This window comes from Bradyrhizobium sp. LjRoot220 (assembly GCF_964252915.1).
GTDB lineage: Bacteria > Pseudomonadota > Alphaproteobacteria > Rhizobiales > Xanthobacteraceae > Bradyrhizobium.
Genome location: NZ_CAXUPS020000002.1, coordinates 1060656 through 1116798, shown reverse-complemented (window position 1 = coordinate 1116798; position 56143 = coordinate 1060656). Strand labels below are relative to the sequence as shown.

Sequence of the window (56143 nt, the reverse complement as noted above, 5' to 3'; positions counted from 1 at the left end):
TACCGTTTAAGTGGACGCCGTCCGGCGGAGCGCGCAATCCATTCGAAGCATATCTTTATGTCCGACGTGTTGAGGGTCTTGCGAGTGGGCTATATCATTACTCGGGCGCAGGCCATTCATTGCGGCTGATTCCCACTGATAGAATCCCCGCATTGGGCGACCTACTCGCGAATCAGAACAACTTGGATAGCGCAGCAGCGGCCATCATTCTCGTCGCTCACTTCAAACGTACAATGTGGAAGTACCCACACCCAAACGGTTACCGAAGTGTACTGTTGGAAGCGGGACATGTGGCGCAGAACATGCTTTTGGCAGCGACGAATAGTGGCATTTCTTCGCTCCCGACATGTGCCATTCAAGACTCAGTAATGCGCGATTTTCTAGGTTTGAATCTGATCGAGGAATCTCCCGTCCATGCGATAGTTTTGGGCGTAGGTGATTATCGCGCAGGGATGCTCGAATGATTGTGGACCAGGATGATCGCCGCGCTGCCGTCCATATCCGCTTTGGTCAAAAGCGGAAGAACTCGACGTGAGCATAAAGAGTCCGCTTTCGGGGGTATAGCGAGCAAAAGGGCTCTACGAGCTCCGCGATCACTGCACGGGACAGGCCGCGCCTGACTTCACCCAGGCGTCAACCAGCGCGCCGGCCTGCTTTTGCGTACCGGGCGCGGGGCTGCGGCCAACGCCTGGAACGGCCACACCGGCAATTACCTGCCTTGCACACCTGCCCAGCAGACATTCGCAGCGGGGTGTCCGATTTCTCGTGTACTAGCTCGGCTTGCGCAAGCCGGTGGAAACGGTCTCGTGTGCACGCACCGGGGTACAGGTCGTGACGACGAGCGCAAACCGGTTGCACTGCCAGTCAGCGCCAAGCTCGGCGCTGGTGGGTGATGTCAGGTTGACCGACAGTAATGCCACTACGCAGGAAAACATCACGTACGCCGCGATCAGCACCGCTCGCTTGTGGGTCCTTGGCTTTGAAATCATGGCCTTGGCTCCTGTACGATGGCCGGAAGAATAAAAGGCAGGCTCCACAGTCCTTGTGATCTAATTCACATCTTGATCCACATCTTTCGCCGGTGATCGGAAGGCGTGCGCGATTGCTGGCACTGGACTAGCGCCGCAGTCGGACTCGCGCATCGGAGCAAACAGCATCTTTATTCGATCGCCCCGTCGGCCCGGGCGAGCGGTGGGCGGAACGTCACCGCCGAGCGCCTTGGCTGTCTTGAGATTGATGACCAGCTCAAACTTGGTTGGCTGCTCGACGGGCAGCTCGACGGGCTTTGCGTGCGGCTGCTGCCTGGGTTTGATCTTGATCGAGTTTAGCAGCTTCGCGGCCACGATCATCACCAGGACGCCACCAACACTGAGCGCGATCTGCATCGTCAACCCCTCCGAGATGTGGAGCAGCGCCAGGTGGCTGGCGAACGTCAGCAGAACGCCGAGGCAGTAGATTGGCAGCGAGTTCTGGCCGCAGAGAGTGGCGCCGCGCATCACCGCCGTCGTCAGTCCTCGCCAATTGCGAGGCACGGACCATACCACCAAGACCGCAAGGGCAAGAAAATGCAGCAGCCGCAATGGATCGAGATTCGATTTGTCCATCGGATAAAGCAGCGTCATCAGCGCCTGCGGGATCGGCGCTCCCAGCGGTTTGATGCTCCAGCTCAATGCGATGATGAGGCTGAACACCAGATAGAGAACGGCTGCCACAAGCGCGGTGCGTGAGGTCACCCACGGCCGGAATCTCTTGCCCTCGATGATCCACCAGGCGCCAAGCACAAACGGCAGCTGCCAGGCCAGCGGATTGAAGTACCAGTGGTTGCTCGGCCATGCCGGGATGGACCAGCCGAAGACGTGCACCAGTGTGTAAAGCAACAGCGAAGCGCCGAGCGTTGCGTTCGGCACCCGCAGCAGCAGCCACAGCAGTGGCGCGAACAAAAGGTGATAAAGCACGAAGAGCGGCAAGACGTCGGTGTTGACGGGGCGGTATTGCAGGATCGCCGCGTGCGCGAGCGTCACGCCCGGCTGTTCCAACAGAATGCGCGTATTGCTCTCGTCGGCAAGACGGTCACTGCCTGCAAGGTGAACCATGATGGCGCAGGCGAGCGTGAGCAGCAGAAATGCGACATAAATATCCCAGCTTCGCCACAGCGTCCGGCGGATCAAGCCGGTCCAGCCCCCGCACCACCGTGCCTTGCCGTAGGCCAGCGCGCAGGTCACACCCGAGACGAACATGAACACTTCCGCGGCATCGCTGAAGCCGTAGTTGCGCAGCGTCAACCAGCTCCCGATGTTGTTGGGGACATGGTCGAGAAATATCCACCAGAGCGCGATGCCGCGGCAGGCATCAATGCGCAGATCGCGGCCGTAGTCTTCCAGTTCCGGCAGCGCGCCTGCCAACGGCTTCAGGGTGGCAGTTCGATCATGCATCTGGTTGCCCCGTCCGGCGTGCGAGCATGGTTCAAGAGGGACCGGGTTTGATAAAAAACATCGCCGCCGCACCGCCGGATCGTGACAACGCCGCAGTCTAGCGCCGCTTCACGCCGAACCCGGCCACGGAAGCTATCGCGATAACGATCATATGCGGCGCTTGGTAGAACCTTCGAGCGCCGCCTGGTGACGATCATCATTCAATGGCACAGCGCGTCAATCAGCCAGAGGTCCACACAGAGAGGTTCCTAGGTCCTAGGATCAAGGTACCGCACAGATCTGGGCATCGATTTGACATCCGTCAGACACATCTGGACATTTCACCATTGCGCATAGCCGAAGGAGACTCTGGCCCCGCGACCCTCGTGGTTCGCACCGGTGCGAGGTGATTTCAATTTCAGCATACAACGGCATGCGGCTTCTACCTTGAGTGCCTGACTGCCCAGGACGGAGGATGGACGGTTTCGGAGCCAGTCTTCTTCCTCGCCAGAGACCCGAAGGTGGGTGTAAGATTTTTTCAATGGATCTCCGTGCAATGGGAAACGGAGAGATTTTCATGAAAGTTCTTATTGTCGACGATCATGCATTAATCCGCGAGGCGTTGCACGCTGTCCTGAAACAGCTGAAGGGAGAAGCCGTCATATTTGAAGCTTCAAACGGCCGTCAGGCAGTGCACATAGTCGAGGACCATCCCGACATCAGCCTCATTTTGCTTGATATTAATTTACCTGATCGAGATGGCTTCTCTGTCCTTCGCGAACTCCGTGACCGCTATGCGACCATTGCTATCATCATGCTCTCGTCCTCGAACGATCAAGATACAGTCAAGCGCGCTTTCAAACTTGGCGCTCTGGGTTTCATCACGAAAAGTACCGAACGTGAGGTCATGCTCAACGCTATCGAGTTAGTGTTCTCCGGCGGTATTTACATTCCCTCGGAGATTCTTGAGGAAGCCACGTCTCCGCAGCTTACAAACCAACTAGCCACGAACGACTCTCCCAAGGATCTCGGGTTGACCGATCGGCAGATTGAGGTGCTTGCGCTCCTGATGAAGGGAAAAAGCAACAAGATCATTGCCAAGACCCTCAACATGGCAGTGCCGACAGTGAAGAACCACATTACGGTCGTTCTCAAGGCACTCGGCGTAACGAGCCGCACCGAGGCAGTGATAAAAGTTGGAAAAATGGGCTGGGAATTGTCGCCAAAATCTGAGTCATAACGGCCCGCCGGTGTCTCTCCTATCGCCATGATCCCTAAAGAGCTCGTGGATGACAGCGCGGAGCCGCATTGGCTCGACAGGCTTGTGCAGCAAAATGTATCCTCTATCCTTGGCGTCACGTAACGGTTCAGGTGCCGTATCGCCGCTGATGAGGATGGCCGGAATTGATGAACCAAACACCGCATTAACTTGTTCAATGGCTTGGCTCCCGGTCTTTCCGTTCGCAAGATGATAATCCGAGATTATAAGATCGGGGCATTGTTGGCGCTCAGCAAGTCGGGTAAGTGCAACCTCGTCGGATCCAGCGGTAAGGACGGAGTATCCCCATTTGCCAAGCAATCCGCTCGTTCCCTCCAGCACAATTGGAGCATCGGCAATAACAAGAATTACCTTGCCTTCGACCGCAAAGGCCGCAGGGGAGTCGACGGGCTCGGTGGACGTGACGCCTTCATCGGCCACCGGAACCAGGATCGCGAATCGCGAACCTCGGCCTACAGTCGAAGCTAAGTCGATTTCATGGTTGAGAAGCAGGCGTAGCTTGTCGACAATAGCCAAGCCGAGGCCCAAGCTGCCATATCGATCCGGTTCTGGGGCAGGAAGTTGAAAAAACCCGCTAAAGATATTCTGCTTCTGATCCTCAGGAATGCCGGGACCGCTATCCCTTACTTCGATACGCAACATTTCACCGCGCCGACGACATCCGACGATGATCCCGCCCCGCAATGTATAGCGCACGGCATTGGATACCAGATTGAGCAGAATGCGTTCGAGCAGCATGGCGTCGCTTCGCACCCAGGCGTCACTTTGCCTAACGCGTAACCGCAAACCTTTTTCTCGCGTTGCCTGATCAAATGTATTCTCAATTTTTTGCAGCAAGCGCGCGATCGGGAATTCGGTAAATGTAGGTGTAAGGATCCCGGCATCGAGCCTGGAAATATCCAGAAGTGAATTGAACATTTCATTCATTTCTTTGCGCGCTGCATCGACCCGCTCGATCGTCTTTGTCCTTTCCCCCGATTTGAGCGGCGTGCGCAGCTGCGCAACGAACAGGCCTAGTGCATGTAATGGCTGCCGCAAATCATGGCTTGCCATGGCAAAAAAGCGCGATTTTGCTGCATTGGCGAGCTCCAGCTCGTGCGTACGCTCTGCGACCTTCCGTTCGAGTTCGATCTGCGCGCGGCGCAGATTCTCCTCCCCTTTCTTGCGCACCTCGACGTCGGCACTCAGTAACAGGCTTGGAACGGTAATACTGATCAGGAACATCAACACCAGCAGGAATGAAACGTTGAGATCCGTGGTCGCGAAGGGGCCGCCGCCTGTGAGCGTCCCCCAAATCGTGATGCCCGCAAGCACCAGCGCAACCGTTGCGGTGTCACGTGGACCGCGGCGCAGCGCCGCCCACAACATTGGCAGGATCGCAAGAAAACCCAGTGGATCTCGGCCCGGCGTTTGCTCGATCAGAGGGCTGAACGCAATGAGTCCAACAGCCGCGGCTGCTGCGAGCACGCCGACCGTCTCCAAAAATTCGTTGCGGTTGAAGGCAGGGTAGTGGCTTGATGCCCAAAGCACGATAACGGGCGCAATGACCAGCGCGCCGGTCACATCTCCCAACCACCATGTGACCCAGGCGTTCGCGAAATTCGTCCGTTCGATGTACCCGGCGGTTGCCAGGCTGGTCAGTCCAATGGTGGCGCTGATCGGTGTCGCAATCACGACGCAAATCAGAGCAAACTTCGCAACAGAATCTGGCCTCGAAAACGTACTACATCCGCTCGACCATCGATTGATCAGGTAAGCGCCAATGACCGCTTCAAGAGAGTTACCGGTCGCAATCGCGATTGCTGTAGTAACCGAGCCGGCGGTCGTCGCATTGGCGATCACCGCCGCCGCGAAAATCGCGGGCCAAGTCCGATATCCCCACAACAGCACCGCCGCCAGCGCGACACCCGTTGGTGGCCAAATTGGCGTTGCACTGGGATGAATGGAGGCGAGAGCAAGGCCGCCTTTTGCTAGCGCGAAATAGATCCCTCCGATTGCAACCAGACCGCCGGCATACCTAATGCCTCGGCGGAAATTTGTCTCCGGCGTTGATGATCGTGGATCGGACATCGTCGGCGCCTGGACTAGAGCGTTTTCCAGCGAAGTGGACACCGGTTCGTGTCAAGTAAACGCGCCAAATCAAGAATCTAGAGCCCGGTTCCGATTCCATCGGAGCGGAAAAGGCTCCAGGCAGTTGGATCGTCCATCGTGACTGAACCTTTTGATCTCCTTGATACAGATCAAAGATCGCTAGTTTCCGGTTACCAAGCTGTTGATCGATACCCCTGCGTCCGACCGATGCGACAATGCAAAAGACAATGCAAAAGTCGGCAAGATGCGCTCAGATCTGATCACCGCAGCCTGCTGACGGGCGAAGAGATGGCGCGTAATTGGTTCACGAGGGCAAACTCTCTGCCGATGCCGATCGACATCGGCTTGGAGGCTGGAATGGGCGTGGCGGCGGATGTAACGGAGACAAGGCCCTCCGGAGCATGCTTGGGCCTGGACATTGCCAACCGTGAGAACGGCAGGAAATGAGGACATTGACAGAACTGAATAAACATTTGCCATTGCTCCCTGCTTGAACTGCGAGTTGCGATTACAGCTCAAGGAGCTAAAGCCGCACCGACCTTTCGGAGCTAAGCGGCCTCTCGCTGACTCTGATAGGAAGCACGTCGCCGCCACGACCCCGGCGGCCACCGCAATTGCCGTGCATAATCGCAATTCGGGTTCGTTGAGGAAACTACCTATTTCGGGTTAGCGGAATGCGCAGCTGGTAGTAAGCCTTTTGCGCAATGCTCAGTTAAGCCTTCCGTTCACTCAGCAGATTCTCGCGGACGCTGCGCCCTGTCTGTGCACCTCGACCGCGCACCGTACAGGAGGTTAGGCGCGGCGGCCTGTCGGATGGCAAGGCGCATCGTGACGCTGTTCCGGCGTAAGGAACTTGCGCGCGTGGCGGAGTCCACGCCGAAGTATCTCCAGCTGTCGGACGGCAAGCGCAGCTGAGAGCCACACACTGGGCATCGGCGCCATTTTCAACGGCGACTTCCGCAGCGGGTCATTTGCGTCGCTTTTGTCGTTGGCCGACGACTTCGGGTCTCCCCCTGAGAGCGGACATGTCACGGTCGGTCGGCATGTCTCAAAGGTGCCAACAGGCGACGTGGGGCCGGAATGAAAAAGAGCCAACTGAGGCGACCTTACTCGTCTCGCGGGATCAATCCAACTCGCCTGTTCTCGAGCCAGATTTCAATGGCGGCCTTGGCTGCACTTACTGCCCCTGCGTCAATTGCTGCATAATTTGTTGAAACATTTGGGCCGGGTCGTTCATACCACCACCCGTTCCTTCGCCGCCTTTGCTGGCGGACGCCACTTTGTAGGCAAGTAAAGGAAGATGGATGAAGCCGCCAGACACCGCATCAAGCTCGCGCACATTCAGAACTTCGCTCGCGTCATTGGTCATCATAATCTCCGTTTGATTTTTACCAGCGCGATCATCCGGGCTGGTGTTGCCCACGTTTAGCGACACATCTCACGTCGGTATGTGACGGCCATCACAAAACTATTCCGATTTAACCGGGGCGCTCGCCTTTAAGCTTGTGCGTAGCAGCGAAATCTCCCGCTTATGTCAGCTTCGGGTCCAGAAGCGGAAGAACTCGAAGTGAGCATAACGAGTCCGCTTTCAGGGGTATAGCGACCAAAAGGGCGCCAGCGCGGGAGCTTGCGTCAATCCGGCTATGGTTGCGCGTTAGCGAGTCCACGCCCTAGCGGCCGCGATTACTGCGCAGGACAGGCCGCGCCTGACTTCACCCAGGCTTCAACCAGCGCGCCGGCCTGCTTTTGCGTACCGGGTGCGGGGCTGCGGCCAACGCCGGGAGCCCAGGCCCAGCCGACCAGGGTGTCTTCGCTGATGTGATGGATCAGGTCCTCGGGCTTGCGACCGCCGTTGCGGGCGGGATCCTTGAGCTGCCTGCAAATCTCGGCAACCGTCTTGCCCTCCCACGCCATTTCGCGCGGTGCGAGATGCCATTCCGGATGGCCCGGCATGCGGCCGGGTTCGAAGTTCGCATTCTGATGACAGATCGAACAGCGCATCGCCGGAAGGCCATGGCCGTCGATGCCGCGCGCGACTGGCGGCTGGTGCAGCCGGCTGTCATCGCCTTGCCGCGGACGGTCGGTGGCCGGATGGCAGTTGGTGCAGCGCGGATGGGTGAGCACCTTGCCAAGTTCAGTGAACATCGCCGCCGATCGCGCGTCCGTATCGGCAATCGATGCAAAGCTTTCGGGACTTGCAAGGCTCTGCGGCATGGTCTCGGAAACCGCGTAGCCAGCAAACACGCTCGTTGCCACCGTGACGATGGAGACGAGAAGCTGAAACCGCAGTTCCGATTTCATGCGGCCTTCCCCTCACGCCCGTTCATTGGTTCGCCACGAGATAGCGCTTGGAGTCCGCCAGGATCACGTCGCGCACCGCTTCGTGATATTTGACATAGCCGGTGCAGCGGCAGAGATGTCCGTCGAGCGCTTCCGCGATGGTTTTTTCGAGTTCCGCGCGCGCGACCGGCGCCTTCGCCAGACGCTCCAGCAGCACCTGACCCTCGTTCAGGAAGCCGGGCGTGCAATAGCCGCACTGGAACGAGAAATGTTCGATGAATGCCCTCTGCAGCGCCGTGAGTTCGCCATTCTTCGCATGCCCCTCGACGGTACGGATGGCCTTGCCATCGAAACTTGCCGCTGACACGACGCAGGTCGGGCTGGTGGAACTTGTTCCGTCTGGGTTATCGACGATAACAGCGCAGCTCAGGCACTGCGCGGCACCGCAGCCGAACTTGGTGCCGGTCATGCCGAGATACTCACGCAAAAAATCGTTCATCGAGAGATCGTCGCGCACGTCCATCGGTCCGTGCGCTCGGCCATTAATCGTGATGCTCAATTTAGTCACGCGAGGACTCCCTTGAGCAGGCTGGTGGTCACGGGCAGGGACTGGAAGCGGCGGCCGGTAGCGTCGAAGATGGCGTTCAGGATCGCCGGCACCACCGGGATCATCACGACTTCCGCGATGCCCTTTGGCGGCTCGTCCGGCGTCAGCGGCGGCAACCTCTCGATCTCGAGGTCGTGCAATGGCAGGTCCGATCCGCGTGCGACGAGATACTGTCCGAGATTCCACTGGCCGTTGCCGGGACCACCCTCGTAAGGTGGCAGGTTCTCCAGCAGCGCATAGCCGACAGCCATGGCAAAGCCGCCTTGCGCCTGGCCCAGCACCACTTCCGGCACCAATGCGCGGCCGCATTCAAATACGCTGTAGGCCTTGGCAATCCGCAGCACGCCGGTGGCGCGCTCAATTTCGACGCGGACCAGCGATCCGCACATCGACGTGTAAGTGTTACCGGACTGGTTGTTGACGGTTGGCGGGAATCTGACGCTGACGCGGTCGATGCGGGAAAATTTGCCATTACCGTTGCGGACAGCCAAAGCATCGATCTCGGCGCGGTATTGCTCGCCGGCGATTGGAAAGCGCGCGCGCGACCATTCCCAACGGGAAAAGCCGTGTGCCACTGCGCCGGTCACCAGATTGCGTGCATGCGCTTTCGCGGCCAGCATCGGCAACGGCAGCGGCGCAAGACCAGGCATCGAAAGCTGCCCGTCTTTCCACTGCGCCTTTGCCCAGTCCCTGGCGCGTGGATCGTTCGGGGCAATGCTCCACAGCTCAAGCGCCGCCGGCCACAGGCCGAAGCGGAAGATCACGCGTGCCGCCTCTCCGGCCGAATGGGTGCCGACATGCGCCCCGATCGAGGCGCTGGTCGCCGAACTGATCGCGGGCACCCACCGCGGGTCCTTCTCCGCCCGATCCTGCGTCTTCTGATCCATCGTGTAGGAATCGCCCGACGTGATCAATCCGAGAACGTCGTAGCTATCGACGCGCGCGACCGACACTTCGTCAGCGACCGCGCCGAGATAGATCGCGACCCGATTAGCCAGTGCGGTGCCGATACCGTTGCCCATCTCGACATGGTCGCAATAGATCGTGACTTTACCCTCCGCCGAGAGCTCGACTCGCCCCAGCGAACAATCGGCGCCGGTGCCGTAGTCCTTGGTCACGCAGGCGACGCCGGTGCCAACGAGAATGCCCGGCTGCGCGGCCGATTTTTGCTGCGCGCGCTGTTGCCAGATCGGATGCCTCTCGAGTTTGTCGAGAATTTCCGGCGTACGAACCGAGACGCTGTAGCGATTGCCGCACATGGTCCGGCCGTTTTGCTTCAGCGCGTTGCGGCGCCGAAACTCGATCGGATCGAGCGGCAGAGCCGTTGCCACCTCGTCAACGAGGACCTCCAGCGCTGTCATCGCCTGCAGCGTCCCGTAGCACCGCATCGATCCGGCCGTGACGCCGCGCGAATGCAGAGCGACCGTGGTCACGTCGACCTTCGGAATGTCGTAGATGCCAATGGCCGCGGTCGCAGCAACGGTTGCGACCTGGCCCGAAAGATTGGCGAGGCCACCGCCGTCAAGGACATGGTCCGCGGCAAATGCCTGAATCTTGCCTGTCGCCCGGTCGACGCCGATCCGGGATCGCATCTTGAAGGCATGGCGCTTGATGCCGGCTTGGAACTGCTGATAGCGATCGTGTGCCAGCCTGACCGGACGGCCGGGAAAGAACATCGCTGCCAGCGCCACGTAGAATATGAAGGGGGTGTGGTCGCGGCCTCCGAAGCCACCGCCGACATACGTGAACTGGGCATTGATGCGCGCCGGCTTGAACGGCGCCTGGGCCTTGCCCAGCAGATACTCAATCGATTCCGCAGCCTCGTAGGGGGACTGGACCCCGAGAACGAGTTCAAGGCTTTCGCTCTTGTTGTTGTACCACGCGAGACCGGCTTCCGGTTCGAGAAACATCGGATCGACGGATTGGGTGTCGAACTCGCGGTCCAGCACCAGCAGGTTCGGATTGTTTGCCGCGAGTTCGCTGCGGATCTGTTCGCCATGGACCGCGGCCCTGGAGTACGGCGCCGGCGTGTCCTTTGCGAGCGGCGACCACACCGGGAGCGGCGAATTCTGGGAGCGTCCCGGGCTGACCCAGCCGGCCAGGATCGGCGAATAGACATCGGGCGCATCGGGTGTTGCACCGGCCACGCGCGTGAAGCGATAGGCGCCGTAACCCGGCATCGCGACCGGGCCGGTTTCCTCGCCGAACTTGACGAACGTCCCGTCACGCAACGCCAGCCGGGCCTGGTCGAAGGCGTCAAAGGTCTCGAAGATCAACAGCGCGACCGGCTGCCCCAGATAGATCGGCGTCTTGCCGACCGGACAGAACAGGTCGCCGGTATAGAATGCAGGAACCCGGGTGCCGATCTTGGCGAGTTCGGCTGCAGTCACCACCACCGACGGCTTGAGCGCGCCGCTCAGCCGCGCCAGGTCCATTCCAGTATAGACACGCGCGGCGTCGGGCGCGCGAACAAGGATCGCGTGCGAGGTGTTTTGCGGCCAGCCCGGCAGATCGGATGCGCGGAAATCAGACGCATAGAGTTTTGCGCCGGTGACTTTTGCGACGCCGTCAACACGGCCAAGGCCATTGGCCGCCGGGTTCCAGCCTTGGCGTCCCGGAAGCACTGCGCGTGGCGGCAATCCCGCTGCCTCCGCCGCACTCAGCCGCGACAGGCTAAGGGCGATGCCGCTCGCCGACACCCACTTCACAAACTCGCGCCGCGAGGGCCGCATGCTTCCACCTGTTGGTCTAGAGCCTTTTCCGTTCCGATAGAATCGAAACAGGCTCCAGATTCTTGATTTGACGCGTTTTCTTCACGCGAACCGGTATCCACTTCGCTGGAAAACGCTCCAGGCTGTCATCCGCATATCGAAGCAGCAATAGTCGACGCACACGAAGGGTTCTGACGACGGATGCAAATTGATTCGCCGTAAAACAATAGAGGATGGCAGCTGGTTCTCAAACCGGCTGCGCATGTCCTGCGAAACTACTTCAGATCGGCGATCGACGCCGGGCCCGGCCCAGACGTCACCAACGCCGGCCATTGCTTTGAGCCGAACGGAACCGCCGGCGGCAGGAACGTCGTCATGCCGCGTTTGGTGGTCTCGGCCGTGATCGCGACACGCGCATCGCCCCCCATCAATTCAAAGTCCATCAGATGGTAATTGCCGAAGAATAGCGAACCGACTGAACGGTCGGCGATGATGCGGGTCAACGATTCCAGCATTTCCGCCGGCGACGTCGTGAAGGAAATCGTCTCGATCAACAGCAGGCGGTTATTGATGGCATCGGGGCCAAAGAATTGCGCGAGCACGCTAAACAAGACGTTGTTCTGGCGCGCTACATAGATCGTGTTGCTCGCCGCATAGGTCTTGTCCCAGTCGGCGCCAAGTTGCTTCTTCCAGTCAGCCAACACCGTCATCCAGTGTCCGACCTGGGTCTGAGCAGCCCATGTCACGTTCTTCGCCAGATACGGCGCCTGCTTCTTGCCGAAGGCTTCGAGCGTGGCAAAGGGAACAACGCCCTTGGCAAGGCACTCATCCATGAACGCAAGGTTGTTCTGCAGGATGGTCCGGTTGTTGTCGCGCCAGCCGGGTTCCATCGGCGTGGCGTCGAGGCCGTCGAGCGCCGATTGCATGCGGCTGCGATAGGCGAGCATCGAGCCGCGCCAGGATTTGTCATCGGGATTATCGATATAGGGGCCAACAACCTGGGCCAGCGCCATCGTACTGTGCCCGACCGACTTGAGCAGTTGATAGACGATCGGCACCTGCGGCGCGTCCATTGGCGCCATTCCCGGCCGGTAAAGGATCATCCGTCCGCCGGCGCCGGAGAACAGGCCAAGGATCACCGGATGCTTGCCCAGGATGTTCTTCTGGAAGACCTTTGCTGCATCGCCATAAAGTTCGAACATGCCGGTGTTGAGCGCCAGCATATCCTTGGTCGCGATATCCGAGGCGGCTGCAGCTGACTTACCCGAGATCGGCGCCATATAGGCCGGAAGGGTCTGGGCATTTGTGACGGTGCTACTGTTGGCGAGCAAAAGTGCCGCAACAGCGATGCAGGGGTACTTCATGTCAAACTCCTCGCGGCAGCGTCCAGGATCAGTAACCTGTTCTCCCACTCTCAATGATTCTATTTGCGTTGGCCATCGCAGGCGTCGCGTCGACCATGCAGATGGTTGCGGCTTGATTGATGCAATCCGTCAAATAGAACAAGGGCACTTCAAATAGGACAATGGCACTTCCGGAATGGGGCTGGGGTCAAGCAAGCCAGTACGGACGTCGCATCTGAAGGGACTGGCGATCACCGCGCGGATCGCTAGACTTGCCCTGAAGCCAGATTGGGCCGGCAACAGGCCAAGCAGAACAAGGCTGGATTCGGGAGGTTGAAATGGTGCGCTTGAGATGGGCGCTTGCGCTGGCGGCAACGCTTTTCGCCGCGCAGGCTCTTGCGACAACGGGCCTGGCGCAGGACTTTCCCTCCCGACCGGTCCGGGTGATCGTCCCGTTCGGTGCCGGTGGCCCTGCCGATGTCACCGCCCGCCAGATCGGCAGCATCCTGCAGGAAAGCTTCGGCCAACCCTTCGTGATCGAAAACCGCACCGGCGCCGGTGGCGTCATCGGTACGCAGGAAGCGGTCAAATCACCACCCGACGGCTACACGCTGCTGATGATGTCAAATACCCAGACCGCGAATGAATCGCTGGTGCCGCAGCGCAAATATGAACTGATGCGCGATCTCGCGCCAATCGCGCCGGTCAACTCCTCCGACCTCGTGATCGTGATCCACCCAAGCGTCCCGGCGAAGACGCTGCAGGAATTCATTGCTTTGGCCAAATCCCAGCCCGGCAAGCTGAATTATGCATCGTCCGGCCAGGGCACGCCCTATCACATGGCCGGCGAGTTGTTCAAAGCCATGGCCGGCATCGATCTCGTGCATGTCCCTTACCGCAACAGTGGCGAAGCGCGTAGCGGCGTCATTGGTGGCCAGGTGCAGATGATGATCGACGCGGTTCCGGCGATGGCGCCCAATGTCACGGGAAATCAGGTCCGCGCGCTGGCCACCACCGGCAAGACACGCTCGACCGTATTGCCCAATGCGCCGACGGTGATCGAGGCCGGCATTGCCGGCTATGAGGCGACGATCTGGCTGGGATTGATGGCGCCGGCGGCAACGCCGAAGGCAATCATCGACAAAATCAATGCGGCCGTGAACGCGGCGGTGAAACGCCCCGATGTCGTCAAGCTGTGGACCCAGCAGGGTGCGGTTCCGATGTCGATGACCCCGGAAGAGTTCGACAAATTCCTGCGCGGCGATATTGTGAAATGGGCTGAGGTCGTCAAGAAATTCGACAAGCCGCAATAAGAACCGCCAGCCAGGATCCGGACACGATGCCAAGCGTTCGATTTCGCCTCAATGGCGTCGAGACGGATGTCGACGCCGATCCAGACCGCTCTTTACTGGATATCTTGCGTGGGGAACTCGGAATAATCGGGCCGCATTTCGGCTGCGGTGCCGGCGAATGCGGCGCCTGCAACGTCATGATCGGCGATCGCACCGCGGCCGCCTGCGATACGCCGCTATGGTCGGTGGCGGACAAGGACATCACGACTCTCGAGGGACTAGGGAGCCCTGAGCGACCGCATCCATTGCAACGCGCGTTCATCGCCGAGCAGGCGCTGCAATGCGGTTATTGCGTCTCTGGCATCATCATGAGCGCAGCCGCGCTGCTGAAACGAAATCCCGCACCCACCAGCCGGGAGGTGAAGGAGGCGCTCGACGGCAACCTCTGCCGTTGCGGCTCGCATAACCGCATGGTGCGGGCGGTATTGCGCGCAGCGAACGAGATGGAGGCCGGATGAAGCAGCCAGCGTCCGCGCCACCTTCACCCAAATTGCCGGTCAGTCTTGCGGCAAACCCGAAGCTGTCATCCTGGCTGAAATTCTCCGTACAAGGACAGGTGACGGTTTCGCCAGGCAAGGTGGAAATCGGGCAAGGCATCGTAACAGCATTGGCGCAGATCGCCGCTGACGAACTCGATGTCGATATTTCCCGCGTGCAAATGGCGCGCGCATCGACCGCTTGCAGTCCCAACGAGGGCGTCACCTCCGGCAGCCTCTCCGTGCAACAATCCGGACGCGCGGTGCGGCATGCCTGCGCCGAGGCACGCCAGATCTTTCTTCAGCTGGCATCGGAACGGCTGGGTGTCGATGTCGCTGCGCTCGGTATCGAGGACGGCACCATTTCGGGACCGGGCAATGTCACGACCAGCTATTGGGAGCTTGCCGAAGAAGTCTCGCTCGATCGCGACGCGACGCCCGACGTGAAGCCGAAACCGGCGACGCGCCGCGCACTGGCCGGGAACTCGGTGCAGCGGATCGACATCCCCGACAAGGTATTCGCGAAGGCGCGCTTCATTCACGATTGGGCATTGCCGAAAATGCTGCACGGCCGCGTGTTACGGCCGGAGAATGCGCGCGCGAAACTCACCGGGCTGAAAGATGACAGTGTCCGCACGATGACCGGCTTCGTCGCGGTGGTGCGCGATGGCAGTTTCTCGGGCGTCATCTGTGAAACCGAGCATGGCGCGGAAACAGCGCTGCAAGCCTTGCGCAAGGGCGCGAGCTGGTCCGATGGCGACACCCTGCCCGACGAGAGCGACCTGGCCACGTTTCTGAAAGCTCAGCCATCGGAAACGACGGTCATCGACAAGCGAACTGCACCGACGCCCGGTGCCAGCAAACGTACCATCCGGCGGCAATATACCCGCCCCTACATTGCGCATGCCTCGATCGCGCCTTCCTGCGCCATGGCGCAGTGGAATGGCGACCGCGTCCACGTCTGGACCCACAGCCAGGGCGTCTATCTCCTGCGCACCGATCTGGCGCTGGTTCTCAGACTGCCCGCCGAGAACATCACGGTCGAGCATCTGGAAGGCGCCGGCTGCTATGGGCATAACGCGGCCGACGACGTCGCGCTCGACGCCGTTCTGCTCGCCAAGGCCGCCGACGGCCGGCCGGTGCGGGTGCAATGGTCGCGGCAAGGCGAGATGTCGGATGCCCCGTTTGGGGCTGCTATGGCGATGGAGATTGAGGCCGATCTCGACGCAGGGGACGAAATTATCGACTGGCGCCATTCCATCTGGAGCAACGGCCATGCGGCACGGCCCGGGCGCGCGGTGCAGCCGGCACTGCTGGCGGGATTCGAACTGGAGAATCCATTTCCCCGGATGATCTCGACCAATCCGCCGCAGACCAATGGCGGCGGGGGCGACCGCAACGCCGTACCACTGTATGACTTCCCGTCCTGGCAGATCGAAAGCCATCGCCTGACGACCATGCCGATCCGCACCTCCGCGCTGCGGACGCTCGGCGCGCAGGGCAATGTATTCGCGATCGAATCCTTCCTCGACGAAATCGCCGCCGAGCGCGGCGAAGATCCGGTCGCATTCCGGCTGCGCCATTTGCGAGATGAGCGGGCCAAGGACGTAATCCGCGCTGCTGCAAAGCGCGCCGGCTGGAAGCCGGAGAAGCAACCCGGCATCGGCTACGGCATCGCTTTTGCGCGCTACAAGAACACCGGCGCCTATTGTGCCGTGGTCGCGGAAATAGAGGGCGACGAAGACATACGCGTCCGGAAATTGACGCTGGCGGTCGATGTTGGCGAAGCCATCAATCCTGATGGTGTCATCAACCAGATCGAAGGCGGCGCGATCCAGGCCACGAGCTGGGTGTCGAAAGAACGCGTCCGCTTCGACCGGCAACGCGTCATCAGCGTCAATTGGACGGAATATCCGATCCTTCGGTTCAGCGAGGTGCCGGAGGTTGAAGTCGAATTGATCCAGCGGCCGGAGATCGATCCGGTCGGCGCCGGCGAAGCTGCCCATGGCCCGGTCACGGCGGCCATTGCCAACGCCGTGTTCGACGCGCTCGGCGTGCGTGTGCGCCATCTTCCGATCACGCGCGACAGCATCATCGCCGCCATGGAGCAGGCCTCGTGAGCAGCCTGAACATCCTGAGCGGCGGCGCGGCACAGGGGCTGGTCGGAAGCCTCTCGCCCGCGTTCAAGGCGCAGACTGGATTTGATATCACTGGGGAGTTTGGCGCGGTTGGCGCCATGGCCGACAAATTGCGCAAGGGCGTACCGGCCGACATCGTCATTTTGACGGCGGCGATCGTGGCCAAGCTTGCCGGGGAGAAGCTGGTTGTTGCCTCCTCGATCTCCGATGTTGGCCTGGTACAGACCGCCCTCGCCGTTCGCGCCGGCGATCACCAGGTTATGGTCGAGGATGCTGCCGGCCTACGCGATTGTTTGCTGGCGGCGGACGCCATCTTCGTGCCGGACATGGTGGCCTCGACCGCCGGGACTCACGTCGCAAAGGTCCTTGCGCAACTCGGCATCGCCGATGAGGTCGCCGCCCGGCTCAGGATTTTCCCGAACGGTGCGACCGCCATGCGCGAAATGGCGACATCGGATGCTCGACGCCCAATCGGCTGCACGCAATCGACCGAGATCCTCGGCACCAGGGGGGTCATACTGTCCGGAGCGTTGCCACCCGGCTGCGAACTCGCCACCATGTACACGGCTGGCATCGCCACGAAAGCCAGCCACGCTCCCCAGGCGCAGGCGCTGATCGGCTTGTTGATCGGCGCCGGGCAACAAGAACAACGCGAGCGCGCCGGCTTCATCGGTGGCGCGCCTTAGCAGCTCTTAAAGGATTCTGCCGTGAAGATCATCGACCTCAGCCGAGAGCTCTATCATCGCACCCCGAGTTATCCGGGCCATCCACCCGTGATGCATGGTGTCTGGAAGACCCACGAAGAATCCCTTGCCGAGTCCGGTAATGTTCACGGACTCGCATCGATGTTCATTTCGATGGTCGATCATGCCGGCACCCACATCGACGCGCCACGGCATTTCGGCAACAGCGGCATATCGATCGACCAGTATCCGCTGGAGAAATGTATCGTGCCCGGTATCTGCCTCGATCTGCGCCACATTCCGCCGCGCGCCGAGATTACGCCCTCCGATCTCGAAATGGCGGCGAGGAAGGCCGGCCTGCCGGTCCCGAAAGGCGGCACCGTTCTGCTCTGCACCGGTCACCACGAACGAACGTTCCCGCGCAGGGAATATGCAAGCGATAATTCCGGCGTGAACGTCGCCGCGACCGAATGCCTGGCACGGCAGGGCGTCGTGCATTTTGGCATCGACTCGATGCGGCCGGGTCCCGAAGGCGACGTGAATGCGCTCGTTCACAAGGCCTGCCTCGACCTCGACATCACCCACATCGAGAGCCTGTGCAATCTGGAAGCGCTGCTCGGTAAAGGCCAGTTCACCTTCATCGGCCTGCCGATGAAGTGGCGCGGTGGGACCGCTTCCCCGATCCGCGCCGTGGCAGTGTTCGATCTGTGAGAATATCACGAAACGCGCCGGCGAGTTAGCCGGCCGCGCGCGCTATTCGCCTTCGTCTCCCGCCCCGGCGTCAGCCAGCGTCTGCAGCGGCTCGGCCTTCAACACAACGATCGCGCCGTGCTCGAGCCGCACCCAGTCGCGCGCCGCCCAGGCCCGCAACTGCTTGTTGATGCTTTCCCGCGTCATGCCGACCATCTCGCTGATTTCCTGCTGGGTAATCACAATGGTTCGACCCTGCGGCTCAAGCTTTTGCTTCTCGGTCAACCGGAGCAAGGCGCTGGCCAGTCTGCCCGGCAGATTCTGCAGGATGACCTGTTCGACCTGATCGCTGGTCCTGCGAATCCGCGTACACAACAGTTCGATGAACTTCATCGCGAGCCCGGGTTGGCTGCGCACGAAGGGGATGAATTCGCGCCGGTCGATCGTGAAGAGTTCGCAAGCGCTGTTCGCAGTTGCATCGGCCGAGCGTGCCGAACCGTCCAGCAGCGCGATTTCGCCGAAAATCTCCCCGGCCCCGATCAGGTTCAGGATCGCGTTGCGGCCATCAGGCGACGAAATACTGATCTTCACCGTGCCCGAGATCACCGCAAACAGGCTGTTGCCGGGATCTCCCTTGGCAAAGATCGTCGCTCCCCGCTTCAGCGTGACGTGTTTGGCGTAACGGCAGAGCTGGTCGAAAGCCTCCGGCTCAAGATCGGCAAAATAGGGATGCTTGCGCAAAACCGACAGTTTGCTGCTTGAAAATCCCTGAGCTTCACCCGTCCTTTGTTGAGGCACGCCAGTCAACTCCAGAAACTGTCCGGGATGTAGCTCTTCCGTAATCAACGGCGGTTGGCTTTTCAACCAGAAAGCATCCTACTGCGTCGATTTAGGGGCCGAAACGCAAAGGCAACACAGGCATTTTAACGCCCCGATAACCCTGAAACCCGCATCGGATAGTACGGCCATCGAGCTATCCCGTCAGGCGGAAATAGCCAGATGCCGTTGAGACACCTATTTTGGCGCGTAACTGACCTTCGAGAACACAACTCCTGGTCAACCTTTGAGCAAAGACCTCCGGCCGCATGCGTCCGTCATTCGTAATGGCGACACAGAATGGACCGCCAGACGGAAGCTCCCGCCACGCTTCTCTCCGGCGGCTTATTCGTTCGCGATACCCATTTCCTTGATCACGCGCGCATATTTGGCGAGTTGCTCGCGCGTCATGACACGCAGCTCCTCCGACGAACTGCCGCGCACCGCAAATCCCAATTCCTCCAGCTTGCGGCGTACTTCGGGATCACCGACCGCCTTCAAGGCCTCGGCGTTCAACCGCGCGATGATCTCTTGCGGCGTGCCGGCAGGAGCAAGGATCGCAAACCATGAGTTGAAGAAGAAGCCCGGCAAGCCGGATTCGGAGACGGTCGGCACGTCAGGGAATTGCGCCAGTCTTTTCTCGGTAGTCACGCCGATCAGTTTGAGCCGGCCGCCGCGCACCAGGGCCGCAACCGTCCCGAGCCCCTGGAAGCCGACTGGAATCTGGCCCGCGGCGACATCGGTTGCCGCTTGCGTCGCGCCCTTATAGGGCACGTGGGTCAGCGATATGCCGGCCGCGGAAGCAAACATTGCCATGGCCAAATGCTGCGGGCTGCCCGGGCCGCCCGAGCTATAATCGATCTTGCCAGGTGCTGCTTTTGCGGCTGCGATCAAATCTGCCGCGTTATTGAAGCTGGCCCGATTGCTGGCGACCAGCCCCCACTCCACGGTAGCAACCAGCGATACCGGTTCGAAATCCTTCAATATGTCCCAACGCATCCTGGACTGCAGATTGGGCACCATGGTCATAACGCTGTCGTTGAAGCCGCCGATCGTGTAGCCGTCCGGTTCAGCCCGCGCGACCTGTTCGGCGCCGATCATCCCCGAGGCCCCGGGCAGGTTCAGAATCACGAATTGCTGGCCGATATTGTCGGCCATTTTCTGCGTCACGATCCGCGCCGCAACATCGACCGCACTCGCTGCAGCCAGCGGCACAATCATCTTGATGGGCCGGTCCGGATAGGACGTTTGTGCGGTTGCATCGCAGCTCAGGAACAGCACGAGCACCGGAAACAGTGAATGGAGCAGGCGCATTTCAGGATTCTCCGCATGCGGTCAGCATTTGGGATATGGGCCACCTCTTCCGGAGAATGATTGCTCCTCTACATCCAACTTGGCAATGCGGTCTGCAATGAAATGAAGCATGAGCCGAAGCGTCAAGCGACTTGCCGGGGACGACGGCTGTTCGAGCAGTGAGGAGGCTATCGACGGCGGAGCGACAATTTGCCGAAAACGGCGCCGGACGGTGGCTAACTTAGAGCAACCTAAAGCAATTTCCCGTCGGGCCCGAAAAATGGGTGCGGGCCATCAAATGTGCCGATCGGCACCTGATGGGTGACCATGCTGCCGAAGTCCTCGCCAGGAAACCAGGTATGAAGGTGGAAGGCCGGCGGCTCCACCTTGAACGACGGCTGGCGGAGTTCAGCAAGATCGAGATCGACCGCGTGGTTGGGTGCCGGGCAGATCGTGGTCGGCACACCCGCGAACATCGTCAAAGCGGCACGGTGAACATGCCCGGTGGCGATGAGCTGCACACGCGGATGACGACGCACGATAAGTTCGAACTGGCTTGCGTTGAGAAGGTTCTGGCGATCCATGTGCCAGATGCCGGCCTTGAACGGCGGATGATGAAGGAACAGGAGTGCCGGCCGGCCGGGAGAATCCGAGAGCGTTGTGTCAAGCCAATGCAGCGTGGGCTCTTCAAGCGAGCCATGCGGCTTTCCCGGTACGCTTGAATCCAGCAGCAGCAGATCAAGGCCGCCAATTTCAATCCTCTGATTGAGCGGTCCTGACGCCAATGCATACGGAGCGGAAGAAAACGCTGTGCGCATCAATTCGCGCGAATCGTGATTGCCGGGAATGCCGGCAAACGGCAGCTTCAGTGGCGTCAGCAGCCGCGCGAGATACTGATATTCTTCAACGGTCGGCGTATCCGCGAGATCTCCCGAAATGACCACAAAATCAGGCGCCGGCAGAAATTCGTTCAACGCCGCGACGCAACGTTCGAGGGCCTTGGCAGTGTCGACCCGGCCATAGGCGAGCGAGCCCGGCGGCTTGATATGCAGATCGGAGATTTGGGCAATACGAACCGGCTTTGGCGACATCGGCGTCCTCAGTTTTCAGATGGCAGCAAACGGACGGCTTCCGGCGAAATCAGTAGTCCGACCCGCTCGCCGGCTTTGGCTTGTACCGTGTTGGGAGCGTCAATGGTAATCAACTTGTTCGATGCGCCGCTGACGACCAGGCGTTGCCGATCGCCAATGAAGCTGACGCTGTCGATGACGCCAGACAGCGGAGCACTCCCGATCTCGACGACGCCGATCGTCTCGGGACGAATCATGGTAACGGCCGCCGGCATGTTTGCGTCGCCCCCGATCGCCTGTCGTCCTCCCGGCAATACAAGATGACCGTTCTCGATCGGCGACTCGATGATATTCGCGGCGCCAATGAATTCAGCGACGAAGCGGGTTTGCGGCGTGAAGTAAATCTCGCGCGGGTTACCTATCTGAGCGATCTTGCCCTTTTGCATGACGACAACGCGATCGCCCAGCTCCATGGCTTCAGACTGATCGTGCGTCACATAAATAGTGGTAATGCCAAGCGCGCGTAGCAGGCGGTTGAGCTCGCCGCGCAACCGATCGCGCAGCGCCGCGTCGAGCGCCGTCAGGGGTTCATCAAGCAGCAAGATCCCCGGCCGGATCGCGACCGCCCGCGCCAGCGCCACGCGTTGGCGCTGCCCTCCGGAAAGCTGATCGATGCGGCGATTCTCAAGCCCGGAAATGTTGGTTAGCGCGACCAGTTCGGCGACACGCGCCGCACGCTCCTTGGCGGGCACACCGCGAATTTTCAGGCCGTAGCCGATATTGTCAGCTACGCTCATGTTGGGAAAGAGCGCATAGGACTGGAACACCATGCCGACGTTGCGCCGTTCGATCGGCACCGACGTGATGTCCTTGCCGTCAAATAATACCCTGCCGCCGGCATCAGGCAATTCTAGTCCCGCGATGATACGCAACATCGTGGTCTTTCCGCATCCAGACGGACCAAGCAACACCAGCGTCTCACCGCGCGCAATATCGAGCGTCGCGGGTTCGAGCGCGCGGGTTCCATCGATAAACGTCTTGCCACAGGCCTCAATACGCACCGAGGCGCCATGTCCCACTGACGCACTCATTTCTTCTGTTCCTTCTCGGCAAAGAGCTGCATGGCCACCAGCAGCGGGATGATCATCACGAAAAAGATCAACGTATAGGCCGACGCGACTTCGAGCCGCATCGAGGCGTAACTGTCCGCGAGCCCGATGGGCAGCGTCTTGGTCAGTGGCGTATGGAGCATCCAGGTCAGGTTGAACTCGCCCAGCGACAGTGTCACCACCATCAGGCTGCCGGCAAGTATTCCCGGCACGGCATTCGGCACGATCACGTCCCGGAAGCGCCGCCATGGTGATGCGCCGAGCGACGCCGCACCCTCGTCCAGCGTCTTGATATCGATCGCTGCGAACACCGCCATTACAGATCGCACCATAAACGGCATGGTGAAGATCACATGCCCCACCAGGATGAAGAGCCATGAACGACGGAAGTCGCTGAAGCCCTGGTAGGTGAGCAGCAAAGCCAGGGCGATTGCGAGACCCGGTATCGCCAGCGGCAGGGTAATGATCTCCTCGACGATGCGCGACAGCCGCCCTCCCCGCACCTGCAAGGCGTAGGCTGCCGGAACACCCACAGCCAGCGTCACGGCGAGGGTCGCAAAAGCGATCACGAATGACAGCAGGATAGTGCCGGCATAGAGCTCCCAGACCTGGACGACCCATTGCAGCGTTACGCCGGACTGGATTCCGCGAAAATAGTTCACGGTGACGCCAGCGGAAATCGACAGGATTGCGGGCACCACGAGGAATGCGGCGACGATCAATGTGAAAATTAGCTGGCTGGTGAAAATCAGACGATCGCGCATGGTCTCATCCGGTCGCCGCGACTGCGCTGCCGCTGAAAGAGCGGGCGAGCGCCAGGATGAACCAGGTGATGATGCCGAGCCCGACCGATAGCGCGGCTGACGTCGAGAAATTAGCGGCCAGCGTGAACTCGGTATAGATCAGCATCGGCAGCACATCGATGTTGGTCGCCAGCGTAAACGCCGTACCGAACGCTCCCATTGCGGTCGCAAAGGCAATCGCACCGGAGGCCACGAAAGCCGGCGCCAGCGCCGGCAGCACGACATCACGTTGGACCGCCCATGGACTGGCGCCCAGCGAACGGGCGGCTTCCTCGAGGCCGACGTCGAGCTTCTGCACCGCCGCCATGATGGTGAGAATGACGCGCGGGATCGAGAAATAGAGATAGCCGAGGAACAGCCCATAAATCGAATAGGCAAAGACCAGTTTTTCGCCAAGCATGCGGTTGGAAAGATCACCAATCAGCCCCTGGCGCCCGGCGAGCAGGATAATCAGAAAGCCGATAACCACACCGGGAAACGCCAGCGGAAACGTCAGCATCGCAATCAGGATGGCGCGGCCGGGGAAGCGATGCCTCTGCAGGAACATTCCGGCAATCGTCGCCACTATCAGCGTCACAATGGTGGTCACAGCCGCCAGCACGACCGTATTGATCAGGGTCGCGCGGTAACGCGGCTCGGTCAGGATCGCCAGATAGCCCGCGACGCCCTGTGGGCCCTCCGTCCCGGTCACGACCAGCCGCGCCATCGGGAGCAGGAAAAACGCCGCCGTCACCACCGCAAGCGGCAGCAGGCACAACCAGACAAAGGATCTATGCGACATCAGCAGAAGGCGTCCCGGAGCTTCAGTTCTGATGAATCAGAACCGAAGCTCTACTTTGTCGACGCGTTTTCTTCACGCGAACCGGTACCCACTTCGCTCGAAAACGCTCTAACCGGACGCCATATTGCATCAGCGAACTTCGGCGAGATAGCGGTCGACGAAGCCTTTTTGCATGTTTTCCATCTGACCCCAGTCGACATTTTTCGCGCGCGTGTAGTCGCTGTCGGGCAGGAACTTCTTCTTCACGGCCTCAGGCAGTTCGATCGGCCGCGCGGGACGCAGATAGGCGTTGGTCCAGATCGCCTGACCCTTGTCGGACAGAAGATAGTCGAGAACCTTCCTGGCCTTGTCCTTGTGCGCCGCGTTCTTGACAAGGCCAACGACATAGGGAAACACCACAGAACCTTCGCAAGGAATCACAAATTCAAAATTGCCTTTCTCCGAATACTTCGCGCGATAGGCGTTGAAATCATAATCCAGCAGGATCGGCATCTCGCCCGATACCACACGGGCGTAGGAAGTCTGCTTGGGGACGATCGGGTCGTTCTTCTTCAGGTCCTTGAAGAAGCTGATCGCGGGATCAAAATTGGCCGCCGAGCCACCAAGCGCCAGATTGATCGCGACCGCACCGACATATCCGACCGCGGCGGACGACGGATCGAGATAGCCGACCATGCCCTTATAGTCGGGCTTCAAGAGGTCCTTCCAGCACGCCGGCACCGGCTTGCCACCAAGTGCATCCTTGTTCACGAACAGGCCAAGCGTGCCGGAATGGATTGTGGTCCAGAAACCGTCAGCGTCCTTCAGGCCGGCCGGGACCTGATCCCAGTTGGCCGGCTTATAGGGCTCAAGTGCATCCTGGGCCTTGGCCTTCATGCCGAAGGTGACGCCAAAATAACCGATGTCGCCGACGGGATTGCTTTTCTCGGCCAATATCTGCGCCAGCGCCTGGCCGGAGTTCTTGTTGTCGTGCGGAATATCGTAGTTGAGGTCGGCCTTGATCGCCTTGAGCATCGAGGCCCAGTCAGCCCATTCCGGCGGGCAATTGTAGCAAATGACGTCGGCCGCCTTGGCGGATTGCCCCGGCGCGAACAGCGACAGCGCCAGCAAGGCAAGAACACAGCGGACGGTCTTCATGGATAACTCCGATTTAGCGAGGCCGTGAAAGGATTTCAGCACCAACCGGGAACCAAGTACAGACCGCTTATGAAGGATTTGCGACAAACCGTTTTGCTATGCAGCAAACGGCAGCCGCAACGCTTCGATCATCCAGCAATTTCGTCCACCGGCGATTTCCGGTAGACTCGCGCCGAGAGGACCCGCTCGATGTACCAGCCCGCTGGCGTCAGGACTTCCCCCAACCTGCCCGTCCCTGCCCGCATGAAAGCCTGGGTGCTCGGCAAGCCGGATCAGCTCGCACTGCGGGAAAAGCCAGTGCCTGTTCCTGCGCGCGCGGAAGTCCTGGTCCGGATCGATGCGGTTGCGATCTGCGCGACCGATCTTGAAATCATTCATTCCGGTTCGCCGGCGAGCATTCAGGGCGGCCTGCCCTTCAACAAGAATTTCACGCCGGGCCATGAATATATGGGCACCGTCGCAGCGCTCGGGCCTGACGTCGACGAGTTCGAGATTGGGGAGCGTGTTAGCGTGGAGATCCACGCTGGTTGCGGCCAGTGCAAACGCTGCCGCCAGGGCATGTACACGTCATGCCTGAATTACGGCAAGCCCGAGAAGGGTCACCGCGCCAACGGATTCACCACCGATGGCGGTTTTGCTGAGTATGCCGTCAACCACATCAACACGCTGGCTCGGGTGCCCGATACCATGAGCGATGCGGAGGCGACCTTGGTCGTCACCGCCGGCACCTCGATGTATGGCCTGACCGAATTGGGAGGGTTGGTGGCTGGCGAGAGCGTCGTGGTGATCGGCCCTGGACCGATCGGACTGCTCGCGGTGGCCGTTGCCAAGGCGCTCGGCGCGAGCCCGGTGATCCTGACGGGAACGCGCAACAGACGGCTCGCGATCGGCAAGGAACTCGGCGCTGACCGCGTGATCAATATTAACGACGAAGACGCAGTCAAAATTGTCCGACAACTAACCGACGGCATTGGCGCCGACTATGTTGTGGAATGCGCCGGAACAGAGGCGACGATCAATCAGGCCATTCACATGACCAACCGCGGCGGAAAAATCTGTCTCGCGGCATTCCTGCACGATCCGGTCACGATGGACCTCGCGCACCTCGTGAAGAACAACATCTACGCTTACGGCATCCGCGGCGAAGGCCGCAGTGCAACGCGCCGCGCCATGGCGCTGATGGCGGAAAAGCGCTTCGACGCGACCAAGATCCACACCCACACGTTTCCACTGGCCGATCTTCCGACCGCCTTGCGATACGCACGCGAGCGCGTTGACGATGCCATCAAGGTCGTCGTTACCAACCGGCCGGCGGATTCGATTGCGAACGCTGCAGCAGAGTGAACACTCTCAGTGCAAGCGTCGTCGCTGCTCAGATTCGGCCCAGCGCGGTCAGAACGATCTGGGGCGTCAGTGGAATTTCCGTGATGATCGTGCCGAACGGCCTGAGCGCGTCATTGACCGCATTGGCAACCGCCGCGGCCGCACCCGCGGTACCGGCCTCACCGGCGCCTTTCGCGCCCAATTCCGATTCCAGCGTCGGCGACACCACGTGTCCTACCTCAATATCCGGCATTTCGCCCGACATCGGCACCAGATAGTCGGCCATGTTGGCGTTGGTAAGCTGGCCCCGTTCGTCGTAAATGCACTTTTCGAACAGCGCGGCGCCGAGACCTTGCACCACCCCACCCCTGATCTGCTCGTCGACCAGCTGCGGATTGATGATCGTGCCGCAATCCTCAACGACCCAGTGCTTCAACAATTTGACAAAGCCGGTGTCGGTATCGACCTCCAGCCACGAGGCCTGCACACCGTTGGTGAAGGCGAAGGGATATTCTCGCGGAACAAAATGCCGTGTCGCCATCAACTCGGCCTGAATGCCCGGCGGCAGCGTATCGGGGCGGAAATAAACGATCCTCGCCAGTTCACTCAATTCGATGCGCGGCGCGCCATCGCTGACATTCACAACGCAGTTGTTGACGATGTCCAGTTCACCCAGCGTCGCCTGCAGGATGGCGGCGGCGACATCGAGCACGTTCTTGCGCAACACTTTGGTGGCCTGAAGCGCCGCCTCGCCGCCGATGCCGGCGCCGCGCGAGGCCCAAGTGCCGCCTCCATAGGGCGTGTTGTCGGTATCCCCCAGAATGACGCGCACGCGATCCATCGAAACGCCGAGAACGCTACCAACGATCTGGGCGGTGAGCGATTCCGATCCTTGTCCCTGCTCGGTGATGCTGGTCTGGCAAATCACTGCCCCCTGGGCATCGAGCCGCACCGCCACGCCATCCTGCGACGATATCCTGGCACCACCGACGCCATAGAATGCCGCGCTGGGATTGGTGACTTCGATAAAGCTGGCGATGCCGATCCCGCGATGAACGTGCCGGGTCCGCAGCGCGGCCTGTTCGGCGCGTAACGCGTCGTAATCCATCATCTTGATCAGCTTGGCCAACGCAGCATGGTGCGACAGTTGCTCAAAGCGCAAACCTGATGGCGAGGCACAGGGATAAGCATCGTCGGCAATCAGATTGCGACGACGAATTTCGACGGGATCCATGCCGATCTTCATCGCCGCCAGATCGACCAGCCCCTCGGTCACCGAACAGGCGATCGGATGACCGACGGCGCGGTATTGGCACATGACGTTCTTGTTCTGGAACACGACGCGCGCCCGGGCGCGATAGTTTTTGGTCACATAGGGCCCACCGACGAGATTGACGACCTGATTGGCCTCGATGGCGCTGGTGCGCGGATACATCGAATAGGGTCCGATACCGGTGAGGTCGTCGATCTCGAGCGCGGTAATGGTGCCATCACGCTTGACGCCGATCTTGCCCTTGCAGCGATGGTCGCGCGCATGGATGTCGGTGTTAAAACTCTCGACCCGGTCGGCGACGAACTTGACCGGCCGCCGCAACAGTTTCGACAGCGCGTACGTCGCCATCTCGTCGGCATAGATGTGGACTTTGATGCCGAAGGATCCGCCGACGTCCTTGCAGATCACGCGAACCTGGGACTCCGCAAGACCAAGATGCAGCGCGGCAATATTCTGCACCATATGCGGCGCCTGCGTGCCTTGATAGATCGTGAGCCGCTTTTCGGCCGTGTTCCAGTCGGCCACCACCGACCGAGGCTCCAGCGTAACGCCGGTGTGCCGCCCAAAAATGAATTCTGCTTCCACCACCTCGTCGGAGGCCGCAAAGGCCTGGTCGACGGCGCCGGCGTCGTGATTGCGCTCAAAGGCCAGGTTGTCGCCGAGCACAGGATGGATCACCGGCGTAGCAGGATCGAGCGCGGTACGCATGTCCGTCACGGCGTCAAGCTCTTCATAGGCGACCGAGACCCGCTCCGCCGCGTCTTCGGCGGCCGCGCGGCTCGTCGCTACGACTGCCGCCACCGCTTCGCCTTGCCAGCACACCCGATCGACCGCAATCGCGCTTTGTGGAGCGGACTTCAGGCCCTTCAAATGCGAGAGCACACCGACCCAAGGCGTGATGACGGCAGCAAGTTCCTGGCCGGTCACGATGGCGATCACGCCCGGCATGCGCTTGGCTGCAGAGGCGTCGATGCCGGCGATCTTCGCATGCGCATATGGCGAACGCAGGAATACGACGTGCCCCATGCGTGGCAATTCGATATCGCTGACATACAGCCCGCGTCCCTGCATCAGCCGGTCGAGGTTCGGCCGCGGCACAGTCTTGCCGATATAGGAGTTCGGTCGGTCGAGTACCGAAAGCGCGTCGCGACTTTCAGGCGTGCGTGTCATGGCGCGCGTCCTGCGCGCAACCGCGCGGTCGTCTCAATCGCATCGACGATTGCCTGGTATCCAGTGCAGCGGCAATAATTGCCGGAAAGATGCTCTCGAATTTGCTCCCGATCCGGTTCGGCAGTCTGCCTCAGCAGATCCTGCGCAGCCATCAGCATTGCCGGCGTGCAGAAGCCGCATTGCAGGGCGTTACGATCGCGGAACGCAGCCTGCAGATCGGCGATCTCACCGCTATCGGATAATCCTTCGATGGTTTCGACCGCTGCGTTTTGTGTCTGTATCGCCAGCACCAGGCAGGAGCGAACGATCTCGCCGTTGACGCGGACCGTGCAAGCGCCGCAGACTCCATGCTCGCAACCGACGTGTGTTCCGGTCAATTTCAAATGTTCGCGCAGGAAGTCCGCCAGATTCAACCGCGGCAGCACATGGGCCTCGACGCGCTCGCCATTGACCTCAAGTGAAATGGCCACCGGGGTCGTCACGATGGTGCTCCAGCGTATAGGCCTGGGCGAGAAAGCAGTGTGGACACGCAACGTCCAAGAAGTAGCTTCGCCAAGTATCGGCGCATGGCAGGCGTTGCCTGTTGATCCTCCTGGGGATCGAGTTCTTCGCTCAGCGCCGCGGAGGCGCTGATCAACACTTCCGGCGTGACCGCGACGTTAACAAGTCTCCCGGCGGCCTCGGCAAGCAGCGGCCGATTGCCGACAGCAAAGAAGCCAAGGCGAAGATCATCAAATTGACCATGGTTGATCACCGCCTGTGCCGCCAGGCCGACAATGGCATAGTCGCCATGACGACGTGAAAATTCATGGAAGAAGTGCGCGGAATTCTTCCCGACGACCGGCAGTTCGACGGCGACCAGCAATTCCTGCGACGAAAGTGCTGTCTCATAAATGCCGGTGAAGAATTCCTGGGCGAGGATTCGCCGCTCGCCGCATGGCCCACGAACAATGATGGTTGCGCCCAGCGCCACCATGCAAGCCGGCAGTTCGGACGCCGGATCCGCGTGTGCAAGGCTCCCGCCGAGCGTGCCGCGGTTGCGGATCGCCGGATGCGCGACATGGGAAGTGGCGTCCCTCAACAGCGGGACATGGGCCGCAATTTCCGGAGACCGCAGTAGGTCCACATGGCGGGTTAGCGCGCCGATGGTCAGGACGCTGTCCTTCACCACCATCCCGCGAAGTTCAGTGATTTCGCCGATATCGACAATGAATTCGGGGGAGATCAGGCGCAGGTTCATCGCCGGCATCAGGCTCTGACCGCCTGACAATACCTTGGCCTTGTCTCCGTACGCGACCAACAATTCCAGCGCACTTGCGACGCTGGTTGGGCGGGCGTAAGCGAAAGCCGAGGCCTTCATTGCGACGTAACCTCCCCGGCCGGACATCGGCATTTTCTCTGGATTAGACGGCGACAATTTTCAAAGGTCAAGTTTGTTTATCGAGTGATTATTTCGATGCCTGCGACGTTGAGGCTTGTTATCATGTTGCAGTCGAAGCACGTTTCCCGCCAAACGAAACGCCTGCCCCTGGGGAGGAGCAGACCATGAAGCTCGGATTCTTTACGATGCCGGTCCATCCTGTTGACAAGGATTGGCGGTTGTCCCTCAAAGAGGATCGCGAAGCCTTCCTGCTGGCTGACGAGCTTGGGTTCAGCGAGGCCTATGTCGGTGAGCACGTCACCGACAAGGCCGAGAACATTACGTCCTGTATCGCCTTTATCGCCTGGCTTGCCGCGGCGACCAGGCAAATCAGGCTTGGTACCGGCACCATCAACATGCCGAACACCCATCCGGCGGCGCTTGCAGCCTCGATCGCGATGCTCGATCACATGCTCGACGGCCGCCTGATCTTCGGCATCAGCCCCGGCGGATTGCTGTCCGACGCCGAAGTTTTCGGCAATCTCGACGCAGACCGCAACGCGATGTTCCTGGAGGCGATCAATCAGGTCCTCGAGATCTGGGCGAGCGAGCCGCCGTATAATCTCCAGGGCAAGTACTGGAATGTATCGGTACAAAAAAACCTGATTGAGGACATCGGCCAGGGCTTTATCGCGCGCCCGTTGCAAAGGCCACATCCGCCGATCGTGGTGACGGCAGTGGCGCCGTTCTCGAAAGGCGTGACCGAAGCTGCTGCACGCGGCTGGGACCCGATCTCGGCGAACTTCCTGATGCCGGCGTGGGTAAAGAGCCATTGGCCGAAATACGTCGAAGGCTGCGGGCGCGCCGGCCGCCCTGCAGAGACGGCGAACTGGCGGGTCGCCAAGAGCGTATTCGTCGCCAAGGATGCGGCAACGGCAAAGGCCTATGCTACCGATCCGAACGGGCCGTACGTTTATTACTATCGCTCGCTGTTCACCAAGCTAAAGCGCGGCGGCCGCATCGAACTGTTCAAGACGCGCGGCGATCAACCCGACGATGACGTGACACTGGAGTCGATCTGCGACAAACTCATCATTCACGGCACGGCCGATAGCGTGGCCGACCAACTGTTGGCTTTTCAGGAAGAGATCGGGCCCTTTGGCACGCTGCTCTATGCCGGCAAGGACTGGAAGGATCGTGAGCTTGGACGCCAGTCGATGATCCTGATGGCCGAAAAAGTCATGCCGCGCATTAACGCCAACATGCCGGGCTGCTCCTAGGCATCCGGACAGCCTACAAATCATTCGAGGAAATCCGCCGTGGCTCTCAGCGATCGCATTCCCTATCAGGCCCAAATCGATCGACCGAAGCTTACGCTTCCCGGTGGCAAGAGGCTCGCGGTGTGGGTGATCCTCAACGTCGAGGAATGGCGGATCGAGAATGCGATGCCGCGGACAGTGCTGAGCCCACCGATGGGGCAGCCGCTACTGCCTGACGTGCCGAACTGGTCCTGGCATGAGTACGGGATGCGGGCAGGCTTTTGGCGGCAATTCAAGGCTTTGACTGACCGCAAAATGCCGGTGACGCTGGCGCTGAACGCCAACGTCTGCAATACCTATCCCCGCGTTGCGTCCGCCGCGCTCGAAGCCGGCTTTGAGTTCATGGGCCACGGATTCCTGCAGGGCCCGATGCACAAGCTCGACAATCAAGCCGATACTATCAAGCGATCAGTCGAAACAATCGCAAAATTCACCGGCAAGGCGCCGCGATCGTGGGAGAGCCCGGGCCTGACCGAGACCGACGAAACGCTCGATCTCCTGCGCCTCAACGGCATCGAATATCTGGCGGATTGGGTGATCGACGACCTGCCCCAGGATATCGCCACGCCCTACGGCACCATGACGACGATTCCCTATTCTGTCGAAACCAACGACATCGTCGTCCATGCGTTGCAACATCTGCCCTCCGAGCAATTCCTGAAGCGCGGCATGGATCAGTTCGACCGGCTGTATCTCGAAGGCGCATCGAATGCGCGGATCATGGCGATCTCGATCCACCCCTATATTACGGGGGTCCCGCATCGGATCAAATATCTGGAGACGCTGCTGGATTACGTCATCGGTCATGACGGCGTCGCGCTGATGACCGCGAGCGAGATCGGCGACTGGTATCGCGCAGCAATGGCTGGAAAATAAGCGGCTGATCTATCCCACCGCCTTGATCGGCGCATGTCGAAGGTCGACCGAGGTTTCGTTAACTCGCTCGAAACCGGCGAGGAAGACATCCAGCGCATCGCCGATCACCCGGTCCTTGTCTTCGAGCACAGGAGACTCGTAGATGTATTTGCGAACGCCGTAGTAAAAGATCCCGCCGTGAAGCACCCAGGCGAGTTCAAGTTCAGTCGCACTCGGCTTGCTTTGCACCGCGAGTCCCACCTCATGCCGGCATTCCCGGATGATCCGGGTCAGGATCTTGTCCTTGACCATGCCGACATACCAGCGGTTGATGTCGAGCCCCTTCAGGCCGGAATAGAGATAGATGCGAAGCCATTTCCGGGTGAAGATCGCGTCGGTATAGGTGCCGTAGAACTCCAACATTCTGTCGCGGAGCGGCCGAGCGCGATCGGTAAGCAGCTTTTCCCAGCCGGTTTCGAGCGGATCGAGATAGACGGTGCGATAGACCTCCTTGATTAAATCGTCCTTGCTCGGAAAGTAGCGATAGAGCAGGGGCTGCGTAACGCCAAGCCGCCGCGCCAGTGCGCGCGTTCCGCCGCCAAATCCCTCCTCCGAGAAGAATTCGGTCGCCTTCGCAACAAATTCCTGGCGACGATCGTCGGGCGAGAGACGCCTTTGCCTGGCGCCAGCGCGTTTTGGCTGATCTTTCCCGCTCATCAGGATTTACCGCCGTCATCGGCCAGAAATCGGCCGAAGCCGCCGCGCGCAAACAACAGCGGCTCCTGCCGATTATAGGCATAGGCCTCGACGGCCCCCAGGAAGATAATGTGGTCACCGCCGTAGTATCGACTGGCGGCACGGCACTGGAAATTCGCGACGCTGTCGGCAAGCACCGGCGCACTGCCGAGCCCCGGCGTCCAGCTCACGCCGGCGAATTTGTCGCCGGAGGATTTCGCGAACTGCGAGGCTAGGGTCTGCTGGGAAGCGCCCAGAATATTGACCGTGAAATGACTGGCGTTCTGGAAGATAGTCAAGCCCTGCGAGAACATGCCGAGGCTCCACAAGACCAGTGGCGGATTCAGCGAGACCGAGGCAAAGGAGTTGCAGGTCACGCCATACGGCTTTCCGTCGGCCGCCATCGCTGTCACGATCGTGACGCCCGTGGCAAATGTACCGAGCGCATTGCGAAAGTCACGGGGATCGATCGCCGAGTTGTCGCTGGCAAATTCGTTAGCGGGATCGGCCGGATGTTTGGGTGAGTCAGACATCCAGCGAGCCTCAGAGCGTCAGGTTTTCGGACGGCAGGCCAAGCGCTACACGTCCATAGTTGGTTCCCGCCGCATCAAAATTGAATGCGAGGTGCGAATTCACCGCATGGGCATCACGAAACTGCCGCTGCAAGGCACCAGACGTGAACAGGCTGCGCGCGCCGCTTGCCGCAAACAGCAGCGACACGGCATCAGTACAGAGGTTGACAGAAAACGCGCCGTCCCGCCGCAATCGCGTCTTGTCTGCTAAATCCGGAACGTGGCCACGTCGAGCATCCGCCATCGCATCGATGCAATTCGTGCGCATGATCAGCCGCGCCGCGTCGATCTTGGCGGAGGCTTCCGCGATCTTGATCTGGGTCGTCTGCATATCGCTTAACTTGGTGCGATTATAGGTCGAGGCGCGATGACGTGCGAATTCGACATAATCATTCAAACAGGCCTGTGCATTACCTAGACCGACACCTGACAATACATAGGGGAACAACGAGAAGACCGGCAACGCATAAAGCGGGTTTGGATTAACGACACTCCCCGGCGTTGGCCCTCCGGTGAGATCGCTTACCGCGATCGTCATCTGTTCTGCAATGAAGGCGTCCGTGACCCAGACATCGTTCGACCCGGTTCCGCACAAGCCGGTGGCGTTCCAGGTATCGTTGATCTTATAGTCGCGCCTGTTGAGCAGGAATATCCGGTATTCGATGCCGTCGGCCTCGTCGTCGGATGAAACCACGCTGGCGAGCATGTTCCATTCAGAGGACTCGACGCCGGAGGAGAACGGCCAGTGGCCGTTCAGCACATATCCGCCATCAACTTTTTTGGCACGACCAGCTGGAAAGATGAAAGAAGAAGCAATCAACGCATTGGCGTCCTTGTCCCAGACCGCGTCCTGCGCCTGCCGGTCGAACATGCCCAGCATCCAGTGGTGACTGGCGAGATTGGCAAAATTCCACGCCACGGAAGCATCGGCCTGCCCCAGCGCATCGGCACAATCGACCAGCGCGACATAGTCAAGCTCCGAGCCACCGACGCGTTTGGGCTGCACGACCCGGAACAGGCCGGCATCATGTAAATCGCGCTCGGTTTCCGGCGGTAGCCGTCGCAGCTGTTCGGTTTTAGAAGCGCGTTCGCGCAGCTGCGGGATCAGCGCTCTGGCCCGCGCGACGATAGCAGCATAGCTGTCCGTACCCGGTCCCGCGGGTGAGACTGCGTCTGGCCTGCGGCTGTCCCCTGCCATTGGCGTTTCCTTGCCCAATCCGTCGTTGCGAACTTGAAGCGGTCGAGCCTCACCAGTCTACCCCCTGGTCGCCAATGATCAAGGCGCACGGAACATGCTCGTCCCGCCATATTGTGCTGCTGCGACCACAATGGGTCGGGATCCGACCTTCGCTTGAACCCATGACCGCCTCCTGGCGACGCAACCCCATGCCGGCCTGACGGGTCGGTTCGCGTGTCGGAAGCCATGGAGCCCTACGTGCGCCCCAAAACGAAGAAAGCCCGGCAGCCAAAAGGCCACCGGGCGTATGGAATTCTTTGATCATGTCGAACGTCGGCGATGCTATCGAATGAGCTTGCGCCAATACAGCGTATTTGGCCAGGCCCATGGGATTTGTGGCTGATAAAGCTGATAGCCGGCGCGAATGAAATTGTTCGCTGAGGACAAATTGTCGGTGGTGTCTGAGATCACCGAGCACCAGCCATTGAGTCGTGCCCGTGCCTCGAGCGCGCGCATCAAGCGCAATTGAAGCCCCCGTCCCCAATGCTTTCTCAGCACACCGACCCGGCAGAAATAGCCGGCATTGGATACGTGGGTAGAGGGGATGATCGCTGCAAAGGCAACCGGCTCAGTCTCGTAACGAGCGAGCCACCAATGCCCATGATCGAATTTTGGAACCGGCGCGCCGTCGAAGAATGTCAGCAAGTGAAGTTCGGCGAGCGCATCTGCGATGTCATCGTCCTGCGCATCGACCTCGCGAATCCTGTACATCATCAAGTACACCTGAACCTTAGATTTCCGTCGCTGATCAATGGCGTTCAGAGCATCTTGCCGACGGCTCGTCACAGCCTGCGTCGGTAGAGCCCCGATCATTTGCCCAGCGTCGCCTTGATACCCAGCCAGACCGCCCCGACAAATCCAGTAACGATCACGGTTATGACCGCCTTGAATGTATAGCTTTGCGCCTGTTCGACGCTTCGGCGCCAGCGCCGCAAGTGCTGCAAGTCTGCGCGAAGCTCGATTCGATGGATGACTTTGAGCGTGCCATCATTGCCGCTCTCCAATGGTTGTGTGACCTTGCCCCAGCCGCGATCGAGAATGGCGGTCGCTGCGGAAACCCGCGCCGCGGGCGTCGCATCTTCGCTTTTCATGATCCTGACAAGGACGGTTATTGCTGTTCTGGTGTGGCTCCGCGCCAGCGAGCGGATTGAGGTGAGAGCTTTTGGCATTAGGTTTCGTCACCTTCCGGCTCGACATATTCGCACGGCGCCGTATCGACCTGATCGCTCGCAAGATCGCGCACGACGGAGCGAAACGCGATGGTCGGAAAATCCGTCTGCTCGGAGGCGTTCCTGGGACGCAGGATAAACTGGACGATAGCGGCATTCATGAGGGCTCCTCCCATATGGCGATTGCGATCAGGCCGATCAGCGCGAGCGATATCAGATAGGCGGTCATCGGCTTCTCTCTGGAATAAAATGTGCGGCATGATTGCTGCCGTGCAATCATTTCGGGCGCGAACCGTATCCCTGCTACAGGGGCCGCTTGCGGCCGTGGCCTCGGCCACGCCGCACGCCGACACGTTCGCGCGTGCCGGCTAAAGGTGCTCTTGATGGTTCGGACGGCGGCTCGCTGACGACGCCCCAAGCGACAGGCGTTGGGAGATGAGGCATCGTGACAAGCGGCCGCCGTCCGATTCGAAAATTTCATTGAAAAGCCCGCGACGGATTTTCTCCGCCCGGGCTTCGCGTGCCGATGATTTGTCCGACTCGCGCCTAAGCTGTCGGCTCGCATGACAAGAACGTTCAAAAGACGAAGTTGGCCTTCGAGGCTAACGCCTGGCCGCGAGTAAGAGCCCGAGCAGCCCACCGGGTGGCGGCTGGCCCGGCTTGTCAGGATCCATACCCGTGAGTGCGGCGATGCGGCCCGCAAGGCCACCCGAGAAGCTTCGATCATCTGAGGGAGCGAACCGCACGGCAGGCACACCCATATCAAACGCGGAAGCCTGCGGTTGATCGGCGATCCTTCGGCCCAAATATCGCACCGGGTTGTTGCCCCCGGTTTGGCGCGGCGGCGTCGGGTTGTCTGAAGCGACGCCGGTCACGATCCAGCTACGGTCGCTATTGCTGGACGCTCGGGAATTGTTCATCAGTCCACCGAGCGGCGGTGGAGTTGTCCACGACGGCATCGGCGTGTCGTTAAATATCCCAGGCGGCCTGCCGGGCTCAGTCGGCGGCAGAGCCAAGTTCGGATTGCGCGGCGTGATACCGGCAGGAGAAGAAGTCCAGTTTCCGAAACGGTCGTCGAGTGAACTCGGGCGACCGCGAGAAAGAACGTCGGTGGACGGAACGAATGGCACGGCCGGTGCCCCCACATCGAAGACGGATGCCTCCGGCTTACCCGCGATGCGTCGGCCCAAATACCGCTCGGGCCGACGGTTAGCGTCCACCAGCGTTCCTCCGACGTCCTTCATCCAAGCTGGCAAGTTTGGATTTAGTGGGGCGCTTCCCGCTGAAGGGTCTCCGAAACGTCGATCGAATGAGCCTTGCCGATCGCCTACAGGAGCTGCACTAGCCGGGACGAAAGGTCTTGCCGGCATCGTCAACGGTGTTGCCGTCTGGTTGATTGGGTTCATCAAGCGCTGATCAAAACCTGGAACGCGCACCGGCCGCGTTTCGCCGCTTACCGGGTCGACCACAAGCAGGCGATCGAAAATTTCAGGAAACGCAGTCCCTGGTCCGAAAAAGCCCGCGCGCTTCAAGGCTGCCGCCGCAAACGAGTTGCTGTTCTGCGATAGGGGACGATACTCGTAGCCTGTCGAATTCACCTCATCGCCAAAGTCCGTCATTCGGTCCCACTGCGAACGTAGATTCTGGCCCTCAGCGATTAGCATACGTGGCCGGCTTGATACGGAATCGGAAGGTTCGTCCGTCTTCGCTCTAAGCCGCTGAAATGGTGAATCCTTGTTGTTAGCGCCGTCAGAAAGAACTTCCTCTCGAAGGAACGCGCTCAGCTTTGTCGCGTTACGATCGAATTTCTGTTCTGGCATCCCTTGGAGGGTGTGATGCTTCCCATTGGAATCAACATAATTCAGCACGACATGATGCCCGAGGACAGCACCCTGGTAGGGCAAAGCGGTCGCGTTGGTGTAGGTAAGAAAAATTCTTTCAGGCACTTGATGAATCCCTTACTTGTTTACCCAGACGGCAAAAGGACGATTCGATTTTTTCTCCAATGCGCGATATGAAAAGCCGACCCTTACGTCGTTGCTTGAGAACTGAATCAAATATTCCTTCGCTCGGGGATTGTAGGTTATCGACTGTCTAAAGCGCGCCTCCCAAACGACCTCCAGCAAGGCGTCGGTGTCGCAACCCTGAAACGGAAAATATCGATCATTGAGGTCGTCGAACGGAGTAATCCAATTTCTTTCCTTTGCTAGAAGTTGGTCCACCTCCGCAACATAGGAAGATACTTTTTCGATGCAGGACGCCGGATCGGCGCGCGCAATCTGTGCTTTCACAGCGCAGAGTAACGCGATCGTTGCCGCCCAGATTGCAAAACTCCTGTTCGGCTGCATCACAACTCCCGCTGCATAAACGTACCAAACTCTTTCGTCATATCAGGCCCCCACGCCCCAGATGCACCACCAATTAGAAATCACTTGGACAGACTATGGGTTATCCTAGTTTTCTTCGTGCGCCTTCTCATTAGTTCACGTTGATTATTTCAGGATATTTTGTGCAGGCTGATTGATCGGCGCCACCAGCCTGGCCCCTGGTTGTCGGAAAATCGCTTGCACAGGTCGATCAGCGTGAGCTGATATCAGATAAGCAGTCATCAGCTTCATTCCAAAAAAAGTGTGCCGCCATGATCGCTGGGGTGCAATCATTTCGGGCGCGAACCGTATCCCTGTTTCAGGGGCCGCTTGCGGCGGTGGCTTATGCACACGCCGCACGCCGGCAGTTTGCGCGCGCCGGCTAATGATGATCTCAAAGGTTCGGACGGCGGCGCGCCCGCGACGCCTCAGGCGACGAGCGTTGGGAATAGTGGCGTCCTGAACAAGCGGCCGCCATCCGATTGGAAAATTTCAAACAAAAAAGCCCGCTGCGGATTTCTCCGCCCGGGCTCTGCACGATTTTCGCGATGATGATAATCTGCCGGTGATTTGCCCGACGTGTCAAATGATTTTTGGACCGTCAATAAATTACCGAAAATGCAATGAAACAGGTTCGATAGTTTGAAACTTCCCTGCGAATAGCATCGCCGCAAATGAAAAAAGCCCGAAGCCGGTTTACCGGAACGAGCTTTACGATATTCGCGATGATGGTGATGTGCCCCTGATTTGCCCGACGCGTCAAGTGCAAAAAATTGGTTTGGTGCATCGACATTCAAATGAAGGCATTGGGCGTACGGCATCAGCCAACGCCCCATTAGATCGCAAGGAGGCCGTTGATGTATTTCGTCGCAACCGTGCTCGCGATCCTGTCGGGCTTGTTTTATGCGGCAAGCCATCACGAGATCGGCTCGCTCGGCGTCACGATGTGCCAGTATGGCAGCTCGTTTTGTGCCAACCCGCTTATCGTCTTGGTGGGAGCGGCGCTTGCTGCCGTATGGGGCGCCTTCGTCAGCGTACGCTGATTGCGGCGGTCACCAGCCTGATTTCGCGATGATGTATTCGTGCCCCTGATTTGCCCGACGTGTCAAACGCGAAATCGGGATCGAAACATCATCTGCCGCGGCTGCTTCCAAAGTGTCGCTTCAGGCTACTGATAATTCTATCAAATCCCGAAAGCCGCACACCTGGCCGCGCCTCCAGCTCGGCACGCAGGCGCGCCAGTTCGCGGTCGTGCACGAGATTGTAATGGCCGGCGTGATCCCTGTCGCGCCGCAAAGCCGCCCATCGCGCGACATGATCAGCGTCAAGACGGTCGGACCACATCACCGCAATCCGATGGCGCTCGAACATCCGGTCGAGCCAGCTTCCTTTGGGTGGCGCGATGTTCTTCGGCACACCCGCCTTGCGCCACATCTCGTTCCACAGGTGGACGAAGGTGGAATCAGCGGTGCGCGACTCGACCTCCTCGCACGCCTCCGGCAGCAGGAATTTCTGGAATTCATCCGCACCGATCGCGTAGGCGCTCTCGCGCGGTGCGATCGACAAATCGGGCGCATGCTCGGGCTGCAACTCCGTCAACAGCCTGGGCCCGGTATCGCCCCAGCGCGCGTCTTCCAGCACCGCCGCGGTTCGCTTGCGTGCTGCGCCGATCAGGGGATGTCCCGGCGGGAAGCGCAGTGCCGATCCGTTCAGTTCGTGGTCCGACTGCCTTGCGACAAAGATGTCAGTCGCAGGCAGCGTGGCCGCCATCAACAGCACGTCGGTGTCGATCCACCAGCCGCCGACCTTTTCAAGCAGCGCATAGCGAAAATGGTTGGAATGCAGCGACGGACTCGGTCCGTCAAACTCATGCCGATAGACCGCAACCTCATGGTCAAGAATCTCGCGCGCGTCCCGGCGTGTCACGCCCGCCGGCAAACCGGCTACCGGCGCTTCGCTAAACAGTTCGACGGCAATGCCGGCCGCCACGAAGCTCGACAGGCAGAGCGCTTCATAGGGCGAAAACGGGCCGTGCCAGAAGCAGCGTACGACGCGGTCAGGCGAACCGGATTTTGGATTGAAAGTCTCAGCCATGAATGCTTGGGCCGGCGGCAATCGTGATTGTCAGGGACAACGGTCGCTGAATTAGCGCGCACATTGCCACAAAGCGCAAGCCCGTTTAGGACTCGACAGCCGAACCTCCACCTGATGCGGTAGCACCATGAACGAACATGTCATCGTTGCACTGGTGGCCACCAAAGGCCTCGAAGACTTCCTCGAAAATTCATTGACCGGTTTGGCCCGGGTCGGCGTCGATCCCAGGATCGTCCATGTGGCACGGCCGGACAACGCCGCCGATACGATCGATCCCATCGTTCTCAACGCCGGCGCGGTGGTGCATTCCTTCGGGGAGTTTGGCCAGTCGTCGCCAAACGCGATGCCCGAACGTTATGTCGATTACGGAACGGAGCCGTTCATCGCGGTCAATTGGGAGAAGGTCCGCTACATCCGCTGGCTGCTGGATCGCTACCGCCATGTCGTCTATGCGGATCTCGATATCGGCTGGCTTGCCGATCCCCTATGGTATCTCGACGCCGTCGCAAAATTCTATCCGCTCGCCTTCCAGACCGAGGGCTTGCGGCGGTTTCCGCCGCTGCTGTGCTGGGGGTTCTTGTCAACGCTGTCGTCGAACACGACGCTCAGACTGCTGGATGCGATGCTCGGGGACTATGACGCGCGTCCAGCCGGTCAGCCGCAGGTCGACGAACAGAATACCCTGGATGCGATGATTGCGAAAAACCCGGGCCTGCTCGGAAATGTTTACCTGTTGCCCGAAGCACTGTTCGTGAACGGGATCGGCTATCGGCACCTATTGAGTGAACCGGCCGTTGCGCCGCTGCAAGGCACGATCGAGCCATTCGTGTTTCACGCCAATTGGACGGTTGGGCTGGCCAACAAGCGAAAACTGATGACGCAGACCGGCACCTGGTTGCTGGATACGAACTGAGCGGCAACGATCATCCCCTGTGAAGTTGACCCGCCGCGGCGGGAGAGCCTGCCGGCGACTAGAGATTTTGGGGTGGCGTTGCAGGATTCACCGGGTGAACAGGCTTGGGCCCCGGCGCATCGGGTTCTAGTTGCGGCCTCGGTTCGGTCGGTATCACCTTCGCGCCAGCCGCCCGGGCGGCCTCACCCGTGGTGCTGTAATGGGCCTGCGCGGCAGTCTGCACCTTGGGTTTATTCCATGGGCCGTAATCAACGATCAAGATACCCAGCACGCCAAGAATGGCGATTACGATGGCCGCCACCAGCGGTGCCCCGCCACGGCGTGTCGCTTGGATTTCCTTCGAATGATTGTTCGCCATTTTCAGAAAACCCGGATTGATTATCATCTTGAATCAAATCCCGGGGCTGACGATTGTTCCGCCTTCCGGCCGTCCAAGAAGTGGGACTCTGACGGAACAAATCTCTCCCTCACGCATTTGCAGCCTGCCGAAGTGATTTCAGCGAGGGCCGAGCGTTGAGTATCGAAACACCACCCCTGCAGCCCAACATGGCCGAACGCGCGATCGATACTGCAACCGATGTATCGCGCACGATCACGGAGCTGTCCGCCGCACTTCGGGCCGCGGTCGATCGTCTCAGCGAAGCGATCGCAACGGCGCGGCAACCGGGAAAGCCGCTCTCCACCGTCAGCGCCATCACCCGGGAAGCGCCGCTTGCGAGCTTGTTCGTTGCGTTCCTGTTCGGAGTGGCGATCGCACGCCGGCGTTAGCGGCCACCGTTCAGAACTTGCCTTTGGTCGCGTCCTTGGCGGCCGACATGACGCCGCCGCTGATCTGCCTCATGTGCTCGCCGGCGTTGGTGAACTGGCTTCGCAGGAATTCCGATTGAATCCGCATCGCTTCCTGGAGGTCGGTCGCATGAACCAGCTTTCGGGCGTGCTCGAACGCTGCCTTCATGTTCTGCTCAGTGAACGACAGCGCCTGCTTCGAAATCTCGGTTCCCGGCCCCGGCATCGAGGTCATCGACTTGCCGGCCGCATCGAAGAACATTCCGAACGCCTTTTCTGCCTGATCGATGGTCTTTTCGGCCAGATCGCGCAGTTCGGCCGGAACTTCGAGTTTCGGTTCAATCATGGTCGCCTCTCCAATGTCGTCCATGGGAGGTTAGCATAGTTCAAGGCGGCGTCTGCGCCGTATTGGCCAACGCAGCACTTCCGCGGCCAACCATTCAACGAGTCGACAAGGAATCATTTCCTACGAGACCCCGTAGCGATACGGGCTGGCCCGCCCAATTCCAATCGTGTCAACAGTGTGGCACAGTGATTCGGGGTTGGAGTTTGGCGTTTGTGGCGTTTGCGTCGCTCTGGGGACATGGGGACCAAATGCTGCAAACATTCCGGCCGACGCCAACCTGCACGCGCTTTCGCACCAGCATAGAAATGCCCTGCATCAAATGCGGTGCGCAGATGAGGCTGGCCACGATCGAGCCGCGCGATCAAAATTACGATGTGCTGACGTACCGATGCACCCCATGCGGCTCCGGCGAGAGCTTTTTGAAGGCCCGCTAAAGCGTTTTCGAGCGAAGTGGGTACCGGTTCGCATAGCAGTCAAGCTGGCGCAGATTGCGTAGACTTATCTGCAGTAGAAATCGCGTCAAAACAAAAATCTGGAGCCTAGGTTCTGATTCAATCAGGACCGAAACTCTAGATCGCAGTCACAACACGGCGGCCCCCGCCTCCGTCAGCACCGGCCCCTCGTCTCGCAGCTCAATCAGACCGAGTTCGGTCAGAACCTGCAGATCCTCGTCGCTGACGGGCGACATTTTCAGCCGGCGGGCCTGAATGTCCCGCAGCGTCCAACGAAGGCCGATCGTTCTTTCGAGGCTGAATTCAGCGAAGGGATTGTCCATCACTCTCGTCGACTATTGGTGCATTTCGATCAGATTTTGTCGGCATCGCGGCAGCTTCTTGTGCCTCACATGAAAATGCGACAATCAGCCCCTGGCAGCGTCGTCTGACGCCATCCAACCACATCGGCCAGCGCTCGCCGTGCTCAGTACCGATAGGGTTCAATATCCAGCAGCGGGAATGCACTGAACACGCTCGGCAGATTGGTCGGCGTCGCCGCATGCAGATAGGATTTGTCGAGCTCGGCGAGACGGGTGACGCCGAGCAGCCCAAGGCACCGGATCACTTCATCCTCCAGCAATTCCAGCATCCTGATAATGCCGGCCTCGCCCGCGGCGGCGAGCGCCCAGCATTGCAGGCGGCCGATGCCGACGAGATCGGCCCCCAGGGCGATCGCCTTCACAATGTCGGTGCCGCGGCAGAACGAGCCGTCGACCATGATCTTGGCGCGGCCGGCAACGGCGTCAACGATTTCGGGCAACACATGCATCGAGCCGCGGCCGTGGTCGAGCTGGCGTCCGCCGTGGTTCGACACATAGATCCACTCCACCCCATGGTCGAGCGCCATGACCGCATCTTCCGCGGTCGCGATCCCCTTGAGCACCAGCGGGATTTTGTACTTGTCCTTGATCAGCTTCACGGTCCGCCATTCCAACCCCTTCTGGAAGTCACCGCCAGTGGCCCGGATGCGGCTTTCGCGGACATAGCGCTTGGCAATATCGCGTTCGCGCCGGCTGTAGTGCGCGGTGTCGACCGTCAAGCAGAATGCGGAATAGCCATTTTCGATGGTACGGCTGACGGTGTCTTCGACAAAAGCATCGTCGCCGCGGACATAAAGCTGGAAGATGCGCAGCGCATCGGGAGCGGCTTTTGCCGTAGCCTCGAGCCCGGGCTCGGAGACCGAACTCAGCATATGGGCCGCGCCGAACCGGCCGGCTCCTCGCGCCACCGCAGCACCTGAATCGGGATCGAAAATCTCCAGCGCGCCGACGGGCGCGATCATCACCGGCAGGCGCAATTTGCGGCCGAATACCTCGGTGGAAGCGTCGACCTGTGCGACATTGCGCAGGACCCGCGGCCGGAATGCGATCTCGTCCAGCGCCATCCGGTTGCGGCGCATAGTGGTCTCGGTCTCCGAGGCCCCGACGATATAATCCCAGGCGTTCTGGTTCAGCCGGGCCCGGGCCTTGCGGACGAATTCGTGGAGATTCTGGAATTCTTCGCCGCTGGCGCCGAGTTCGACATTCCTCGCCGGCTGGATGGGGGTCCCATCATTCATGGTGTTTCTCTCCCGTTTTGGCGGCACATTAGCCGCAGACAAACGGGAAAAGCTACCGCTTTGAACGCGTTAATGCGGCGCTGAAACGGAGGGCTGCTATTCGCTGGCGAGGTATATCGGCCGGGATTGGAAAATTCCCGCACCCGAAACCTGGGAGGCAATCAAAAATGCCGCCACCACGGCCGGCACGCTGATGAGTCGCAGGCATTGATCAATTGAAAGCATGCTCAATCCGCCCCTCGCTTCGCCTGGTGGTCGCTCGTGAAAAGCTGGTCAGTATAAGCCGCCCCGGAAACCGTGAGCAGCGCAAGAATCGAAATGAAGGCCAGCGTTTTCATGTCACCAAGGTCGATTTGGATTGTGGCCAAAAACGTCAGAGCTTGGCGCAATTTCGGGACCAACACAGGGGGACTTCGTGGCCGCAAGCAGTGCGGCGCCGCTCAACCGCCCGAAAAACGGTTCCTGTATTCGGTGGGCGATACGCCGAGGTGCCGCAGGAACGCGCGCCGCATGCGTTCGTCATCGCCGAAGCCGGCGCGTTTGGCGATCTCGACGACGCCGCCGACCTGGCTGCTTTCCAGCAACAGCCGCGCGGTTTCCACCCGCAGCGCCTCGACGCCGCTCGCCGGGGTCATGCCGGTACGGCTGGTATAGGTACGAGCGAAGGTCCGGGGCGTCATCCCGGCCTTCGCAGCGAGTGTTTCGACCCTGAGATCGCTTGCGATATTCTCGATGATCCAGGCGTGCAGCGCGCTGAACCTCCCTTCGACGTCGGAGGCTTGCGCGGCGAGCACGGTGGAGAATTGGCTCTGGCCGCCGGGCCGCTTGAGAAACACCACCAGCCTTCGTGCAACGTCGAGCGCCGTGGTGTGGCCAAAATCCTCCTCGATCATGGCGAGCGCCAGATCGATGCCGGCGCTGACACCAGCCGACGACCAGACCCTGCCATCCTTGACGAAGATCGCATTCGGTTCGACGCGGACGTTGGGAAAGCTGTCCTGCAGTCTCGGGCAATAGCGCCAATGGGTCGCGGCACGTTTTCCATCCAGCACGCCGGTCCAGGCCAGCGCGAAAGCGCCGAGGCACACCGAAGCCACCCGACGCGCCTTCGGCAGCGTCTGCGAAATCCATTGCATTAGCGGGGCGTCGTTGCGGATCTCCCAAATGCCGGGTCCGCCCGGGATCACCAGCGTATCGACCTGGTGCGGCCGGACGCTATCGATTGCGGCGGTATCGACCATCATCCCAACGTCGGTCGGTACCAACCCGCCCGAGGCCGAGAGATAGCACAGCGAGTAGCCCGGACCAGGCAGTTCGATCGCCGCCAGCTCCGCGAAGACCTGGGCCGGACCAGAGATATCAAGAAGGGTCACCCCCGGGAACGCGACGATCGCGATACGCCGCGTCGACGCCGTTTCGCGGGGCCGGGAACGTCGGGGCTTGGCAGATTTCGAGGGCATATTGTCCTTTAAGCCATTCGAGGCTCGCCTGTATAGCTCATGGTGCGCAACTGGAGTTCGGCCATGACGCGAAATCTGGACAGGCGGTATCAGGCGATCAAATCGCCCTGGACAGACTACGCAGTCTACAGCTTTCCGGACGCATCAGGCGTTGCGGGCTCTGACCGGCAACCGCTGATGGACGCGATGAACGGCATCATCGCCGTCAACTGGAAAGCCAGCGAGCCGCATTGGACGGCGGACGCCTCCCCGTTCGACAACAAGTACAGCCTCATTCTGGTTTTTGGCAGTTCCGGACTGGCCGCGTTTTCGGTCTATCGCGTGCTGAGGATCTCCGGCGGATCTGCAATCTATCGCAGTGGAACCGAAGTGCTCCCCGCCCATCAGGGCCGCGGGCTCTACGGATTCTTCACTTCGGAAGTTCTGAAATGCTCGGGCGCCGCCGAGAAGGGTGACGGCGTGCTCTATGGATGGCGGACGCGAAATCCCATCGTATGGGCGGCCAATGCCAAGATCTGCGAGAAGGTAACCCCCTCGCTGCTTGGGGACACGCAGGATCCCGCACTGCAAGCGGCCTGCATTGAGTTGTGCTCCTCGCTGTACCCCGGCAAACCGCTGGAGCTACCTGGCATGATCATGCGGGGGGCCTACGGTCACATTAAGCACCACCGGCAGGCCTATCATGGCACTGCGTCGCTGGTCGACGCCGCTATGTCGCGCATGATTCCCGATACGGCCGATGCCCTGTTCTCGGTCGGATACGCGAGGATATGATGTCGATGCCCGGACAGCAGGCCATGCTCGCACCGGTCTCGCGGTTCACCGATCGCGCCTATCTGGCTTGGGCAGCGGTGGCCATCGCCTACGCCATCGCGTTCCTTCAGCGCGTGTCGCCGCAATCGGTCAGCCTGAACTTCATGCACGACTTCGGCACCGATGCCGCCGGCGTCGCGATGCTCGCCTCCAGTTACTTCTGGGGCTACACCCTGATGCAGATTCCGGCAGGCCTTCTGGTCGACCGTTACGGCGTCAAGCGCGTGGTGCTGTGCAGCATGGTGGCATCCTCGCTGGGGAGTGCCGCATTTGCGCTGGCGCCGAATATGCTCGACGTTTTTGCGGCACGCCTCGTCATTGCTTGCGGCGACGCGCTGGTATTCACGGCGCTGTTGAAGCTCGTGGCGCAGAGTTTCAGCGACGAGCGGTTCGGCGTGATGTCAGGCATCTCGCAAGTATCAGGCTACGTCGGCGGGGTCATCGCGACGACACCGCTCGCGGCCGCGGTATCCGGCTTCGGCTGGCGCGCGTGCTTCCTGTTCATCGCCGCCGTCGGCCTGGCCAACCTTGCCTTCGCCAAGGTCGTGCTGAAGCCTGATCCGGTGTCGCACAGCAACAAGACGTTGAAGAGCGTCGTTATGGCCGCCGGACAATCTCTGACCCAGTTCGCCAATTGGGGCTGCGCCATGACTTTTGCCTCTCACTTCGCCGTGGTGACGACACTGTCGGGCGTTTGGGGCATTCCGATGGTAGCTCATTTCTTCAATATCTCGCCGACGGCGGCGGCCACTCCCCTGCTCGCCTTCATGGTCGGTAACGCGGTCGGCTCGATCTTTCTCGGTCACCTGGCCGACCGTGCAGCAGCCGCGCTCGACACCGCGCTGATCCGCATCTGCGTACTACGGATGGTGCTGATTGCAATGCTGCTGCCGCCGATCGCACATGCGTTCGGTCTGATCTACGTCACCATCGTGTTTTCGGCCCTCGGACTGGTCGCCGGGGGGACGGTGCCCCTGGTGCTGAAATGCACCAAGAAACTATACACCTCCGACCTGATCGGCGTCGGCGCGTCCGTGAACACGACGGCTGCGGGAATTTTCGCCGGCGCGGCGCAGCCCATCATCGGATTCGCCATGATTGCCGCCAGTCCCCTTGCCGCGACTGGCGGCGTGCAAGGCGCTGCCGCGATCGGCGACGCCGGCTACAGCATGCTTATCGGGATTCTGCTGCTCATGTCGCTGCCGGGTATCGCCGGGCCATTCTTGATGAGGAGCAAATTGATAGTTCGCTAGTCGCATTGAAAGTGAGGGGCGTTATGGAGTGCTTGTTTTTGAGAAGAGAGGAAGTTGCTTCGAAGTATGCGGTGAGCAGTTGGCAAAGTGTCATGTTCTCCGAGTTCGAAGCCCAGATGAGCAGCGAAGCGAGACCTTTTCCCTGTGTTTTCGGCGTGACCGGCCACCGCCAGGACCAACTACGCTATCTGTTCCTCGATCCCTACGACATCGAGATTCTAGGCGCCCAGCTCGCACGGTACGTCTCCGAGTCCAGATCGTACGGTCCCAACACTTCGTTGATCGTATTTACCCGACCTCGTCCGGTGCAGACGCTTGACGCCTATTACCGCAAGATGTGGCTGACGCTCGACCAGTTGGCGCGGCTCGACAAGAGTCCGTGGCCGGCGCAGATTCCCGAACAGATTGATCATCCCATGTGGGAGTTCTCGTTCGCCGGCGAGCCGATTTTCGTGGTGTGCACGACGCCGGCGCATGTGATGCGGCAAAGCCGCCGATCGAGCGCCTTCATGCTCACCTTCCAGCCACGATGGGTGTTTGAGAAGATTCTCGGTAGCGAAAAGGCCGCCAACGCGGCGTTCGCCGAAGTTCGGAAGCGGCTCATTCCCTACGACAATACGAGCCCCTCACCGCATCTCGGCCGTTACGGCGCGGCCGACGGGCGCGAGTACCAGCAATACTTCCTGCATGACGACAACGAATCCGGAGGCGGCTGTCCCTTCACCAAGCTCGCGCAGAGCAAACCGTCTCAGATCGAAGACAAGGAGCAAGCGGCATGACCCAAATCATCACAGCTCAGAAAACCGAATTCGCTATCGATCCCGTCATCCTGAACCTGCTCCCCGAGCAAGGCAGCATCGAATTGCAGCATGACGCTGCAGGCAAGGTGCATACCCTTCACACCCATCCGGTCGATGAAATCCTAGTGATCATCAGAGGCCGGCTGAATTTCATCTGGGATGGCGGCGAGCGTATCGTCAGCGCCGGCGATACCATCCTGCTGCCCGCCGGCACCCCCCACCAATCCGAAGCGCTGGAGGGCGGCGCGGTCTACGCGATCGCAACCCGTCCGCCTGCCAGTCAAGCGAACAATTGAAGCAAGGCACGCCTGCAGGAAAATGGGGGTCAGGACAATGAGAGATCGCTAGGCGAAGGATCCGTCGTCAATCGTTCGACCAGTTCAATGATTTCGGAACGCTGTTCGGACGGAAGTTTCATGAACGCCTTCAACAGTCGCAGGCTTTCGATCGTTTCGCTCGATGGAGCTCCGAGTTTTTTCTGCAGCTCTGCAACGTAAGTGGGACTTTTCATCTCGCACCCTAGAAGAGGAACAGGAATGGCATATCCAGGTAAACGTGAGGGCTTGGCCCAGAAAGTAGATACCGCTGCGCAAGAAGCCGAACGGCTCGGGCTGACGACAGCTACCCTGATACTTCGAATGGCTCGCCTGGAGATCGATCGGGCGGAAACCCAGCAGGTTGAAACTATGCCAAAGAACAACCTGCGCAGCAAGCCGAACTGAACGGCCGAAACGGACCCATTCGGTGGCGTCGACGTGATTGGCGGTAAGGGTACGGCGCCGGGACCGGTCCGAATGGATCAGACCCGGCGCTCGTGGACACGATTGAAACGCGAGACGGCCGATCAGCCGGTATTGCCCGTCTTTCCGAAAGCTCCCGCCTCGGCCAACGCCACGATACGGCGATCATCGTATCCAAGCGTCTTGCGCAACACTTCCTTGGTGTGCTCGCCCAGCAGCGGCGCGGCGACGGGGTCGATCGTGGGTGTGAGGCTCATATTGAGCGGCGTTTCGATGTTGGGCACTGAACCTGCGGTCGGATGCGGGATATGGCTGAGGCGGTCGCGATCGCGCACTTCCGGCGCGTTGAAGCCCTCCTCGACGGTGCGCAGATAGCCGACCGGTATGTTGGCCTTCTTCATCTTCGCCATCCAGTTCTCGAGCCGGTCGCTGGCAAAAACGCCGGCAATAATGGCGCGCAGCTTTTCTTTATTGGCCGTTCGGTCCTTCCGGTGGGCGAACTCGGGGTCGGTAACGAGGTCAGGCCGTTCCAGCACTTCGGTCACAAGTCGGCGGTACAGCCGGTCGTTGGCGCAGGCCATATAGAGCGGGCCGTCGGAGGCCTGATACACGCCGACCGTCGGGGAGCCGTTCGGTGAATTTCCGAAGCGGCCAGGGTTCTCGCCGGTGATCAGGTAGGCCATCCCGTAAAAGCCGGTCATCGCCACCGCGGTGTCGATTAACGCCACCTCGACCTGCTGGCCATGACCGAGCCGGTCGCGCGCGATCAGTGCAAGCAGGATGGCGTTGCAGGCCGACATTCCCGTCGCCATGTCGACGATTGGCGGGCCAGTCCGTACCGGCTGTGCATCCGGAAAGCCATTCAGCGACATGAAACCGCTTTCGGCCTGCGTGATCGGGTCGAACCCGGGGCGCAAGGCGAACTCTCCCTTGCGGCCATAGGCCGAAATCGAGCAATAGACCAGCCGCGGATTGGTCGGGGCAACCGACGCATAGTCGAGGCCGAACTTCTTCATCACGCCGCCGGAGAAATTCTCCACCACAACGTCGGCTTTCGCGATCAGTTCGCGCGCAACCTCGAGCGCCGCCGGGTTGGTGAAATCGAGCACAACGCCGCGCTTGTTGCGATTGAGACTGAGGAAGGCCGCGCTCTCGCCGCCAATTTCCGCATGCTCATAGTGCCGCGTATCGTCGCCGCCGTCCGGATTTTCAATCTTGATGACCTCCGCGCCAAAGTCGCCCAGCGTTTGCGTACAGGCGGGCCCTGCGACAACACGGGTGAAATCGACGACCAGCAGACCATCGAGGGCGGTCGGTTCGCCCTTGGCGCGCGGCGTGCGCTCCGGCAATTGCGGTCTGGCAGACATGTCGAGTGTTTCCCCGTGTTATTTTGCTTCGCGGAGCAGACAGCCGCCGCCGCGAAAAGCGCAAGGCCTTTTACCGGAAGCCTGCGGCTAGCGCCAAACCCCGAATTTGCAGGGCGGGACCTGCCTTTGACATAGCTCTCTTGCAAACCAACGCCGCCCCGATCCGGGTCTACCCGGAAATCGAGCGGCGGTTTCGCTATGCGAGCCCGTTCCCTTACTCCGGAAGCGTCTCGCCCGATCCGCCCAACTCTGCGGGAAAGTCCTTCAGCTTGGGGAGGCCGTCGCGCATCGGCAGCACCGTATCGGCGTAGTTGACGTGAACGCCGGGCGTGAAGGCAAGGGTCGGGAGTGTCGCAGCGAAGACGTCAACGAGGCCGAGCGTCGGATGGTTTGTCATCAGATGCCCGCCGCACTTCGCACAGTATTTGCGTTGGCTCATTGGCGTCTTTTCGAAGGTCGCCACGTATTGCTTGCCCGAAATGATCTCCACCGCCTCCGGCTTCCATAGCGTGAAGGCATTCACCGGTCCACCCGACCACGACCGGCAAGAGCGGCAATGGCAATATCCCATGCCTTCCGGCGACCCCGTCACCTGCACTTCGACCGCACCACAAAAACAGTTTCCCGTGTGCTTCATAACTTGTGTCTCCTCATCGAGGGAAAATCAGATCAGTTTGCGCCATGGGAACAACATCGATACCCGATCCCTGTAACGACGGTACTCATCACCAAACATGTTGATGAGGTCACGTTCCTCGAACAGGATACCGACGAAGATATAGGCCGTGGTCACTGCCGCGAACAAGAGATGTCCGACGCTCATCGTGGGCGCGGCCCAGAAGGCGATGATGAAACCGAGATAGATCGGATGCCGCACGAAATTATAGAGCAGCGGGGTCCGGAAGGTCGGCCTCGGCATCTGCCGACCGGTCAGATTGCTGGTGACCTGATGCAATCCGAACAATTCGAAATGATTGATCAGGAATGTACTGGTGAACACGATCACCCAGCCGACAAAGGACAATATGGCGACCGTAGCGGCCATTTCAGGCTCTTCGATGTGCCAGACGACGGTCGGAATCGGCCGCCATTGCCAGAACAGCAAAAGCAGCGTCAGGCTTGCGAAGAGCACATAGGTGCTGCGCTCGATCGGCTTTGGAATATACTGTGTCCACCATTGTTTAAAGCCCCTACGCGCCATCACGCTGTGCTGGATGCCGAACAATGACATCAACGCGAGATTGACGGCGAGTGCTTCAAAAAGGGGCGATTTCTCGCCAGTATCGATGGCCTTCGGCACGCCCAGGTCCGATACGAACCCGATCGCATACAAAATCGTGAAGAGAAATGTGAAATAGGCCACAGCACCGAACAGAAATGCAGTGAATTTAAGCATCCGATTTGTCGGCATGGCTGAGTCCATGACTTGGGCTTCGGGCATAAAATTAACTCCGTTGAGAACAATAGGGTCGCGACTTCGATTTTTGCAGAATGACTCAAAGGCGCGTCGAAGACTTTGCCTGATGCTTGATCTCCCCATGAGATCGACTTGATTGTTTCTTGAGAAGGGGTGCGGTAACGAACGTGAAATTTGAATTCGACCAGCACGCTCTCGACACCAATCTTCGCGAGTTGCGCCGCGACGGCGAATTGGTTGCGATACAGCCGCAGGTATTCGACCTGCTGGTTCATCTGTTGAAGCATCGCGATCACATCGTCAGCAGGAACGATCTCATTGCCCTGGTGTGGGGTGGTCGGATCGTGTCGGACTCAACGCTCGACAGCCGCATCAACGCGGCCCGAAACGCCATCGGCGACTGCGGGAAGGAGCAACGGCTGATCCGGACAATTCCGAGGAAGGGCATTCGTTTCGTGGGCGCCGTGAATGAGCCGCTAAACGGCGTTCATCTGGCTGCGACGGAGACGCAAGCCCTTATCGAACAAGCGCCGCTGCCGTCACCGGACCGGCCGGCAATTGCCGTGCTCCCGTTCGACAATATGAGCGGCGATCAGGGACAGGAGTATTTTTCCGATGGAATCACCGAGGACATCATCACGGCGCTGTCGAAATTGCGCTGGTTCTTCGTGATCGCCCGCAACTCCTCGTTCAGCTACAAGGGCAAAGTGGTGCATCTGAAGCAGGTCGCGGCCGAACTGGGGGTGCGCTACGTCGTCGAAGGCAGCGTGCGCAAGAGCGGCGATCGCGTGCGCATTACCGCACAGCTCAACGACACGGCGACTGGCAGCCACATCTGGGCAGAGCATTACGACCGCGATCTCGTCGACGTATTCGCCGTGCAGGACGAGATCACCGACGCGATCGTCGCGGCGATCGAGCCGCAGATCTATGCCGCCGAAAATTTCCGCAGCCGACGCAAGCCACCGAATAGCGTGGACGCGTGGGATCTGGTGATGCGGGCATTGTCACATCATTGGCGTGTAAGCCGGACAGATAGCGAAGCCGCTCAGGCGCTTCTGGAGCAGGCGATTGCGATCGATCCAAATTACGGCCAGGCGCTGTCGCTTTCCGCGACCAACCACATGTTCGGCGTACATCTGGGCTGGACGGATATTGCGACCGTGGCGCCGGTCGCCGAGCGCGCGGCGCTCGCGGCCATCGCGGTTGACGGCGAGGACGCCTGGGCGCATACGGCGCTCGGCAGCGTCTATTTCTCCACCCGTCGCCTCGACCACGCGCTCGCCGAGTTCGAACTGGCGTTGCAGCTCAATCCAAATTTTTCGTTGGTGCAAGGTTACTACGCATTGGCTCTTTCGTACAGCGGACGCTGGCAGGATTCCTACGCCGCCGCGCAACGCGCCATCCGCCAGAGCCCGCGCGATCCCTCCTCCTCGATCTATTACGGCGTCGCCGCCTACGCCCAGTTTGTCGGAAAGAACTATAGTGAAGCGATCACACTCGCACGCGAAGCGACCCGCCAGCGCGGCGATCTTTCCGGCGCCTACCGGGTGCTCACCGTGGCCGCCGGCATGGCCGGGAAGATCGACGTCGCCAAAGCTGCGCTCGACGAGCTACGGCGGACCCAGCCCAATATTTCACTGGCCTGGATCGCGACCCAGTTGCCCTGGAAGCTCGACTCGGATCGCGAGCACTATCTGGAAGGGTTCCGCCGCGCCGGGCTGGCGTAGGGCCTTCATCGCGGGGGCGCTTTGACGGGATCGCCCGTTGCGAATCCATAGATCAACGCCAGCCGATCGAGGCATTCGCAGAACCGGCGGGCGAAATAGTCCTTCCAGCGCTGGGTGCTCAGTCCCCGCTTCTGTCCGACCTGCTCCATAGTCAAGCCATGGACCAGGACATCATGCACCAGCGCCGAGCCGTCGGCGCCGAGTTCGCGCTCGGCGCGATTCAGCCGCAGCACGGCCTTGCGCTGGCCTTCGGTGATCGGTTCGCGCATCTGCGCGCCATCGACGTATTCCCGGGTCGGGTCGACCGCGCGGAGGCCGCGCTCGGCCCTTTCCCAATCGCCCTGAAAGGCTCGCCCGCCCTGGTACTGCGCTTCGTCGACCTGGCGATGAGAATGCAGGCGGGCAAGCGGATCGTTGCGGATCGACCGCAGGGTAACGATCTTCTCACCGGGTCCCAGCGCCAGGGGATTGTCGACCTCGACGGCCGCGACCTCTGCGTTGTGCAGCAGATCGCGGGATCTGCGGTCATGCGCTTTCGCAGGGTTGTAGGGCTTCTTGCGTGTGGCTCTTGGCATATCGGACGTTCTCCTTTCAAAAATGATGGTATTTTGAACTGCGCTCGGAAGGACTTGGCCTGTCGTTCATGCCGTCTCAACCAGCCTGAGCAAGACCGTGCACGCCGCGCGTTCCGATGGCGTGCCGGGGCCGCGGCTCAAATGAAAATGCGCGGTGCAGTAACTCGAGCCGGGCCGGCGTGGATGACCGCAGAAGGTGATGGTTTCACCCTCCTCGTCCCCACCGTAAGGGTAGCGGCAATTCCCGCGCTCCAGTTCGGCGATGGAAAGATGGAGCGGATCGATCTCGACGCAGCGCAGTTCGACCGGCTTCGTGCCCTTGAATGGCGGCACCGGCCAGGGAAACCTGGGCGACGTCTGCTCGACCAGGTGAATCCGGCCCGACCGGTTCAGCGCCGGCTGCGATTCGGACCGATCGGTCCCAACGAGCCCCATGCGCTTGGCACGCCCCAGCACGGCGTTGCGCGTGTAAGCGGTACTGAATTTCCTGTTGATAGCTGCCGCGATCCTGGCAAAGGACAAATGCAGGGCAAAAAGCTCCCGCAGCGCACCCGAGTGTTCGGGCGGCCAATCCGTTGGTTCCATTACTGAATTTCCTGTTTCCTTCAACGCCGCCCGACGCCCTCATATATTTCCGATATTCAGAACTAAAAGTCAAGCTTGATTTCTGGTAATCGTAACCATAGGGTGTTTCCGAAATTCAGGAGGATGAAGCGATGCTGGACGTCAGAATGATCGAACGGGCACTTAAAAGGACGGGCAAAAGCAAGGGCGGCCTGGCGGACGCCATGGGGGTCCGGGCAGGCGCAGTCTCGGAAATCCTGTCCGGGATACGGCTGATCAAGGCCTCCGAGATCGCGCCGATCACGGAATATCTCGGGCTGAATTCGGTGCCGATCATGGGCCGCGTCGGCGCCGGCGCATCGATCGAGCCGGAGTATGAACAGGTGCCGCCGGAAGGCCTTGGCGAGGTGGAACTGCCCTTCCCGATGGCCGAAGAGACCATCGCTTTTGAGGTTGCAGGCGATTCCATGCTGCCAAAGTACGAAAATGGTGACGTTATCGTGGTTTTCCGCGAGCAGCGCCATCCAGTGTCGAGTTTCTACGGCGAAGAAGCTGTGGTGCGCCTGAAGACCGGCGAGCGCTATCTGAAGACGATCGAGCGAGGAAAGTCCTCACCTTTGGTCAATCTCAAGAGCTTCAACGCCAAGCCGATCAATGGCGTGAAACTCGAATGGATCGGCGAGATCTGCGTCACCCTGCCGCGGGGCCAGATCGAACGCCTGCGCAACAAGGCAGCTGCGAAGACACGTAAGTCGGCTAAGGCAAAATAGCGGACAGACCAGCT

58 protein-coding genes (1 of these 58 running past the window's edge) are annotated in these 56143 nt (G+C 60.2%); 20 read left to right on the top strand and 38 right to left on the bottom strand.

The window, feature by feature from the left end; genetic code table 11:
- Nucleotides 1-464, top strand: partial view of a SagB/ThcOx family dehydrogenase gene (locus ACSQ84_RS13975; protein WP_436212220.1) — the end only. It extends 610 nt beyond the left edge of the window; only the last 464 of its 1074 coding nucleotides appear in the window; the start codon falls outside the window, past its left edge; its stop codon occupies nt 462-464.
- Between the two features lie 306 nt (nt 465-770).
- Here the strand turns inward: ACSQ84_RS13975 and ACSQ84_RS13970 are convergent, their stop codons facing one another.
- Nucleotides 771-989 carry a hypothetical protein gene (locus tag ACSQ84_RS13970; protein WP_436212219.1) on the bottom strand — a complete coding sequence of 73 codons (219 nt, stop codon included), beginning with the start codon at nt 987-989 and terminating at the stop codon, nt 771-773.
- Between the two features lie 60 nt (nt 990-1049).
- Nucleotides 1050-2402 carry an OpgC domain-containing protein gene (gene opgC, locus ACSQ84_RS13965; RefSeq protein WP_436212218.1) on the bottom strand — a complete coding sequence of 451 codons (1353 nt, stop codon included), beginning with the start codon at nt 2400-2402 and terminating at the stop codon, nt 1050-1052.
- 586 nt (nt 2403-2988) lie between these two features.
- On the opposite strand from opgC, the gene ACSQ84_RS13960 reads away from it, so the two are divergent.
- Nucleotides 2989-3651: a response regulator gene (locus tag ACSQ84_RS13960; protein WP_436212217.1), complete on the top strand. Its 663-nt coding sequence runs from the start codon at nt 2989-2991 to the stop codon at nt 3649-3651.
- On the opposite strand, the gene ACSQ84_RS13955 is transcribed toward ACSQ84_RS13960, so the two are convergent.
- The 6 genes from ACSQ84_RS13955 to ACSQ84_RS13930 all read right to left on the bottom strand — a co-directional run bounded on the left by ACSQ84_RS13955 (nt 3646) and on the right by ACSQ84_RS13930 (nt 12743).
- Nucleotides 3646-5760: an MASE1 domain-containing protein gene (locus tag ACSQ84_RS13955; protein WP_436212216.1), complete on the bottom strand. Its 2115-nt coding sequence runs from the start codon at nt 5758-5760 to the stop codon at nt 3646-3648. The genes ACSQ84_RS13960 and ACSQ84_RS13955 overlap by 6 nt on opposite strands.
- 1198 nt (nt 5761-6958) lie before the next feature.
- Nucleotides 6959-7150, bottom strand: a complete 192-nt coding sequence (locus tag ACSQ84_RS13950) for a hypothetical protein (RefSeq protein WP_436212215.1) — start codon at nt 7148-7150, stop codon at nt 6959-6961.
- Between the two features lie 314 nt (nt 7151-7464).
- On the bottom strand, nt 7465-8082 hold the full coding sequence (locus tag ACSQ84_RS13945) for an Isoquinoline 1-oxidoreductase subunit (RefSeq protein ID WP_436212214.1): 618 nt from the start codon (nt 8080-8082) through the stop codon (nt 7465-7467).
- 22 nt (nt 8083-8104) lie between these two features.
- Nucleotides 8105-8629 carry a (2Fe-2S)-binding protein gene (locus ACSQ84_RS13940; RefSeq protein ID WP_436212213.1) on the bottom strand — a complete coding sequence of 175 codons (525 nt, stop codon included), beginning with the start codon at nt 8627-8629 and terminating at the stop codon, nt 8105-8107.
- Nucleotides 8626-11400, bottom strand: coding sequence for a xanthine dehydrogenase family protein molybdopterin-binding subunit (locus ACSQ84_RS13935; RefSeq protein WP_436212212.1), 2775 nt, complete (start codon nt 11398-11400; stop codon nt 8626-8628). Before ACSQ84_RS13935 ends, ACSQ84_RS13940 begins: the two co-directional genes overlap by 4 nt.
- Nucleotides 11401-11654: 254 nt before the next feature.
- Nucleotides 11655-12743, bottom strand: a complete 1089-nt coding sequence (locus ACSQ84_RS13930) for a hypothetical protein (protein WP_436212211.1) — start codon at nt 12741-12743, stop codon at nt 11655-11657.
- Between the two features lie 317 nt (nt 12744-13060).
- On the opposite strand from ACSQ84_RS13930, the gene ACSQ84_RS13925 reads away from it, so the two are divergent.
- The 5 genes from ACSQ84_RS13925 to ACSQ84_RS13905 are packed head-to-tail and all read left to right on the top strand — an operon-like array spanning nt 13061 to nt 18082.
- Nucleotides 13061-14035 carry a tripartite tricarboxylate transporter substrate binding protein gene (locus ACSQ84_RS13925; RefSeq protein ID WP_436212210.1) on the top strand — a complete coding sequence of 325 codons (975 nt, stop codon included), beginning with the start codon at nt 13061-13063 and terminating at the stop codon, nt 14033-14035.
- A gap of 26 nt (nt 14036-14061) precedes the next feature.
- Nucleotides 14062-14532 carry a (2Fe-2S)-binding protein gene (locus ACSQ84_RS13920; RefSeq protein WP_436212209.1) on the top strand — a complete coding sequence of 157 codons (471 nt, stop codon included), beginning with the start codon at nt 14062-14064 and terminating at the stop codon, nt 14530-14532.
- A complete protein-coding gene (locus ACSQ84_RS13915) occupies nt 14529-16670 on the top strand; it encodes a molybdopterin cofactor-binding domain-containing protein (protein ID WP_436212208.1) in 2142 nt (713 codons plus the stop codon). The genes ACSQ84_RS13920 and ACSQ84_RS13915 overlap by 4 nt, the downstream gene beginning before the upstream one ends.
- A complete protein-coding gene (locus ACSQ84_RS13910) occupies nt 16667-17374 on the top strand; it encodes a molybdate ABC transporter substrate-binding protein (protein WP_436212207.1) in 708 nt (235 codons plus the stop codon). Before ACSQ84_RS13915 ends, ACSQ84_RS13910 begins: the two co-directional genes overlap by 4 nt.
- Before the next feature lie 21 nt (nt 17375-17395).
- Nucleotides 17396-18082, top strand: a complete 687-nt coding sequence (locus ACSQ84_RS13905) for a cyclase family protein (protein WP_436212206.1) — start codon at nt 17396-17398, stop codon at nt 18080-18082.
- Nucleotides 18083-18124: 42 nt separating this feature from the next.
- Here ACSQ84_RS13905 and ACSQ84_RS13900 read toward each other — a convergent pair whose 3' ends face one another.
- The 7 genes from ACSQ84_RS13900 to ACSQ84_RS13870 all read right to left on the bottom strand — a co-directional run bounded on the left by ACSQ84_RS13900 (nt 18125) and on the right by ACSQ84_RS13870 (nt 25070).
- Entirely contained in the window at nt 18125-18859 is a 735-nt protein-coding gene (locus ACSQ84_RS13900; RefSeq protein WP_436212205.1) for a Crp/Fnr family transcriptional regulator, read from the bottom strand.
- 363 nt (nt 18860-19222) lie between these two features.
- Entirely contained in the window at nt 19223-20191 is a 969-nt protein-coding gene (locus tag ACSQ84_RS13895) for a Bug family tripartite tricarboxylate transporter substrate binding protein (RefSeq protein ID WP_436212204.1), read from the bottom strand.
- A 230-nt stretch (nt 20192-20421) separates the two neighbouring features.
- A complete protein-coding gene (locus ACSQ84_RS13890; RefSeq protein WP_436212203.1) occupies nt 20422-21261 on the bottom strand; it encodes a phosphodiesterase in 840 nt (279 codons plus the stop codon).
- A gap of 8 nt (nt 21262-21269) precedes the next feature.
- On the bottom strand, nt 21270-22331 hold the full coding sequence (locus ACSQ84_RS13885) for an ABC transporter ATP-binding protein (RefSeq protein ID WP_436212202.1): 1062 nt from the start codon (nt 22329-22331) through the stop codon (nt 21270-21272).
- The gene (locus ACSQ84_RS13880) at nt 22328-23113 is read right to left on the bottom strand and encodes an ABC transporter permease (RefSeq protein ID WP_436212201.1); all 786 of its coding nucleotides are present in this window, start codon (nt 23111-23113) and stop codon (nt 22328-22330) included. The genes ACSQ84_RS13885 and ACSQ84_RS13880 overlap by 4 nt, the downstream gene beginning before the upstream one ends.
- Nucleotides 23114-23117: 4 nt before the next feature.
- Entirely contained in the window at nt 23118-23933 is an 816-nt protein-coding gene (locus tag ACSQ84_RS13875; RefSeq protein ID WP_436212200.1) for an ABC transporter permease, read from the bottom strand.
- Between the two features lie 129 nt (nt 23934-24062).
- Nucleotides 24063-25070: an ABC transporter substrate-binding protein gene (locus ACSQ84_RS13870; protein ID WP_436212199.1), complete on the bottom strand. Its 1008-nt coding sequence runs from the start codon at nt 25068-25070 to the stop codon at nt 24063-24065.
- Between the two features lie 189 nt (nt 25071-25259).
- On the opposite strand from ACSQ84_RS13870, the gene ACSQ84_RS13865 reads away from it, so the two are divergent.
- Entirely contained in the window at nt 25260-26414 is a 1155-nt protein-coding gene (locus ACSQ84_RS13865) for a zinc-dependent alcohol dehydrogenase (protein WP_436212198.1), read from the top strand.
- 28 nt (nt 26415-26442) lie between these two features.
- Here the strand turns inward: ACSQ84_RS13865 and ACSQ84_RS13860 are convergent, their stop codons facing one another.
- The 3 genes from ACSQ84_RS13860 to ACSQ84_RS13850 are packed head-to-tail and all read right to left on the bottom strand — an operon-like array spanning nt 26443 to nt 30196.
- Complete coding sequence (locus tag ACSQ84_RS13860; RefSeq protein WP_436212197.1) at nt 26443-28836, bottom strand: xanthine dehydrogenase family protein molybdopterin-binding subunit; 2394 nt, start codon at nt 28834-28836, stop codon at nt 26443-26445.
- A complete protein-coding gene (locus ACSQ84_RS13855; RefSeq protein ID WP_436212196.1) occupies nt 28833-29318 on the bottom strand; it encodes a (2Fe-2S)-binding protein in 486 nt (161 codons plus the stop codon). Before ACSQ84_RS13855 ends, ACSQ84_RS13860 begins: the two co-directional genes overlap by 4 nt.
- Nucleotides 29315-30196, bottom strand: a complete 882-nt coding sequence (locus ACSQ84_RS13850) for an FAD binding domain-containing protein (protein ID WP_436212195.1) — start codon at nt 30194-30196, stop codon at nt 29315-29317. Before ACSQ84_RS13850 ends, ACSQ84_RS13855 begins: the two co-directional genes overlap by 4 nt.
- A 185-nt stretch (nt 30197-30381) precedes the next feature.
- On the opposite strand from ACSQ84_RS13850, the gene ACSQ84_RS13845 reads away from it, so the two are divergent.
- Nucleotides 30382-31476, top strand: coding sequence for an LLM class flavin-dependent oxidoreductase (locus ACSQ84_RS13845; RefSeq protein WP_436212194.1), 1095 nt, complete (start codon nt 30382-30384; stop codon nt 31474-31476).
- Between the two features lie 39 nt (nt 31477-31515).
- The gene (locus tag ACSQ84_RS13840; RefSeq protein ID WP_436212193.1) at nt 31516-32391 is read left to right on the top strand and encodes a polysaccharide deacetylase family protein; all 876 of its coding nucleotides are present in this window, start codon (nt 31516-31518) and stop codon (nt 32389-32391) included.
- A 9-nt stretch (nt 32392-32400) separates the two neighbouring features.
- Here ACSQ84_RS13840 and ACSQ84_RS13835 read toward each other — a convergent pair whose 3' ends face one another.
- From ACSQ84_RS13835 to ACSQ84_RS13795, 9 genes are all read right to left on the bottom strand, one after another.
- A complete protein-coding gene (locus tag ACSQ84_RS13835) occupies nt 32401-33087 on the bottom strand; it encodes a TetR/AcrR family transcriptional regulator (protein ID WP_436212192.1) in 687 nt (228 codons plus the stop codon).
- The gene (locus ACSQ84_RS13830) at nt 33087-33638 is read right to left on the bottom strand and encodes a flavin reductase family protein (protein ID WP_436212191.1); all 552 of its coding nucleotides are present in this window, start codon (nt 33636-33638) and stop codon (nt 33087-33089) included. Before ACSQ84_RS13830 ends, ACSQ84_RS13835 begins: the two co-directional genes overlap by 1 nt.
- 10 nt (nt 33639-33648) lie before the next feature.
- A complete protein-coding gene (locus tag ACSQ84_RS13825) occupies nt 33649-34875 on the bottom strand; it encodes an acyl-CoA dehydrogenase family protein (RefSeq protein ID WP_436212190.1) in 1227 nt (408 codons plus the stop codon).
- A 321-nt stretch (nt 34876-35196) separates the two neighbouring features.
- Nucleotides 35197-35625, bottom strand: a complete 429-nt coding sequence (locus ACSQ84_RS13820; protein ID WP_436212293.1) for a GNAT family N-acetyltransferase — start codon at nt 35623-35625, stop codon at nt 35197-35199.
- A gap of 98 nt (nt 35626-35723) precedes the next feature.
- A complete protein-coding gene (locus tag ACSQ84_RS13815) occupies nt 35724-36005 on the bottom strand; it encodes a hypothetical protein (protein WP_436212189.1) in 282 nt (93 codons plus the stop codon).
- Nucleotides 36006-36082: 77 nt separating this feature from the next.
- The gene (locus tag ACSQ84_RS13810; RefSeq protein ID WP_436212188.1) at nt 36083-36244 is read right to left on the bottom strand and encodes a hypothetical protein; all 162 of its coding nucleotides are present in this window, start codon (nt 36242-36244) and stop codon (nt 36083-36085) included.
- A gap of 441 nt (nt 36245-36685) precedes the next feature.
- Complete coding sequence (locus ACSQ84_RS13805; RefSeq protein ID WP_436212187.1) at nt 36686-38029, bottom strand: hypothetical protein; 1344 nt, start codon at nt 38027-38029, stop codon at nt 36686-36688.
- Nucleotides 38030-38041: 12 nt separating this feature from the next.
- Entirely contained in the window at nt 38042-38431 is a 390-nt protein-coding gene (locus ACSQ84_RS13800) for a hypothetical protein (RefSeq protein ID WP_436212186.1), read from the bottom strand.
- Nucleotides 38432-38877: 446 nt separating this feature from the next.
- Nucleotides 38878-39270, bottom strand: a complete 393-nt coding sequence (locus ACSQ84_RS13795) for a hypothetical protein (RefSeq protein ID WP_436212185.1) — start codon at nt 39268-39270, stop codon at nt 38878-38880.
- 36 nt (nt 39271-39306) lie between these two features.
- On the opposite strand from ACSQ84_RS13795, the gene ACSQ84_RS13790 reads away from it, so the two are divergent.
- Entirely contained in the window at nt 39307-39492 is a 186-nt protein-coding gene (locus ACSQ84_RS13790) for a hypothetical protein (RefSeq protein WP_436212184.1), read from the top strand.
- 88 nt (nt 39493-39580) lie between these two features.
- Here the strand turns inward: ACSQ84_RS13790 and ACSQ84_RS13785 are convergent, their stop codons facing one another.
- On the bottom strand, nt 39581-40543 hold the full coding sequence (locus ACSQ84_RS13785; RefSeq protein ID WP_436212183.1) for a hypothetical protein: 963 nt from the start codon (nt 40541-40543) through the stop codon (nt 39581-39583).
- 127 nt (nt 40544-40670) lie between these two features.
- Between ACSQ84_RS13785 and ACSQ84_RS13780 the strand changes: the two genes are divergently transcribed.
- Nucleotides 40671-41456: a putative nucleotide-diphospho-sugar transferase gene (locus ACSQ84_RS13780; protein WP_436212182.1), complete on the top strand. Its 786-nt coding sequence runs from the start codon at nt 40671-40673 to the stop codon at nt 41454-41456.
- Between the two features lie 58 nt (nt 41457-41514).
- Here the strand turns inward: ACSQ84_RS13780 and ACSQ84_RS13775 are convergent, their stop codons facing one another.
- Nucleotides 41515-41841, bottom strand: coding sequence for a hypothetical protein (locus ACSQ84_RS13775; RefSeq protein WP_436212181.1), 327 nt, complete (start codon nt 41839-41841; stop codon nt 41515-41517).
- 161 nt (nt 41842-42002) lie between these two features.
- Here ACSQ84_RS13775 and ACSQ84_RS13770 point away from each other — a divergent pair, with 161 nt between their 5' ends.
- Nucleotides 42003-42224, top strand: coding sequence for a hypothetical protein (locus ACSQ84_RS13770; RefSeq protein WP_436212292.1), 222 nt, complete (start codon nt 42003-42005; stop codon nt 42222-42224).
- Between the two features lie 10 nt (nt 42225-42234).
- Here ACSQ84_RS13770 and ACSQ84_RS13765 read toward each other — a convergent pair whose 3' ends face one another.
- From ACSQ84_RS13765 to ACSQ84_RS13750, 4 genes are all read right to left on the bottom strand, one after another.
- Nucleotides 42235-42588 carry a phasin gene (locus tag ACSQ84_RS13765; protein ID WP_192738658.1) on the bottom strand — a complete coding sequence of 118 codons (354 nt, stop codon included), beginning with the start codon at nt 42586-42588 and terminating at the stop codon, nt 42235-42237.
- A 580-nt stretch (nt 42589-43168) separates the two neighbouring features.
- Nucleotides 43169-43363 (bottom strand): hypothetical protein, encoded by a 195-nt coding sequence (locus ACSQ84_RS13760; protein WP_436212180.1) that lies wholly within the window; start codon nt 43361-43363, stop codon nt 43169-43171.
- Nucleotides 43364-43506: 143 nt separating this feature from the next.
- Complete coding sequence (locus ACSQ84_RS13755; RefSeq protein WP_436212179.1) at nt 43507-44640, bottom strand: alpha-hydroxy acid oxidase; 1134 nt, start codon at nt 44638-44640, stop codon at nt 43507-43509.
- A 440-nt stretch (nt 44641-45080) separates the two neighbouring features.
- On the bottom strand, nt 45081-46100 hold the full coding sequence (locus ACSQ84_RS13750; RefSeq protein WP_436212178.1) for a GlxA family transcriptional regulator: 1020 nt from the start codon (nt 46098-46100) through the stop codon (nt 45081-45083).
- A 63-nt stretch (nt 46101-46163) separates the two neighbouring features.
- Between ACSQ84_RS13750 and ACSQ84_RS13745 the strand changes: the two genes are divergently transcribed.
- The 5 genes from ACSQ84_RS13745 (at nt 46164) to ACSQ84_RS13725 (ending at nt 49688) form a co-directional block, all read left to right on the top strand.
- A complete protein-coding gene (locus tag ACSQ84_RS13745) occupies nt 46164-46874 on the top strand; it encodes a hypothetical protein (protein WP_436212177.1) in 711 nt (236 codons plus the stop codon).
- On the top strand, nt 46874-48166 hold the full coding sequence (locus ACSQ84_RS13740) for an MFS transporter (RefSeq protein WP_436212176.1): 1293 nt from the start codon (nt 46874-46876) through the stop codon (nt 48164-48166). Before ACSQ84_RS13745 ends, ACSQ84_RS13740 begins: the two co-directional genes overlap by 1 nt.
- A 92-nt stretch (nt 48167-48258) precedes the next feature.
- Nucleotides 48259-48945, top strand: coding sequence for a YqcI/YcgG family protein (locus ACSQ84_RS13735; protein WP_436212175.1), 687 nt, complete (start codon nt 48259-48261; stop codon nt 48943-48945).
- Nucleotides 48942-49262: a cupin domain-containing protein gene (locus ACSQ84_RS13730; RefSeq protein ID WP_436212174.1), complete on the top strand. Its 321-nt coding sequence runs from the start codon at nt 48942-48944 to the stop codon at nt 49260-49262. Before ACSQ84_RS13735 ends, ACSQ84_RS13730 begins: the two co-directional genes overlap by 4 nt.
- A 240-nt stretch (nt 49263-49502) precedes the next feature.
- Complete coding sequence (locus ACSQ84_RS13725; protein WP_436212173.1) at nt 49503-49688, top strand: hypothetical protein; 186 nt, start codon at nt 49503-49505, stop codon at nt 49686-49688.
- A gap of 122 nt (nt 49689-49810) precedes the next feature.
- Here the strand turns inward: ACSQ84_RS13725 and ACSQ84_RS13720 are convergent, their stop codons facing one another.
- The 3 genes from ACSQ84_RS13720 to mddA all read right to left on the bottom strand — a co-directional run bounded on the left by ACSQ84_RS13720 (nt 49811) and on the right by mddA (nt 52496).
- Entirely contained in the window at nt 49811-51073 is a 1263-nt protein-coding gene (locus ACSQ84_RS13720; RefSeq protein ID WP_436212172.1) for a CaiB/BaiF CoA transferase family protein, read from the bottom strand.
- A 214-nt stretch (nt 51074-51287) separates the two neighbouring features.
- On the bottom strand, nt 51288-51710 hold the full coding sequence (locus tag ACSQ84_RS13715; RefSeq protein WP_436212171.1) for a GFA family protein: 423 nt from the start codon (nt 51708-51710) through the stop codon (nt 51288-51290).
- A 27-nt stretch (nt 51711-51737) separates the two neighbouring features.
- Nucleotides 51738-52496 carry a methanethiol S-methyltransferase gene (mddA, locus tag ACSQ84_RS13710; RefSeq protein ID WP_436212291.1) on the bottom strand — a complete coding sequence of 253 codons (759 nt, stop codon included), beginning with the start codon at nt 52494-52496 and terminating at the stop codon, nt 51738-51740.
- A gap of 161 nt (nt 52497-52657) precedes the next feature.
- On the opposite strand from mddA, the gene ACSQ84_RS13705 reads away from it, so the two are divergent.
- A complete protein-coding gene (locus tag ACSQ84_RS13705; RefSeq protein WP_436212170.1) occupies nt 52658-54220 on the top strand; it encodes a winged helix-turn-helix domain-containing protein in 1563 nt (520 codons plus the stop codon).
- Nucleotides 54221-54225: 5 nt separating this feature from the next.
- On the opposite strand, the gene ACSQ84_RS13700 is transcribed toward ACSQ84_RS13705, so the two are convergent.
- Together ACSQ84_RS13700 and ACSQ84_RS13695 are read right to left on the bottom strand one after the other, a co-directional pair.
- Entirely contained in the window at nt 54226-54795 is a 570-nt protein-coding gene (locus tag ACSQ84_RS13700; RefSeq protein ID WP_436212169.1) for a DUF6456 domain-containing protein, read from the bottom strand.
- A 66-nt stretch (nt 54796-54861) separates the two neighbouring features.
- On the bottom strand, nt 54862-55404 hold the full coding sequence (locus ACSQ84_RS13695) for a GcrA family cell cycle regulator (RefSeq protein ID WP_436212168.1): 543 nt from the start codon (nt 55402-55404) through the stop codon (nt 54862-54864).
- 107 nt (nt 55405-55511) lie between these two features.
- On the opposite strand from ACSQ84_RS13695, the gene ACSQ84_RS13690 reads away from it, so the two are divergent.
- Nucleotides 55512-56129, top strand: coding sequence for a LexA family transcriptional regulator (locus ACSQ84_RS13690; protein ID WP_436212167.1), 618 nt, complete (start codon nt 55512-55514; stop codon nt 56127-56129).
- Nucleotides 56130-56143: the final 14 nt, after the last annotated feature.

Bases quoted from the DNA above. Each gene is read 5' to 3' on its own strand.
- ACSQ84_RS13970 (WP_436212219.1), bottom strand. From the start codon at position 989: ATGATTTCAAAGCCAAGGACCCACAAGCGAGCGGTGCTGATCGCGGCG.
- ACSQ84_RS13960 (WP_436212217.1), top strand. From the start codon at position 2,989: ATGAAAGTTCTTATTGTCGACGATCATGCATTAATCCGCGAGGCGTTG.
- ACSQ84_RS13955 (WP_436212216.1), bottom strand. From the start codon at position 5,760: ATGTCCGATCCACGATCATCAACGCCGGAGACAAATTTCCGCCGAGGC.
- ACSQ84_RS13950 (WP_436212215.1), bottom strand. From the start codon at position 7,150: ATGACCAATGACGCGAGCGAAGTTCTGAATGTGCGCGAGCTTGATGCG.
- ACSQ84_RS13945 (WP_436212214.1), bottom strand. From the start codon at position 8,082: ATGAAATCGGAACTGCGGTTTCAGCTTCTCGTCTCCATCGTCACGGTG.
- ACSQ84_RS13935 (WP_436212212.1), bottom strand. From the start codon at position 11,400: ATGCGGCCCTCGCGGCGCGAGTTTGTGAAGTGGGTGTCGGCGAGCGGC.
- ACSQ84_RS13930 (WP_436212211.1), bottom strand. From the start codon at position 12,743: ATGAAGTACCCCTGCATCGCTGTTGCGGCACTTTTGCTCGCCAACAGT.
- ACSQ84_RS13925 (WP_436212210.1), top strand. From the start codon at position 13,061: ATGGTGCGCTTGAGATGGGCGCTTGCGCTGGCGGCAACGCTTTTCGCC.
- ACSQ84_RS13920 (WP_436212209.1), top strand. From the start codon at position 14,062: ATGCCAAGCGTTCGATTTCGCCTCAATGGCGTCGAGACGGATGTCGAC.
- ACSQ84_RS13915 (WP_436212208.1), top strand. From the start codon at position 14,529: ATGAAGCAGCCAGCGTCCGCGCCACCTTCACCCAAATTGCCGGTCAGT.
- ACSQ84_RS13895 (WP_436212204.1), bottom strand. From the start codon at position 20,191: ATGCGCCTGCTCCATTCACTGTTTCCGGTGCTCGTGCTGTTCCTGAGC.
- ACSQ84_RS13890 (WP_436212203.1), bottom strand. From the start codon at position 21,261: ATGTCGCCAAAGCCGGTTCGTATTGCCCAAATCTCCGATCTGCATATC.
- ACSQ84_RS13885 (WP_436212202.1), bottom strand. From the start codon at position 22,331: ATGAGTGCGTCAGTGGGACATGGCGCCTCGGTGCGTATTGAGGCCTGT.
- ACSQ84_RS13880 (WP_436212201.1), bottom strand. From the start codon at position 23,113: ATGCGCGATCGTCTGATTTTCACCAGCCAGCTAATTTTCACATTGATC.
- ACSQ84_RS13875 (WP_436212200.1), bottom strand. From the start codon at position 23,933: ATGTCGCATAGATCCTTTGTCTGGTTGTGCCTGCTGCCGCTTGCGGTG.
- ACSQ84_RS13870 (WP_436212199.1), bottom strand. From the start codon at position 25,070: ATGAAGACCGTCCGCTGTGTTCTTGCCTTGCTGGCGCTGTCGCTGTTC.
- ACSQ84_RS13865 (WP_436212198.1), top strand. From the start codon at position 25,260: ATGTACCAGCCCGCTGGCGTCAGGACTTCCCCCAACCTGCCCGTCCCT.
- ACSQ84_RS13860 (WP_436212197.1), bottom strand. From the start codon at position 28,836: ATGACACGCACGCCTGAAAGTCGCGACGCGCTTTCGGTACTCGACCGA.
- ACSQ84_RS13850 (WP_436212195.1), bottom strand. From the start codon at position 30,196: ATGAAGGCCTCGGCTTTCGCTTACGCCCGCCCAACCAGCGTCGCAAGT.
- ACSQ84_RS13845 (WP_436212194.1), top strand. From the start codon at position 30,382: ATGAAGCTCGGATTCTTTACGATGCCGGTCCATCCTGTTGACAAGGAT.
- ACSQ84_RS13835 (WP_436212192.1), bottom strand. From the start codon at position 33,087: ATGAGCGGGAAAGATCAGCCAAAACGCGCTGGCGCCAGGCAAAGGCGT.
- ACSQ84_RS13830 (WP_436212191.1), bottom strand. From the start codon at position 33,638: ATGTCTGACTCACCCAAACATCCGGCCGATCCCGCTAACGAATTTGCC.
- ACSQ84_RS13825 (WP_436212190.1), bottom strand. From the start codon at position 34,875: ATGGCAGGGGACAGCCGCAGGCCAGACGCAGTCTCACCCGCGGGACCG.
- ACSQ84_RS13820 (WP_436212293.1), bottom strand. From the start codon at position 35,625: ATGTACAGGATTCGCGAGGTCGATGCGCAGGACGATGACATCGCAGAT.
- ACSQ84_RS13815 (WP_436212189.1), bottom strand. From the start codon at position 36,005: ATGAAAAGCGAAGATGCGACGCCCGCGGCGCGGGTTTCCGCAGCGACC.
- ACSQ84_RS13810 (WP_436212188.1), bottom strand. From the start codon at position 36,244: ATGAATGCCGCTATCGTCCAGTTTATCCTGCGTCCCAGGAACGCCTCC.
- ACSQ84_RS13800 (WP_436212186.1), bottom strand. From the start codon at position 38,431: ATGCAGCCGAACAGGAGTTTTGCAATCTGGGCGGCAACGATCGCGTTA.
- ACSQ84_RS13795 (WP_436212185.1), bottom strand. From the start codon at position 39,270: ATGCCGTACGCCCAATGCCTTCATTTGAATGTCGATGCACCAAACCAA.
- ACSQ84_RS13790 (WP_436212184.1), top strand. From the start codon at position 39,307: ATGTATTTCGTCGCAACCGTGCTCGCGATCCTGTCGGGCTTGTTTTAT.
- ACSQ84_RS13785 (WP_436212183.1), bottom strand. From the start codon at position 40,543: ATGGCTGAGACTTTCAATCCAAAATCCGGTTCGCCTGACCGCGTCGTA.
- ACSQ84_RS13780 (WP_436212182.1), top strand. From the start codon at position 40,671: ATGAACGAACATGTCATCGTTGCACTGGTGGCCACCAAAGGCCTCGAA.
- ACSQ84_RS13775 (WP_436212181.1), bottom strand. From the start codon at position 41,841: ATGATAATCAATCCGGGTTTTCTGAAAATGGCGAACAATCATTCGAAG.
- ACSQ84_RS13770 (WP_436212292.1), top strand. From the start codon at position 42,003: ATGGCCGAACGCGCGATCGATACTGCAACCGATGTATCGCGCACGATC.
- ACSQ84_RS13765 (WP_192738658.1), bottom strand. From the start codon at position 42,588: ATGATTGAACCGAAACTCGAAGTTCCGGCCGAACTGCGCGATCTGGCC.
- ACSQ84_RS13760 (WP_436212180.1), bottom strand. From the start codon at position 43,363: ATGGACAATCCCTTCGCTGAATTCAGCCTCGAAAGAACGATCGGCCTT.
- ACSQ84_RS13755 (WP_436212179.1), bottom strand. From the start codon at position 44,640: ATGAATGATGGGACCCCCATCCAGCCGGCGAGGAATGTCGAACTCGGC.
- ACSQ84_RS13750 (WP_436212178.1), bottom strand. From the start codon at position 46,100: ATGCCCTCGAAATCTGCCAAGCCCCGACGTTCCCGGCCCCGCGAAACG.
- ACSQ84_RS13745 (WP_436212177.1), top strand. From the start codon at position 46,164: ATGACGCGAAATCTGGACAGGCGGTATCAGGCGATCAAATCGCCCTGG.
- ACSQ84_RS13740 (WP_436212176.1), top strand. From the start codon at position 46,874: ATGTCGATGCCCGGACAGCAGGCCATGCTCGCACCGGTCTCGCGGTTC.
- ACSQ84_RS13735 (WP_436212175.1), top strand. From the start codon at position 48,259: ATGTTCTCCGAGTTCGAAGCCCAGATGAGCAGCGAAGCGAGACCTTTT.
- ACSQ84_RS13730 (WP_436212174.1), top strand. From the start codon at position 48,942: ATGACCCAAATCATCACAGCTCAGAAAACCGAATTCGCTATCGATCCC.
- ACSQ84_RS13725 (WP_436212173.1), top strand. From the start codon at position 49,503: ATGGCATATCCAGGTAAACGTGAGGGCTTGGCCCAGAAAGTAGATACC.
- ACSQ84_RS13720 (WP_436212172.1), bottom strand. From the start codon at position 51,073: ATGTCTGCCAGACCGCAATTGCCGGAGCGCACGCCGCGCGCCAAGGGC.
- ACSQ84_RS13715 (WP_436212171.1), bottom strand. From the start codon at position 51,710: ATGAAGCACACGGGAAACTGTTTTTGTGGTGCGGTCGAAGTGCAGGTG.
- mddA (WP_436212291.1), bottom strand. From the start codon at position 52,496: ATGGACTCAGCCATGCCGACAAATCGGATGCTTAAATTCACTGCATTT.
- ACSQ84_RS13700 (WP_436212169.1), bottom strand. From the start codon at position 54,795: ATGCCAAGAGCCACACGCAAGAAGCCCTACAACCCTGCGAAAGCGCAT.
- ACSQ84_RS13690 (WP_436212167.1), top strand. From the start codon at position 55,512: ATGCTGGACGTCAGAATGATCGAACGGGCACTTAAAAGGACGGGCAAA.